At 72.8% G+C, this 56,724-nt stretch carries 52 protein-coding genes, 1 pseudogene and 1 riboswitch (1 of these 54 only partly in view); of the genes and pseudogenes, 31 read left to right on the top strand and 22 right to left on the bottom strand.

The genetic code is table 11. From position 1 onward, the window contains the following. Positions 1–90 precede the first annotated feature (90 nt). Positions 91–834, top strand: coding sequence for a 16S rRNA (uracil(1498)-N(3))-methyltransferase (locus V1634_RS29270; RefSeq protein WP_331210957.1), 744 nt, complete (start codon positions 91–93; stop codon positions 832–834). Positions 835–889: 55 nt separating this feature from the next. On the opposite strand, the gene V1634_RS29275 is transcribed toward V1634_RS29270, so the two are convergent. Both V1634_RS29275 and V1634_RS29280 read right to left on the bottom strand, forming a co-directional pair. Then, a complete protein-coding gene (locus V1634_RS29275; RefSeq protein ID WP_331210958.1) occupies positions 890–3,424 on the bottom strand; it encodes a glycoside hydrolase family 3 protein in 2,535 nt (844 codons plus the stop codon). Positions 3,425–3,563: 139 nt separating this feature from the next. Next, positions 3,564–4,325, bottom strand: coding sequence for an SDR family NAD(P)-dependent oxidoreductase (locus V1634_RS29280; RefSeq protein WP_331210959.1), 762 nt, complete (start codon positions 4,323–4,325; stop codon positions 3,564–3,566). A gap of 154 nt (positions 4,326–4,479) precedes the next feature. Here V1634_RS29280 and V1634_RS29285 point away from each other — a divergent pair, with 154 nt between their 5' ends. From V1634_RS29285 to V1634_RS29330, 10 genes are all read left to right on the top strand, one after another. Next, positions 4,480–4,830 carry a histidine triad nucleotide-binding protein gene (locus tag V1634_RS29285; protein WP_331210960.1) on the top strand — a complete coding sequence of 117 codons (351 nt, stop codon included), beginning with the start codon at positions 4,480–4,482 and terminating at the stop codon, positions 4,828–4,830. 140 nt (positions 4,831–4,970) lie between these two features. Next, complete coding sequence (locus V1634_RS29290) at positions 4,971–6,362, top strand: serine hydrolase domain-containing protein (protein WP_331210961.1); 1,392 nt, start codon at positions 4,971–4,973, stop codon at positions 6,360–6,362. Positions 6,363–6,727: 365 nt separating this feature from the next. Next, the gene (locus V1634_RS29295; protein WP_331210962.1) at positions 6,728–7,789 is read left to right on the top strand and encodes a PhoH family protein; all 1,062 of its coding nucleotides are present in this window, start codon (positions 6,728–6,730) and stop codon (positions 7,787–7,789) included. A gap of 53 nt (positions 7,790–7,842) precedes the next feature. Next, positions 7,843–8,310, top strand: coding sequence for an rRNA maturation RNase YbeY (gene ybeY, locus V1634_RS29300; protein WP_107263286.1), 468 nt, complete (start codon positions 7,843–7,845; stop codon positions 8,308–8,310). Continuing rightward, positions 8,310–9,743 (top strand): hemolysin family protein, encoded by a 1,434-nt coding sequence (locus tag V1634_RS29305; RefSeq protein WP_331210963.1) that lies wholly within the window; start codon positions 8,310–8,312, stop codon positions 9,741–9,743. Before ybeY ends, V1634_RS29305 begins: the two co-directional genes overlap by 1 nt. Then, the gene (locus V1634_RS29310; protein WP_107263284.1) at positions 9,736–10,131 is read left to right on the top strand and encodes a cytidine deaminase; all 396 of its coding nucleotides are present in this window, start codon (positions 9,736–9,738) and stop codon (positions 10,129–10,131) included. The genes V1634_RS29305 and V1634_RS29310 overlap by 8 nt, the downstream gene beginning before the upstream one ends. Next, complete coding sequence (gene era / locus V1634_RS29315) at positions 10,128–11,144, top strand: GTPase Era (protein ID WP_331210964.1); 1,017 nt, start codon at positions 10,128–10,130, stop codon at positions 11,142–11,144. The genes V1634_RS29310 and era overlap by 4 nt, the downstream gene beginning before the upstream one ends. Positions 11,145–11,178: 34 nt before the next feature. Next, positions 11,179–12,018 carry an NAD-dependent epimerase/dehydratase family protein gene (locus V1634_RS29320; RefSeq protein ID WP_331210965.1) on the top strand — a complete coding sequence of 280 codons (840 nt, stop codon included), beginning with the start codon at positions 11,179–11,181 and terminating at the stop codon, positions 12,016–12,018. A 105-nt stretch (positions 12,019–12,123) separates the two neighbouring features. Continuing rightward, entirely contained in the window at positions 12,124–12,780 is a 657-nt protein-coding gene (locus tag V1634_RS29325) for an MOSC domain-containing protein (protein ID WP_331210966.1), read from the top strand. 147 nt (positions 12,781–12,927) lie between these two features. Continuing rightward, positions 12,928–14,025, top strand: a complete 1,098-nt coding sequence (locus tag V1634_RS29330; RefSeq protein WP_331210967.1) for an acyltransferase family protein — start codon at positions 12,928–12,930, stop codon at positions 14,023–14,025. Here the strand turns inward: V1634_RS29330 and V1634_RS29335 are convergent. Beyond that, on the bottom strand, positions 14,006–14,791 hold the full coding sequence (locus tag V1634_RS29335) for a DUF4097 family beta strand repeat-containing protein (protein ID WP_331210968.1): 786 nt from the start codon (positions 14,789–14,791) through the stop codon (positions 14,006–14,008). The genes V1634_RS29330 and V1634_RS29335 overlap by 20 nt on opposite strands. A gap of 178 nt (positions 14,792–14,969) precedes the next feature. Between V1634_RS29335 and recO the strand changes: the two genes are divergently transcribed. From recO to V1634_RS29355, 4 genes are all read left to right on the top strand, one after another. After that, on the top strand, positions 14,970–15,809 hold the full coding sequence (gene recO, locus V1634_RS29340) for a DNA repair protein RecO (protein ID WP_331210969.1): 840 nt from the start codon (positions 14,970–14,972) through the stop codon (positions 15,807–15,809). 8 nt (positions 15,810–15,817) lie between these two features. Further along, on the top strand, positions 15,818–16,630 hold the full coding sequence (locus tag V1634_RS29345) for an isoprenyl transferase (RefSeq protein WP_331211074.1): 813 nt from the start codon (positions 15,818–15,820) through the stop codon (positions 16,628–16,630). A gap of 297 nt (positions 16,631–16,927) precedes the next feature. After that, positions 16,928–17,293, top strand: a complete 366-nt coding sequence (locus V1634_RS29350) for a hypothetical protein (RefSeq protein WP_331210970.1) — start codon at positions 16,928–16,930, stop codon at positions 17,291–17,293. A gap of 225 nt (positions 17,294–17,518) precedes the next feature. Continuing rightward, positions 17,519–19,507 carry a serine/threonine-protein kinase gene (locus V1634_RS29355; protein WP_331210971.1) on the top strand — a complete coding sequence of 663 codons (1,989 nt, stop codon included), beginning with the start codon at positions 17,519–17,521 and terminating at the stop codon, positions 19,505–19,507. A 60-nt stretch (positions 19,508–19,567) separates the two neighbouring features. Here the strand turns inward: V1634_RS29355 and V1634_RS29360 are convergent, their stop codons facing one another. The 3 genes from V1634_RS29360 to V1634_RS29370 all read right to left on the bottom strand — a co-directional run bounded on the left by V1634_RS29360 (position 19,568) and on the right by V1634_RS29370 (position 22,601). Continuing rightward, a complete protein-coding gene (locus tag V1634_RS29360) occupies positions 19,568–20,368 on the bottom strand; it encodes an energy-coupling factor transporter transmembrane component T family protein (protein WP_331210972.1) in 801 nt (266 codons plus the stop codon). Continuing rightward, positions 20,365–21,825, bottom strand: a complete 1,461-nt coding sequence (locus tag V1634_RS29365) for an ABC transporter ATP-binding protein (protein WP_331210973.1) — start codon at positions 21,823–21,825, stop codon at positions 20,365–20,367. Before V1634_RS29365 ends, V1634_RS29360 begins: the two co-directional genes overlap by 4 nt. 185 nt (positions 21,826–22,010) lie before the next feature. Then, positions 22,011–22,601: an ECF transporter S component gene (locus tag V1634_RS29370; RefSeq protein ID WP_331210974.1), complete on the bottom strand. Its 591-nt coding sequence runs from the start codon at positions 22,599–22,601 to the stop codon at positions 22,011–22,013. Positions 22,602–22,677: 76 nt separating this feature from the next. After that, positions 22,678–22,783: riboswitch (TPP riboswitch) on the bottom strand. A 132-nt stretch (positions 22,784–22,915) separates the two neighbouring features. Between V1634_RS29370 and V1634_RS29375 the strand changes: the two genes are divergently transcribed. The 7 genes from V1634_RS29375 to V1634_RS29405 all read left to right on the top strand — a co-directional run bounded on the left by V1634_RS29375 (position 22,916) and on the right by V1634_RS29405 (position 29,036). Further along, complete coding sequence (locus tag V1634_RS29375) at positions 22,916–23,665, top strand: SIS domain-containing protein (RefSeq protein ID WP_331210975.1); 750 nt, start codon at positions 22,916–22,918, stop codon at positions 23,663–23,665. Positions 23,666–23,805: 140 nt separating this feature from the next. After that, positions 23,806–24,315 carry a DUF6328 family protein gene (locus V1634_RS29380; protein WP_331210976.1) on the top strand — a complete coding sequence of 170 codons (510 nt, stop codon included), beginning with the start codon at positions 23,806–23,808 and terminating at the stop codon, positions 24,313–24,315. A 226-nt stretch (positions 24,316–24,541) separates the two neighbouring features. Further along, on the top strand, positions 24,542–24,823 hold the full coding sequence (locus V1634_RS29385) for a hypothetical protein (protein ID WP_331210977.1): 282 nt from the start codon (positions 24,542–24,544) through the stop codon (positions 24,821–24,823). Then, positions 24,820–25,401 (top strand): RNA polymerase sigma factor, encoded by a 582-nt coding sequence (locus V1634_RS29390; protein WP_331210978.1) that lies wholly within the window; start codon positions 24,820–24,822, stop codon positions 25,399–25,401. The genes V1634_RS29385 and V1634_RS29390 overlap by 4 nt, the downstream gene beginning before the upstream one ends. Beyond that, on the top strand, positions 25,398–27,329 hold the full coding sequence (locus V1634_RS29395) for an EAL domain-containing protein (protein WP_331210979.1): 1,932 nt from the start codon (positions 25,398–25,400) through the stop codon (positions 27,327–27,329). Before V1634_RS29390 ends, V1634_RS29395 begins: the two co-directional genes overlap by 4 nt. Positions 27,330–27,493: 164 nt before the next feature. Further along, positions 27,494–28,123 (top strand): hypothetical protein, encoded by a 630-nt coding sequence (locus tag V1634_RS29400; RefSeq protein WP_331210980.1) that lies wholly within the window; start codon positions 27,494–27,496, stop codon positions 28,121–28,123. Further along, on the top strand, positions 28,116–29,036 hold the full coding sequence (locus V1634_RS29405; protein ID WP_331210981.1) for a serine hydrolase: 921 nt from the start codon (positions 28,116–28,118) through the stop codon (positions 29,034–29,036). Before V1634_RS29400 ends, V1634_RS29405 begins: the two co-directional genes overlap by 8 nt. Positions 29,037–29,079: 43 nt before the next feature. Here the strand turns inward: V1634_RS29405 and V1634_RS29410 are convergent, their stop codons facing one another. Next, positions 29,080–29,613 carry a COG4315 family predicted lipoprotein gene (locus V1634_RS29410; RefSeq protein ID WP_331210982.1) on the bottom strand — a complete coding sequence of 178 codons (534 nt, stop codon included), beginning with the start codon at positions 29,611–29,613 and terminating at the stop codon, positions 29,080–29,082. A gap of 478 nt (positions 29,614–30,091) precedes the next feature. Here V1634_RS29410 and V1634_RS29415 point away from each other — a divergent pair, with 478 nt between their 5' ends. After that, positions 30,092–32,077: an acyl-CoA dehydrogenase family protein gene (locus V1634_RS29415; RefSeq protein WP_331210983.1), complete on the top strand. Its 1,986-nt coding sequence runs from the start codon at positions 30,092–30,094 to the stop codon at positions 32,075–32,077. A 72-nt stretch (positions 32,078–32,149) separates the two neighbouring features. Here the strand turns inward: V1634_RS29415 and V1634_RS29420 are convergent, their stop codons facing one another. Continuing rightward, a complete protein-coding gene (locus V1634_RS29420; protein ID WP_331210984.1) occupies positions 32,150–33,199 on the bottom strand; it encodes an Ig-like domain-containing protein in 1,050 nt (349 codons plus the stop codon). Between the two features lie 204 nt (positions 33,200–33,403). Continuing rightward, the gene (locus tag V1634_RS29425) at positions 33,404–34,372 is read right to left on the bottom strand and encodes an aldo/keto reductase (RefSeq protein WP_331210985.1); all 969 of its coding nucleotides are present in this window, start codon (positions 34,370–34,372) and stop codon (positions 33,404–33,406) included. A gap of 90 nt (positions 34,373–34,462) precedes the next feature. Between V1634_RS29425 and V1634_RS29430 the strand changes: the two genes are divergently transcribed. Continuing rightward, positions 34,463–35,392 (top strand): RNA polymerase sigma-70 factor, encoded by a 930-nt coding sequence (locus V1634_RS29430; protein WP_331210986.1) that lies wholly within the window; start codon positions 34,463–34,465, stop codon positions 35,390–35,392. Positions 35,393–35,464: 72 nt separating this feature from the next. Next, a complete protein-coding gene (locus V1634_RS29435; protein WP_331210987.1) occupies positions 35,465–35,851 on the top strand; it encodes a DoxX family protein in 387 nt (128 codons plus the stop codon). A gap of 67 nt (positions 35,852–35,918) precedes the next feature. Here the strand turns inward: V1634_RS29435 and V1634_RS29440 are convergent, their stop codons facing one another. From V1634_RS29440 to V1634_RS29460, 5 genes are all read right to left on the bottom strand, one after another. After that, positions 35,919–36,533, bottom strand: a complete 615-nt coding sequence (locus tag V1634_RS29440; RefSeq protein WP_331210988.1) for a hypothetical protein — start codon at positions 36,531–36,533, stop codon at positions 35,919–35,921. A 201-nt stretch (positions 36,534–36,734) separates the two neighbouring features. Next, on the bottom strand, positions 36,735–37,769 hold the full coding sequence (locus V1634_RS29445) for a hypothetical protein (RefSeq protein ID WP_331210989.1): 1,035 nt from the start codon (positions 37,767–37,769) through the stop codon (positions 36,735–36,737). 347 nt (positions 37,770–38,116) lie between these two features. Further along, positions 38,117–38,581, bottom strand: coding sequence for a hypothetical protein (locus tag V1634_RS29450; RefSeq protein ID WP_331210990.1), 465 nt, complete (start codon positions 38,579–38,581; stop codon positions 38,117–38,119). Beyond that, positions 38,556–39,254, bottom strand: coding sequence for an RNA polymerase sigma factor (locus V1634_RS29455; protein ID WP_331210991.1), 699 nt, complete (start codon positions 39,252–39,254; stop codon positions 38,556–38,558). The genes V1634_RS29450 and V1634_RS29455 overlap by 26 nt, the downstream gene beginning before the upstream one ends. Beyond that, positions 39,247–40,554 (bottom strand): S8 family peptidase, encoded by a 1,308-nt coding sequence (locus tag V1634_RS29460; RefSeq protein WP_331210992.1) that lies wholly within the window; start codon positions 40,552–40,554, stop codon positions 39,247–39,249. Before V1634_RS29460 ends, V1634_RS29455 begins: the two co-directional genes overlap by 8 nt. A 202-nt stretch (positions 40,555–40,756) precedes the next feature. Here V1634_RS29460 and V1634_RS29465 point away from each other — a divergent pair, with 202 nt between their 5' ends. Next, positions 40,757–43,369, top strand: a complete 2,613-nt coding sequence (locus V1634_RS29465; protein WP_331210993.1) for a CHAT domain-containing protein — start codon at positions 40,757–40,759, stop codon at positions 43,367–43,369. Between the two features lie 86 nt (positions 43,370–43,455). Here V1634_RS29465 and V1634_RS29470 read toward each other — a convergent pair whose 3' ends face one another. The 6 genes and pseudogenes from V1634_RS29470 to V1634_RS29495 all read right to left on the bottom strand — a co-directional run bounded on the left by V1634_RS29470 (position 43,456) and on the right by V1634_RS29495 (position 47,319). Then, a complete protein-coding gene (locus V1634_RS29470) occupies positions 43,456–43,863 on the bottom strand; it encodes a Fur family transcriptional regulator (protein ID WP_331210994.1) in 408 nt (135 codons plus the stop codon). Positions 43,864–43,908: 45 nt separating this feature from the next. Then, a complete protein-coding gene (locus V1634_RS29475; RefSeq protein WP_331210995.1) occupies positions 43,909–44,208 on the bottom strand; it encodes an ArsR/SmtB family transcription factor in 300 nt (99 codons plus the stop codon). A 115-nt stretch (positions 44,209–44,323) separates the two neighbouring features. Next, positions 44,324–45,190 (bottom strand): annotated as a pseudogene (locus V1634_RS29480) (metal ABC transporter permease); the annotation flags it as partial. After that, positions 45,187–45,954 carry a metal ABC transporter ATP-binding protein gene (locus V1634_RS29485; protein ID WP_331210996.1) on the bottom strand — a complete coding sequence of 256 codons (768 nt, stop codon included), beginning with the start codon at positions 45,952–45,954 and terminating at the stop codon, positions 45,187–45,189. The gene V1634_RS29485 and the pseudogene V1634_RS29480, both read right to left, overlap by 4 nt. After that, positions 45,951–46,952, bottom strand: a complete 1,002-nt coding sequence (locus V1634_RS29490; RefSeq protein WP_331210997.1) for a metal ABC transporter substrate-binding protein — start codon at positions 46,950–46,952, stop codon at positions 45,951–45,953. The genes V1634_RS29485 and V1634_RS29490 overlap by 4 nt, the downstream gene beginning before the upstream one ends. 109 nt (positions 46,953–47,061) lie before the next feature. After that, the gene (locus V1634_RS29495) at positions 47,062–47,319 is read right to left on the bottom strand and encodes a DUF6703 family protein (RefSeq protein ID WP_331210998.1); all 258 of its coding nucleotides are present in this window, start codon (positions 47,317–47,319) and stop codon (positions 47,062–47,064) included. A 95-nt stretch (positions 47,320–47,414) separates the two neighbouring features. Between V1634_RS29495 and V1634_RS29500 the strand changes: the two genes are divergently transcribed. The 3 genes from V1634_RS29500 (at position 47,415) to V1634_RS29510 (ending at position 50,172) form a co-directional block, all read left to right on the top strand. After that, positions 47,415–47,756, top strand: a complete 342-nt coding sequence (locus tag V1634_RS29500; RefSeq protein WP_107263254.1) for an antibiotic biosynthesis monooxygenase family protein — start codon at positions 47,415–47,417, stop codon at positions 47,754–47,756. A 323-nt stretch (positions 47,757–48,079) separates the two neighbouring features. Then, positions 48,080–48,556 carry an Rv0361 family membrane protein gene (locus V1634_RS29505; RefSeq protein WP_331211075.1) on the top strand — a complete coding sequence of 159 codons (477 nt, stop codon included), beginning with the start codon at positions 48,080–48,082 and terminating at the stop codon, positions 48,554–48,556. Positions 48,557–48,792: 236 nt separating this feature from the next. Beyond that, complete coding sequence (locus tag V1634_RS29510) at positions 48,793–50,172, top strand: glycine--tRNA ligase (RefSeq protein WP_331210999.1); 1,380 nt, start codon at positions 48,793–48,795, stop codon at positions 50,170–50,172. Here the strand turns inward: V1634_RS29510 and V1634_RS29515 are convergent. Next, a complete protein-coding gene (locus tag V1634_RS29515; RefSeq protein WP_331211000.1) occupies positions 50,142–51,182 on the bottom strand; it encodes a type IV toxin-antitoxin system AbiEi family antitoxin domain-containing protein in 1,041 nt (346 codons plus the stop codon). The genes V1634_RS29510 and V1634_RS29515 overlap by 31 nt on opposite strands. Before the next feature lie 181 nt (positions 51,183–51,363). Here V1634_RS29515 and dusB point away from each other — a divergent pair, with 181 nt between their 5' ends. Then, positions 51,364–52,500, top strand: a complete 1,137-nt coding sequence (gene dusB / locus V1634_RS29520) for a tRNA dihydrouridine synthase DusB (protein WP_331211076.1) — start codon at positions 51,364–51,366, stop codon at positions 52,498–52,500. A 32-nt stretch (positions 52,501–52,532) separates the two neighbouring features. Here dusB and V1634_RS29525 read toward each other — a convergent pair whose 3' ends face one another. After that, entirely contained in the window at positions 52,533–54,221 is a 1,689-nt protein-coding gene (locus V1634_RS29525; RefSeq protein ID WP_331211001.1) for a beta-N-acetylhexosaminidase, read from the bottom strand. 416 nt (positions 54,222–54,637) lie between these two features. Here V1634_RS29525 and ppdK point away from each other — a divergent pair, with 416 nt between their 5' ends. After that, positions 54,638–56,724, top strand: partial view of a pyruvate, phosphate dikinase gene (ppdK, locus tag V1634_RS29530; RefSeq protein ID WP_331211002.1) — the 5' portion only. Its footprint extends 622 nt past the window's final position; the window shows 2,087 of its 2,709 coding nt (coding positions 1–2,087); the start codon lies at positions 54,638–54,640; its stop codon lies off the right edge, out of view.

A 56,724-nucleotide genomic window follows, 5' to 3' on the forward strand; every position in this document is an offset into this window, starting at 1 on the left:
ACCCCCCCCCCCCCCGCCCGGCTCCCCCCGCGGGGGGGGGGGCCCGGCGGGCGCGCGGGGCCGCCCGCACGACCCGCTAACCTGCTCGCCGTGAGCGCGCCGCTGTTCCTGGTCGAGTCGCTGCCGTCGGACGACTCCGTCACGCTGGACGGTCCGGAGGGGCACCACGCCGCGACCGTGCAGCGACTGCGTACCGGCGAGGAGTTGCTGCTCGCCGACGGGCGCGGCGGCACCCTGACCGCCGTGGTCACCGCCGTCGGCCGGGGCACCCTGACCGCCTCGGTCACCTCCCGGCGGTACGTCGACCCGCCCGACCCGAGGCTGGTGGTGGTGCAGGGCATCGCCAAGGGCGACCGGGCCGAGCTGGCCGTACAGGCGATGACCGAGGTCGGGGTGGACGAGATCGTGCCCTGGGCGGCGGAGCGCTCGGTGGCGCAGTGGCGCGGCGACCGGGGCGCCCGGGCCCGGGACCGCTGGGCGGCGACCGCCCGGGAGGCGGCGAAGCAGGCGCGCCGGGCCTGGCTGCCGACGGTCGCCGGGTCGGCACAGGCGCCGGACGAGTCGACCCGGGCGGTGGCCCGGCGCGTCGCCGACGCGGCGGCCGGTTTCGTGCTGCACGAGGAGGCGGAGGCCCGGCTCGGCACCGCCGACCTGCCACCCTCCGGCGACATCGTGCTGGTGGTCGGCCCCGAGGGCGGTGTGTCGCCGGCCGAGCTGGCGGCGCTGACCTCGGCGGGTGCCGTACCGGTCCGGCTCGGCCCCGAGGTGCTGCGGACCTCGACCGCCGGAGTCGCCGCCCTCGCCGTCCTCTCCACCCGCCTCGCCCGCTGGTAAGGAAGGGCCCCCTCTTATCGTTTTCTGTAGAAGAAGGGGCCCTTCCTATCGTCAGTCAGATGTCGACGGGGCTGGACAGGCGGATGTCGGCGACACTGCGTGCGGCCTCGACGCGGTAACGGCCGGGAAGGGTCCGCCAGCCGTCCGGCTGCCATGCCTGGAAGGTGCGTGCCGGCAGGGGCACCCGGACGGTCGCCGCCTCGCCGGGGGCCGCCTCGGCAGCGGCGAAGCCGGCCAGCCAGCGGACCGGACGGTCCGGCTCGGCGGTCTCCGGGCCGACGTACACCTGCACCACCTCGCGGCCGGGACGGTGGCCGGCGTTGCGGACGGTGACCACCGCGACCGGCCCCTCCGCCCCTTCCTCGACGGCCAGTGACTCGTACGCCCAGTCGGTGTAGCCGAAGCCGTGCCCGAACGGGAAGAGCGGTGCGGCCCGCCAGCCCCGGTAGCCGACGAAGATCCCGTCGGTGTAGTCGAGCACCCCGTCGACCGGGGTGGTGGGAAGCGCCGGGCAGTCCTCGGCGCGACGTGGCCAGGTGGTGGGGAGCCGTCCGCCCGGTTCCGCCCGGCCGAGCAGTACGTCGGCGAGCGCCACCCCGGCCTCCTGCCCGGGAAACCAGGTGAGCAGGATCGCCGCCACCTCGTCGGCCCAGGGCATCAGCACCGGTGAGCCGGCGTTGACCACCACCACCGTCCGGGGATTGGCCGCCGCCACCCGCCGGACCAGCTCGTCCTGCCGGCCCGGCAGCGCCAGCGTGCTCCGGTCGAACCCCTCCGACTCCACCTCCTCGGTGGTGCCGACGACCACCACCGCCACGTCGGCGTCGGCGGCGATCCGGACCGCCTCGTCGAGCAGGGCGTCGTCCGGGGCGACCGCAGGCTCGGCGTGACCGAGAGTGAACGAGACGAAGCCCGGGTGTTCGCCGTCGACCATCCGCCGGGTGAGTCGTACCTCGACCGGCTCACCGGCGCGTACGGCGATCTCGAACCGGCGCTCCACGGTGGCCCGGAAGACGGTGCCGGGCTCCTCCGACGGCTCGTAGAGCGGGCCGGCGAAGAGTTCCGTGCCGTCCACGGCGAGGGTGAGGACCCCGAAGCCCTCGACCGCGAGCCGGGCGGTGCCGCTGCGCAGCGGCGTGTGCACGGCGCTGAGTTCGATGCTGGCCAGGTCCTCCGGCGGCAGCCCGTCCGGCAGGTCACCCATCCAGCGCACCGTTGCCCGGTCCAGCTCCGTCCGGTAGCGCTCCCGGCCGTCGGCGTCGCGCAGGGTAGCGGTGATCGGGGTCCAGGCCACCCCGCCGGCTGCCGGCAGCCGGAGCCGGGGGTCGGCGCCGACCGCGTAGTCGAGGTCGGCGTCGGGGAGCGCGGCGGTCAGCCCGGCGAGCGGGGAGATGGCGTGCGGCGGCACGACCAGGGCACTGCCGCCGCCCTGGATCCGCGCGTCGTCGGCGAGCGCGCCGAGCACCGCGACCCGGCGCAGCGCGCCCGGGTCGAGCGGCAGCAGGCCGCCGTCGTTGCGGGCCAGCACGAAGGAGCGGACCGCCACCGCGTGCGCCAGGGCGGCGCCGTCCGGCGGGCGCGGCCGGTCGGCCGGGGCCACCGCCGGGGGTACGCCGTCGAGCAGCCCGACCCGCCCGGCGAGCCGGAGCACCCGGCGTACCTTGTCGTCCACCTCCGCCTCGGCGACCGTGCCGGCCCGGACGGCGGCGACCAGCGCGGCGCCCCACGGGTCGCCGGCGGCCGGCATCACCACGTCGAGTCCGGCGTTCGCGGACGCCTCGGTGCTCCGCGCCGCCGTCCAGTCGGAGACCACGATCCCGTCGAAGCCCCACTCCCGCTTGAGCAGGTCCCGGAGCAAGCCGGCGTGCTCGGTCATGGTGTGCCCGTTGACCCCGTTGTACGCGGCCATCACCGCCCAGACCCCGGCGGCGACGATCCGTTCGAACGGAGCGAGATAGAGCTCCCGGAGTGCCCGCTCGGAGACCCGGACGTCCACGGTCATCCGTTCCGTCTCCGAGTCGTTGGCGACCAGGTGCTTGACCGTGGCCCCGACGCCGAGATCCTGCACGCCGGTGACGTAGCCGACGCCGATCTCGGCACTGAGCAGCGGATCCTCCGAATAGCACTCGAAGTGCCGGCCGCCGAGCGGGCTGCGGTGCAGGTTGACGGTGGGGGCGAGGAGCAGGTGGATCTCATTGCGCCGGCACTCGGCCCCGAGCACCCGGCCCGCCTGCCGGGCCAGCTCCGGATCCCAGGTGGCGGCCAGCGCGGTCGGGCTGGGCAGGGCGATCGACGGGTTGTCCGGGGCCCAGCGGACGCCGCGTACCCCGATCGGACCGTCCGACATCACCAGCGAGCGGAGCCCGATCTCGGGTACGGCCGGCAGGGTCCAGAAGTCCTGGCCGGAGAGGAGCCGGACCTTGGTCTCCAGGTCGAGCGCGGCGAGCGCCCGTTCGAGTACCGCCTCCGCCGGGTCGGCCACCGCGTCCGCGCCGCCGGCCGTCACTCCGCCGGCCGTCACTCCGCCGGCCGTCACTCCGCCGGCCGTCACTCCGTCGGCCTCCGCCGTGTCCCGCCGATCCACCGTCATCGTCGCGCCCCCTCCACCGGCCGGATATCGATCATCCTGCCAGTCCTGGCCGCCGACCGCCGCCCGACGACCAGCGTCCGATTCCGGACGACTCCGGACGACGCCGCCGGGGCGCGGGTCGACGGCCCGGCGGCGGCGGTCAGGTGCGCAGGTAGGAGGCGCCGTTGAGGTCCACGATGGTGCCGGAGGCCCACTCCGCCTCGGGCGAGGCGAGCCAGTGCACGGCGGCGGCGATCTCCTCCGGCCGGGCGACCCGGTTGAACGGGCTCTGCGCCCGGATCGCGTCGCCGCGCGGCGCCTTGAGGTGCTCGTTGGTCATGTCGGTCTCGACGAAGCCGGGCGCGACCGTGGCGACCGCGATGCCGTACGGGGCCAGCGCCACCGCGAGGGACTGGCCGAGGGAGTTCAGCCCGGCCTTGCTGGCGCCGTACGACGGCTGGGTCGGCTCGCCCCGGAACGCGCCCCGGGACGAGACGTTGACGATCCGGCCGCCCGGCCGCGGCAGGTGCCGGGCGGCACACCAGATGGTGTTGGCCGCGCCGAGCAGGTTGACGTCGAGCGTGCGGCGCCACTGTTGCTGCCACTGCTCGTAGGAGGACTCGAAGAGCGGGTGCCCGGCGTCCGCGCTGCCGAAGACCCCGGCGTTGTTCACCAGTACGTCCAGGCCGCCGAGCCGTTCGGCCGCGTCGTCGACCATCGCGCGTACCTCTTCCGGGTCGGCCAGGTCGGCCCGGACCACCACGTGCCCCTCGCCGGGCAGGGCCGCGACGAGTTGCTCGGCCAGCGGGGCCGAGTCGCGGTGGTGCACCGCCACCCGATCGCCTCCGGCGGCGAACGCCACCGCCACCGCCCGTCCGATTCCCCGGGACGCCCCCGTCACCAGCACCGCTCGTCCAGTCATCCGGTCATGATGCCGGTCGCCGCCCGGGTCGGGGCGACCGGGCCGTGCCGCAGCCTGCGCCGGTCGGGCCGTGCCGCACCCTGCGCCGGTCGGGCCGGTGCGCGGCGCGCCGGCCTGACCGCGCCGGGCAGGGGCAGCCCCTACGATGGCGACGATGGAGACCAACTGCCTGTTCTGCCGGATCGTCGCGGGCGAGATCCCGGCCACCGTCGTCCGGGAGACCGAGACCACGCTCGCCTTCCGGGACATCGATCCGAAGGCGCCGGTGCACGTGCTGGTGATCCCGAAGGAGCACTACGCCGACGTGGTGACCCTGACCGAGGCCGATCCGGGGCTGGCCGGCGCCGTGCTCGGCACGGCCGCGGTGGTCGCCGAGACCGAGGGACTGGCCGCCGACGGGTTCCGGCTGATCTTCAACACCGGCCCGTACGGCGGGCAGGAGGTCTTCCACGCCCACGCCCACGTGCTCGGCGGCGAGCCGCTGGGGCCGATGCTGGCCCGCTGAGCGCGTCTTTCCCCCGCCCCGGCCCACCCGGTCCGGGGAACCTCGCGCGGGCCGGTCGGGCCGGTGGCCAGCGGGAACGGCCAGGTGGACGGGCGTATGATCCGTGATCTTGGCGAAGGGATCGTCGGCGAGGGGGCATCGTGGCCGAGGGTGACGGACGGTTCGAGCGGCTGGTCCGGCAGGCGCAGGCGGAGTCCCGGATTCCGGCGGTCTCCGCCGCGCTGCACCGGGCCGATCGGCCGCTGCGGACCTGCACGGTCGGCACCACCGGCAACGACGCGCCGCTGGGTCCCGGTACGGCGTTCCGGATCGGCTCGGTGACGAAGACCTTCACCGCCGTACTCGTGATGCAGTGCCGGGACGACGGCCTGCTCGACCTGGACGATCCGATCGGCGCGCACCTCGACGTACCGGCGCACGGCGAACTGACCGTACGCCGGCTGCTGTCGCACACCTCCGGGGTGCAGCGCGAGCCGTACGGCGACGTGTGGGACACCCTGCACACCACCGAACTCGGCGAGTTCCTCGCCGACCTGGCCCGGGCGGAACGGGTGCTCCCGCCGGCCCGCCGCTTCCACTACTCCAACCTCGGCGCCGCGCTGCTCGGCCAGGCGGTCGCCCGGCTGCGTGGCGGTACCTGGGCGGAGGTGCTCGCCGAGCGGGTACTCGGTCCGCTCGGGCTGGCCGACACCGTCACGCACCCTCCGGCGGGCGCGGCGACCGGCTTCCTGGTCGACGCCTACTCCGACCATGCCCGGCCGGAGCCGAACACCGACCTCGGCGCGGTCGGGCCGGCCGCGCAGCTCTGGAGCACCGCACCCGACATGGCGCGTTGGGCGGCGTTCCTGGCCGATCCGGCGGCGGTGGACCCGGCCGGCGCGGTGCTCCGGTCGACCACCCTCGACGAGATGCGCTGGCCGCTGACGGTGACCGACGAGTCGCTCTGGGCCGCCGGGTTCGGGCTGGGACTGATCCTGCTGCCCCAGCGGGACGCGTCGGGCGCCGCCGAGCGGATCACCCACGTCGGCCACGACGGCGCCATGCCCGGCTTCCTGGCCAGCGTCTACGGCCGGCGTGGCGGTCCCGGCACCCCGGGGGCGATGGGTTGTGCGGTGCTCGGATCCTCCGGTACCGGCGTGGCGGTGAACGACCTGGCGCACCAGCTCCTGGCCGCCTCGGCCCAGGACGATCCCGCCGACATCGTGCCGTGGACTCCGGGCGAGCCGGCTCCCGAGGCGTACCGTGGGCTGCTCGGCCGCTGGTGGGGCGAGGGCTTCGAGTACGTCTTCTCGTGGCGGGACGGCGCCCTGCGGGCCCGGGGCGCCGCCGATCCGGCCGGAAAGCCGCCGGCCGTCTTCGCACCGTTGCCGGATCGGCCGGACGTGCTGCGTACGGTCTCCGGCCGGGAGGTCGGCGAGCTGCTCCGGCTGACCCGGGACGACCGGGGCGAGGTGGTCAGGATGCACTGGGCCACCTACCGCTTCACCCGGCACCAGGAGACCTTCGACCGCTTCGACTTCCGCGCGAGCTGACGGTGGTACGTCGTCCGGTGCCGCGCCGACGCGCGAGTCCGGCCCCGAGCTGTACCGGAGCGGCGTCACCGGCGTCCCGTTGTGCGCGGGTTGTCCAGGTCGGCGGCTGTGCCGGCCGGTCGGCGAGGCGATCGGCCGGACCGGTCTCGCCGGGCGGGGTCGGTCCGGCCGGCCCCGGCGCCGGGCGGGGTGCGGCACGACCTGCCCAGGCCGGTGATCGGTGGCGGAAATGGGCAGCGTGCCGTCGGCGTTGAACAGATACGATGACTCCAACGTCCGCACGTCGCGCGACCGGTCGGGAGATTCCCGACGGCGCAGCGGCACCGAGATCGGAAGCAGGTGGCACAGGGCCTCGGGCCCGACCCATGACCGGTACCCCACCCCCCGGGCAGCCCCGGGTGCAGACCAGGATCACGGTCCCAGACCCCAAGATCATGGTTAATCTGCTCGGCGCGGGCGACGAGATCCTGCGACTGATCGAGCGGTCGATCCCCAGTGACGTGCACGTCCGGGGAAACGAGATCACCCTGACCGGTGCCCCTGGCGACAACGCCTTTGCCGAACGGCTCTTCACCGAGCTGCTCGAGTTGATCGAGAAGGGCGAGACACTGACCACCGACGCCGTGCGGCGTACCCTCGGCATGATCGAGCAGGGCGGCACCGAGCGCCCCGCCGAGGTGCTGACCCTCAACATCCTGTCCCGGCGCGGCCGGACCATCCGGCCCAAGACGCTGGGCCAGAAGCGGTACGTCGACGCGATCGACGGCAAGACCATCGTCTTCGGCATCGGCCCGGCCGGTACCGGCAAGACCTACCTGGCGATGGCCAAGGCCGTGCAGGCGCTCCAGGCCAAGCAGGTGAACCGGATCATCCTGACCCGGCCGGCGGTCGAGGCGGGCGAGCGGCTCGGCTTCCTGCCCGGCACCCTGCACGAGAAGATCGACCCCTACCTGCGGCCGCTCTACGACGCGCTGCACGACATGCTCGACCCGGACTCCATCCCCAAGCTGATGGCCGCCGGGACGATCGAGGTCGCGCCGCTGGCGTACATGCGGGGTCGGACGCTCAACGACGCCTTCATCATCCTGGACGAGGCGCAGAACACCACGCCCGAGCAGATGAAGATGTTCCTCACCCGGCTGGGCTTCGGCTCCAAGATCGTGGTGACCGGGGACGTGACCCAGGTCGACCTCCCCGGCGGCACGACCAGCGGCCTGCGCGCCGTACGCGAGATCCTGGAGGGCGTGGAGGACGTGCACTTCTCCCAACTCTCCAGCTCCGACGTCGTGCGGCACCGGCTGGTCAGTGACATCGTGGACGCGTACGCCCGCTGGGACGCCGAGCGGGAGTCCCAGCAGCAGGGCCAGGGCGTGCACGCCGTACCGGGACGGACCGCGCACGGCGGCCGGACCGGCCGGCGCCGCTAGACCGGACGACAGTGCGGCCACCACAGCTTTCGACAGTTCACCAGGGGAACCAGTTGTCCATCGAGATCGCCAACGAGTCGGGGAGCAGCGTCGACACCGACGCGGTGCTCGCCGTGGCCCGGCACGCCCTCGACGAGATGGGAGTGAACTCCCTCGCCGAGCTGTCGGTGCTGCTCGTCGACGTCGACTACATGACCGAGCTGAACCACCGCTGGATGGGTGGGGACGGCCCGACCGACGTACTCGCCTTCCCGATGGACGAGGGCAGCGTCGACCACGGGCCCGGCGAGGTCAACGGCGGTGAGCCGGCGCTCCTCGGCGACATCGTGCTCTGCCCGGAGGTCGCCGCCAAGCAGGCCGCCACCGCCGGGCACTCGGCCGCCGACGAGCTGCACCTGCTGACCGTGCACGGCGTACTGCACCTACTCGGCTACGACCACGCCGAACCGGAGGAGGAACGGGAGATGTTCGCGCTACAGGCGCGGCTCCTGGACAGCTGGCGCGCGACCCGGACCCAGTGATGCCTGGTCATTTAGCCGCGCTGCCCGCGTCGCTGGCGTCCACCGTCAGCGCCCCGGGCGGCCTACCCGATCTCGCACTGCTCTTCTTCGCCGCCGGCCTGGTGGTGCTCGCCGGCATCTTCGCGATGGCCGACGCCGCGCTCGGCGCCGTCTCCCCGGCCCAGGCCGGTGAGCTGGCCCGGGACGGCGTACGCGGTGCGCGTACCCTCCAGGTCGTCGCCGCCGACGCGGTCCGGCACATCAACCTGCTGCTGTTGCTGCGGCTGCTCTGCGAACTGACCGCGACCGTGCTGGTCGCGCTCGTCGCGGTGGACACCTTCGGCGCCGGCTGGACCGCCGCCCTGGTCACCGCGGGCGCGATGACCGTGGTCAGCTTCGTGGTGGTCGGCGTGGCGCCGCGCACCATCGGCCGGCAGCACGCCTACACGGTCGGCCGGGTCACCGCGCCGCTGGTCCGCTGGCTGGGCCGGGTGCTCAACCCGCTCGCCTCGCTGCTGATCCTGATCGGCAACGCGGTGACCCCGGGGCGCGGTTTCCGGGAGGGCCCGTTCGCCACCCAGGTCGAGCTGCGCGAGCTGGTCGACCTCGCCGAGCAGCGCGGCGTGGTCGAGCACGGCGAACGGCAGATGATCCACTCCGTCTTCGCGCTCGGCGAGACCATCGTCCGCGAGGTGATGGTGCCGCGTACCGAGATGGTCTGGATCGAGGCGCACAAGAAGCTGCCGCAGGCGCTGGTGCTCTTCCTCCGCTCCGGCTTCTCCCGGATCCCGGTGATCGGCGACAGCGTGGACGACGTGCTCGGGGTGCTCTATCTCAAGGACGTGATCCGGCATACCCAGGGCGACGACCCCGCCGCCGCCGAGCGGCCGGTCTCCGAGGTGATGCGTACCGCCACCTTCGTACCCGAGTCGAAGCCGGTCGACGACCTGCTCTCCGAGATGCAGGCCGCGCGCACCCACATGGTGATCGTCGTCGACGAGTACGGCGGCACCGGCGGGCTGGTCACCATCGAGGACATCCTGGAGGAGATCGTCGGCGAGATCACCGACGAGTACGACGTGGAACGGCCGCCGGTCGAGCGCCTCGACGACGGCCAGGTGCGGGTCACCGCCCGGCTGCCGGTCGAGGATCTCGGCGAGCTGTTCGACGTCGAGCTGCCGGCCGACGAGGTGGAGACCGTCGGCGGGCTGCTCGCCCAGTCCCTCGGCCGGGTGCCGCTGCCCGGTGCCTCGGCCGACGTGGGCGGGTTGCGGCTGATCGCCGAGGGCACCACCGGCCGACGCAACCACATCGACTCCGTACTGGTCCGCCGGCTCACCGAGGCCGACGAGCCGGAGCAGCAGCAGACCGCCACCGACCCCGAGTCCCGGGGCATGCAGAGCACCCGGGAGCAGCACTCCCGGGCCGAGGAGAGGCAACCCGCCGATGCCTGACCCGTCCGCCCCACCGACCGCCCCGGTCGGTGGGCACACCCCGTCGGCGACGGTCGAACTGACCGCCGAGGACACCAAGCTGGTGGTCCTGGCCCGGGGTGCCCGGGGCCGGGTCGGCGCGGTGGAGGGCGCGGCAGTACGCGACCAGGACGGCCGGACGTACGCCGCCGCCAGTGTCTCGCTGCCGTCGCTGACCATCACCGCGTTGCAGCTCGCGGTCGCCTCGGCGGTCGCCGCCGGAGCGACCCGGCTGGAGGCCGGCGCGGTGGTGACCGAGGCGTCGACGCTGGACGGCGCCGGGCACGCCGCCGTCCGAGACCTCGCGGCGGACGCGCCGATCCACGTCGCCGCCCCGGACGGCACCCTGCTCGGCACGGTGCTGGAGTGACCGCACCCCGCTCCGCCGGCCAGAACGCCGACGGCCGCTCCGCCGGCCAGAGAGTCGGCAGCCGCTCCGCCGGCCAGAGAGTCGGCAGCCGCTCCGCCGGCCAGGCGGCGAGTCAGCGCTCCACCGGCCAGGCGGCCGGTTACCGGGCCGGGTTCGCCTGCTTCGTCGGGCGGCCGAACGCCGGCAAGTCGACCCTGACCAACGCGATCGTCGGGCAGAAGATCGCGATCACCTCCAACAAGCCGCAGACCACCCGGCACGTGATCCGGGCCGTACTGCACCGGCCGGACTCGCAGCTCGTGCTCGTGGACACTCCCGGGCTGCACCGGCCGCGCACCCTGCTCGGCGAGCGCCTCAACGACCTGGTCCGGCAGACCTGGAGCGAGGTCGACGTGATCGGCCTCTGCATCCCGGCGGACGAGCCGATCGGCCGGGGCGACCGGTTCATCACCGGTGAGCTGGCCGAGTTGAAGGCCAAGGTGCTGGCGGTGGTCACCAAGACCGACCTGGTGGACCGGAAGCGGCTGGCCGAGCAGTTGCTCGCGGTCAGCGAACTGGGCGACTTCGCCGAGGTCGTACCGGTCAGCGCGGTCTCCGGCCACCAGGTGGACACCCTGGTCGACGTGATGACCGGCTACCTGCCGTCCTCGCCGCAGCTCTATCCGGACGACATGCTCACCGACGAGCCGGAGCAGATCCTGGTCGCCGAGCTGATCCGGGAGGCGGCTCTGGAGGGGGTTCGGGACGAGCTGCCACACTCGATCGCGGTGGTGGTCGAGGAGATGATCCCCGAGGACCGGCTGATGAAGATCTACGCTGACGTCTACGTGGAACGCTCCAGCCAGAAGGCGATCGTGATCGGTGCCCGGGCCAGCCGGCTCAAGGACGTCGGCATCCGGGCCCGGCAGCAGATCGAGGAACTGCTCGGCACCCGGGTCTATCTCGACCTGCACGTCCGGGTCGCCAAGGACTGGCAGCGGGATCCGAAGCAACTCCGCAAGCTCGGCTTCTGAGCCCGGCTGCGGATCGGCGGGGGAGGGGACGCGGATGCCGGCACGTCTACTGGTCACCGGCTCGGCCGGACGGGTCGGACGGCTGCTCCGGCCCCGGCTGGCCGGCCCGGAACGGTTCCTGCGGCTGCTCGACATCGCCGAGCAGCCTCCGGCGGCGCCCGGCGAACCGGTGGAGATCGTCCGCGCCGACCTGCACGACCCGGTGGCGCTGGCGTCGGCCTGTTCCGGCGTCGACGCCGTACTGCACCTGGCCGCGATTCCCGGCGAGGACACCTTCGCGGAACTGCTCCGGGTGAACGTGGCGGGCACCCAGAGCCTGCTGGAGGCGGCCCGCGCGGCCGGGGTACCCCGGGTGGTGCTGGCCTCGTCGATCCACGCGGCCGGCTGGTACCGCCGGGCCGGCAGCCGGCCGGAGCCGGCCGGCGTACCGGCACCGACCGGGCCGGACGGGGTGCCGGCGACGGTGCCGCCCCGCCCGAACACCTACTACGGCTGGTCCAAGGCGGCCGTCGAGTCGCTCGGCAGCCTCTACGCCGACCGGTTCGGCATGACCGTCTTCGCGCTGCGGCTCGGCGCGTGCTTTCCCGAACCGCCGGGGATCAGCGGGCTGGAGAACTGGATCTCCCCGGACGACTGTGCCCGGCTGGTCGACGCCTGCCTGCGGTCGGACGCCACCGGTTTCCGGCTGCTCTGGGGGATCAGCCGGAACAGCCGGCGGTGGTGGTCGCTGGCCGAGGGGCGGGAGATCGGGTACGAACCCGAAGACGACGCCGAGCCGTACGCCGACCGGGCGCGCCCGCTCGAGGGCGAGGAGGCCACCGCCGGTCTGGTCGGCGCGCAGTTCTGTGTCTATTCGCTCGGCGAGCGGCGCTGACCCGACGGATCGGAGTCGACCGTCCCGGACCGGTGACGTCCGGCCCTCGGGCAGCGCATGAAATCGGTGTCTGTCGAAGGACGGCACTGGGTAGGGTTCGGACCCATGGGAAAAGTCCTCTCCGTCAACCTGGCCGTGCCGGAGCCGAACAGCGCCAAGGCGGTCGGGACCACCGGCATCAACAAGCGTCCGGTGGACGGGCCGGTGCTGGTCCGCTCACCCGGGCCGAAGAAGGTGGGGCTGGGCAGCGGCCTGGTCGGTGACCAGATCTTCGACCTGGCGCACCACGGCGGCGACGACCAGGCGGTGTACGCGTACGCCCGGGAGGACTACGACTGGTGGGAGGCGGAGCTGGGGCGCCCGCTCCCCGGCGGCCTCTTCGGCGAGAACCTGACCACGATCGGGCTCGACGTGAACGGGGCGGTGCTCGGCGAGCAGTGGCAGGTCGGCTCCGAGTTGGTGTTGCAGACCACGTTCGGCCGGATCCCGTGCGCCACCTTCCAGGTCAAGATGGGGCTGCCGCGCTGGCTGAAGCGGTTCACCCAGGCGGCCCGGCCCGGGGCGTACCTCCGGGTGGTGCGGCCGGGGCAGGTGAGCGCCGGCGACGAGGTGACGGTGTCGCACCGGCCGGAGCACGGGGTGACGGTCGCCGAGGGCTTCCGGGCCTGGATGACCGAGCCGGAACTGCTGCACCGGCTGCTGGCCGTCGAGGAGGCGCCGGAGGAGCTGCGCGAGGAGGTCAGGCGACGGCTGGGCGGCTGACCCGGTAGGCGTCCGTGACGGCGGCTGCGGGCTGTTCGCCGCGAATTCCCGGAGCGTTCATCGCGGAACCTCTACGGAATCGGTTGTCCGGGCGGGGATGCGGGGTACGAAGATCCTGTCCCCTCCTCCCGGCCACAAGTCAGGCTGATGCGAAACCGGTACTACGACCTGCTCCGCTGTCTTGCCATCGCCCGAGTCGTCGTCTACCACGTCACCGGTTGGGCCTTCCTCACCCTGGCGTTCCCGGCCATGTCGGTGATGTTCGCGCTCGCCGGGGCGTTGATGGCCAGTTCCCTCGACCGCTGGGGCGTGTCGGCCGTCGGCCGTCGGCTGCGTCGACTGCTGCCGTCGCTCTGGCTGGTGGCGCTGCTCTTCGTACCCGCCATGTTGCTCACCGGCCTGGCGCCGTCCTGGCGGCTCGTCTTCTGGGTGCTGCCGCTGGCCGACCCGCCCGCCAACACCTGGGGGGCGCTGGCGCTGAGCGTGGTCTGGTACCTGCGCGACTACCTGTGGTTCGTCGGAGTCTCGCCGCTGGCCCGCTGGCTGTTCCGCCGCTGGCCGGTGCCGACGCTGCTCGCGCCGTACCTGCTGCTCGGCGTCGTCGAGTTCGGCTATCCCGAGGCGCCGGGCCTGCTCCGCGACTTCGGGCTCTACTACGGGGCCTGGCTGCTCGGCTTCGCCCAGCACGACGGGCTGCTGCGGCGGATGTCCCGCCGGCTGCTGCTGACCGTCGCGGTACCGGTCGGGGTGGCCGGCCTCGCCTGGACCCTGAGCCACCAGGGGCCGCGCGGCTACGACCTGAACGACGTACCGCTGGGCAACGCGCTCTGGTCCGTCGCGTTCGTGTTGCTGGTTTTCGGCTTTGCCCCCTCGACGGTCGCCCCGGTCGACCGCTGGGCGCCGCTGCGCCGGGCGGTGACCGTGCTGAACGCCCGGGCGCTGACCGTCTATCTCTGGCACATGCCCTTCGTGATCGCTCTCAACGAACTGCTCTCCGGGCTCGGGCTCGCCCATTCCTCCGCGCTCGGCTTGGCGGCCCGGCTGGCCGCCGTCGCGGTGCTGGTGGCGGTCGCGGTCGCGCTCTTCGGCTGGGTCGAGGACCTGGCGGCCCGGCGCCCGCCGTGCCTGCTGCCCGGCGGCACCGTCCGGGCGCCGGCCGGCGCCGCCACGGCAGCGGTCCGGAGGAGCCCCGCCCGGGGTACGACGGCCGGCGAGCGCGCCAGCCTCAGTTCGACCGGACGGTGATGTCGCCGCTGCCGGTCCGCATGTCGAGTACGGCCTTCGCGGCCGGGTCGTTCGGCACCCGCACGTCGGTATTGCCGGAGTCGGCGTGTGCGCTCACCCGGTAGCCGCCGGCCGGTACGGTCACGTCGATCGAGCCGCTCGACGCGCTGGCCTGGACCGAGCCGGCGGCGACGAGGACCAGCGAGATGTCGCCGGAGCCCGTCTCCGCGTTCACCTTTCCGGCGCCGAGCGAGCGTCCCTCGATCGATCCCGAGCCGGCCCGCGCCGAGACGGTGCCGGGCACCCGGTTCAGCCGGATGTCCCCCGAGCCGGTCTCGACGCGTACCGGGCCGCTCGCGTCGGTCACCGAGATGTCGCCGGATCCGATCTTGATGTCGACCGTCGTCAGCGCGGTCAGGGTGACGTTTCCGGAGCCGTTCTCGCCGCGCAGCGCGACCCCGGCCGGGGCGAGGACGTCGTAGGAGACTCCGCAGTGCCTACCGCAGTCGGTGTCCAGGACGAGCTTCGTGCCGTCGATCCGGTAGGTGGCGTCGTTCGGCTCGGGGCCGCGGTACTGCACCACCCGCTCGATCCGGACGTTCTGCACCGCCCCGGTGCGAATCACGACGTCTCCGGCGCCGGGGAGCACCTCGATCTCGGTGATCTTCACGTCCTCGGTCCGGTCGTAGGTGAGGCGCTGCTCGGCGAAGCCTTCACAGCCGGCCAGAGCGATCAGGGCGACCAGGGCGAGCCCGCCGGTCAGGGCGGTGCTCCGGGAAACCAGCATTGCCGAAGGGTATGCCGCGGCGGCCAACTGAACATCCGGGTCCGCCACCCAGCCACCCCGAGCCCGACCCTGAGCCCGTTCTCAGGGTCGGGGTGAAAGGAGGGGGCCCTTCCTCTACAAAAAACGATAAGAAGGGGCCCCTCCTTTCACCCGGAGGGTGAGTGGGAAGAATGGGCGGGTGCCCGGGTACCGCCGACAGCTCTACCGCGACGACGCGGTGGTGCTGCGCGTCCAGAAACTCGGCGAATCCGACCGGATCATCACCCTGCTGACCCGCCAGCACGGCCGGCTGCGGGCGGTCGCCCGGGGGGTACGCCGGACCACCTCGCGGTTCGGTGCCCGGCTGGAGCCGTTCGGCCACGTCGACCTCCAGATCGCCGGTGACCCGAAGGGCGAGCAGGGCAGCTCACTGCACTCGATCAGCCAGGTGGAGGGGATCGCGCTCTACGGCAAGGCGTTCGTCACCGACTATCCCCGCTACACGGCGGCGAGCGCGATCGCCGAGACGGCGGAGCGGCTCACCCCGGTCGAGCGGGAGCCGTCGCTGCGGCTGTTCCAGCTCACCCTGGGCGGGCTGCGCGCACTCGCCGACGGGGAGCACGCCAGCACTCTGGTGCTGGACGCCTACCTGCTGCGCGGGATGGGGCTGGCCGGCTGGGCACCCGCGCTGGTCGCCTGCGCGGTCTGCGGTACGCCGGGCCGGCACGGCGCGTTCTCGGTACCCGCCGGGGGGTGTGTCTGCCCGGACTGCCGGCCGCCCGGCGCCGCCCATCCGGCGCCGGCCACCCTCGACCTGATGGCCGCGCTCGCCTCCGGGGACTGGCGGACGGCGGACGCCGCCGACTCGCCGCACCGCCGGGAGTGCAGCGGGCTGGTAGCGGCGCACCTGCAATGGCATCTGGAGCGGGGGTTACGCTCCTTGCCGCTGGTCGACAGGGGATCGACCGGTGAGCGTACGGAGCGGGCGCGGCACGTCCCGCGCCCCGACCCGGCGGACGTAGCGAAGGAAGCACAGTGATCCGAGCGATGACCAACCGGGGCCGTCGGGGCCCGGTGCCACCGACCCCGCACCCGTCCGGGGCCCGCCCCCCGGCGCTGCCGGTCGAGGCGCTACCGAAGCACGTGGCGGTGGTGATGGACGGCAACGGGCGGTGGGCCAAACAGCGCGGACTGCCCCGGACCAAGGGGCACGAGCAGGGCGAGTACTCCCTCTTCGACACCATCGAGGGCGCGATCGAACTCGGCATCCCCTATCTGTCGGCGTACGCCTTCTCGACCGAGAACTGGCGGCGCTCGCCGGACGAGGTGCGCTTCCTGATGGGCTTCAACCGGGACGTCATCCGGCGCCGCCGGGACCAGTTGGTGGAGCTGGGGGTCCGGGTCGTCTGGTCCGGGCGGGCCGGTCGGCTCTGGAAGAGCGTGATCTCGGAGTTGCAGACGGCCGAGGAGATGTCCCGGGGCAACTCGACGCTGACCCTCCAGTTCTGCGTCAACTACGGCGGGCAGGCCGAGATCGCCGACGCGGCCGCCGCGATCGCCCGGGACGTCGCCGCCGGCAAGGTGGATCCGGGCAAGGTCAACGAAAAGATGATCTCGCGGTACCTCTACCACCCCGAGGTGCCGCCGGTCGACATGTTCCTCCGCCCCTCCGGCGAGCAGCGGATCTCCAACTTCCTGCTCTGGCAGAGCGCGTACGCCGAACTGGTCTACCTGGACACCCTCTGGCCGGACTTCGACCGCCGGCACCTCTGGTACGCCTGCGAGCTGTACGCGCAGCGGGACCGCAGGTTCGGAGGTGCCCTGCCGAACCCGGTCGCACCCGGACCGGCACACGGCTGATCGCCGACCCTGCGGAAGACGGCTCGACTTCGGGCCGAAAAACGGGTGCGCCCGGGGAGCGAACCGGGTTATGGTCCAGACATGCGGTACTGATCTCCCTTCATCCGAGCCGACCCGCCCCGCCTGTTTCGCGCGGCGCGGGTGCGAGCGCTCCGGGCGTCCGTGCCGTTCCGCCTTCTCCGGCGACCCGTCACCGGTCGGTGACACCTCCGCGAACGGACTCCCGCAGATCCCATTCCCGCGCGCCGCTGCCGCTGCGCAAGCAGGGCGGTCCCGACCAGGAGGAGCGAACACCGTATGCCTGCCAAACGAAAGTCCAGGAAGACCAGCGGCTCGACCGGTAGGGGCGGTTCCCCGGCCCGGCCCGGCCGCCCGGTGGACGACTCGATCGAACTCGCCACCCCGATCGCGCTGCCGGGTGACGGCGCTCCGATCGCGCTGCCGGGTGACGGCGCTCCGATCGCGCTGCCGGGTGACGGCGCTCCGATCGCGCTGCCGGGTGACGGCGCTCCGATCGCGCTGCCGGGTGACGACAGCCCGGCACGCCAGCGACCGGTGGCGCCGAAGGCGGGTCCGGCGATCCGCAACGGCGGCGGCCCGACCGGTGTCGGGCGTGGTCGGGGCGCCGCGTCGTCCCGCCAGTACGCCTTCCGGCGCAGCTGAGCCGGCCGCACGGATCCGCACGGTACGGCGTCGGGCCACCCGCCCGGCGCCGTCCGCCGTCCGGGAAGAGCCCCGTCGCCGAGCCGCCGCCCCGCCGGGAAGCCTGCCGCCGAGCCTGCCGTACACCGTGGCACCGGCCGGCCTCCCGATGGAGCTGATCCAATGTGATACTTACTCGACCTCCGGTGACGGGGTGGCTGGTCCGCGGGGCGGTGGAGGGTCGGGATGACGGGCGAGGTCGCCGGAGCACAACCGCTCCGGCCCACCGATCCACGCCAACTCGGCCCGTGCGAGCTGGTCGGCCGGCTCGGTGAGGGCGGCATGGGCACCGTCTACCTGGCCCGGCTGGCCGATGGACGGACGGTCGCGGTCAAGGTGATCCGGCCGGACCTGGCGCACGACGCCGAGTTCCGGCGCCGGTTCCGGGGCGAGGTGAAACGGGCGCGGCAGGTGCCGCCGTTCTGCACCGCCGAGGTGCTCGACGCCGACCCCGACCACGACCCGCCCTACCTGGTCGTCGAGTACGTCGACGGCCCCAGCCTGTCCACAGTGGTCGCCGACCGTGGCCCGCTCACCCCGGGCAACCTCTACGGACTCGCGATCGGCATGGCGACCGCGCTGACCGCGATCCACGGCGCCGGGGTGATCCACCGCGACCTCAAGCCGAGCAACGTGCTGCTGCCGCCCGGCAGCCCAAAGGTGATCGACTTCGGGATCGCCCGCGCGATGCACGGTACCGCCGCCGGTACCCGCACCGACCAGGTGATCGGCACTGTGGCGTACATGGCGCCGGAACGGTTCGAGCCGGCGACCAAGGGGGTGCTCACGCCGGCCGCGGACGTCTTCGCCTGGGGCGCCGTGGTGGCGTACGCCGGCACCGGGCGTACCCCGTTCGCCGCCGAGACACCGGCCGCGACAGCAGTACGGATCATGACGGAGGAGCCCGATCTCGACGGGTTGACCGCACCCCTGCGCGAACTGGTCGAACTGGCGCTGGCCAAGGAGCCGCACCGCCGGCCGAACACCCGTGACCTGCTGGACCGGCTGCTGGCCGGCGGGCCGGGCCGGACCGGCCAGGTCGCCGAGACGCTGGTCAGGCAACCGGACCTGCTGGCCGCCGCCGAGCAGGCGCAGGCGGTCACCGAGCAGCGCCCGCTCGCCGAGACCGCGCCGGTCGGACGCTCGGCGGCCGGGTCCGGCACGGCGAGCCCGTCCGGCACGGCGAGCCCGTCCGGCACGGCGAGCCCGCCCGGCACCCCGGACCGGTTCGCCGGCAACCCGTACGGGCTGGTCGTGCGGGACACCCCGCTGCCCGTCAGCCCCGGTGCGGCCGATCCGGGAGCCGTCGTCGGGCCGCCCGGTGCGGTCCAGTCCGCGCCGCCGTCCGGGCAGCCGGCCGCCCCCGCCGCACCGGACCGTCGGGGAGGCGGCCGGTGGGGAACCCTCGCCAGCGCGCTCTTCGCGCTCGTCGGACTGCTCGGCGCGGCGGTCACCGTCGGCTACGCCAGCGGGGTGCTGCCGCCGGGCGCGGAGCGGCCGGGAGTCGGCCAGACCCCGCCGGGCCCGCTGGCCAACGCCGGCCCCGGCGCCACGGTCGGTGGCCCCGGCCCGGCGAGTTCCGCGCCGACCGCCGGCCCGGCCGCCGGGTCACCGCCGTCCGGCCGCGTGGTGATCGCCGACCCGCTGACCAGATCGGGCCTCTGGTCACCGAGGACGGACCAGCGGCACCGGGTCGGCTGCGAGTTCGACGGCGGACTGGTGGTCTCCAAGCAGAGCGACGGCCCGTACCGGTGCCCGGGGCCGCAGCGGGTCTGGACCGACGTACGGGCCGAGGTCGACGTCATCCTGGTCGAGCCGGTCAGCTGCGCCGGGATCTGGTTCCGGTTCACCGACGACCAGGGCGGGTTCGTGCTGCGGATCTGCGCCGACGGGTACCACCTGATGCGGCACGGACCCGATGCCGCGCTCGAGGCCGGCGACTTCCCTTTCCCGCTGGATCGGCGGCCGAACGGCCGGATCCGGGTCGGCGTGGTCGCCGACGGCGAGGACCTCCGCTTCTATCAGGACGGCCGGCAGATCGGCGCGGCCCGGGACGACGCGCCGGTGGCCGGCCGGGTGGTGCTCGGCATCTTCTCCGATCCGACCTCCGACCCGGGTCAGGAGCCGTCCTACCGGGTCGCGTTCGGCGACGTCGAGATCGCCACCCTGGACTGATCCGGCCCACTCCGGCCGGGTTCGGAACGGCCCGTCTCCCAGTCGGCTGAGCCGGCCGGGTCAGCCGACCAGCGGGCGGAAGGCGCCGAGCGCGACGCTGACCGCGAGCGCTCCGCCGGCCAGCATCGCGGCCCCGGCGACCAGGGCGGCGTCGGCGACGGTGAACCGCTGCCGGCGGGCCGACGTACGCGGCGAGCCCGAGTCGAAGCCCCGGGCGTCCATCGCGGTCGCCAGCCGGGTACCCCGGCGGATCGCCCCGACCAGCAGGGCGAACGCGGTCGAGCCGAACAGCCGCAGCCGGGCCAGCGGGTTCCGCCCGGCGTCGACACCCCGGGCCCGCCGAGCCAGGCTCAACATCCGCCACTCCAGGGCGAGCAGCGGTACCAGCCGGAACGCGGCCAGCGCCCCGATCGCGAACCGGGGCGGCGCCTTGACGTTCTGGATCAGCGCGTCCGTCAGGTCGGTGGGATCGGTGGTGGCGAAGACCAGGACCCCGGGCAGCGCCACCGCGATCACCCGCAGCGCCATGCCCAGCGCGGTGGCCAGTACCCCGGTGGTGACCGCCACCGGCCCGGCCTGCCACAGCAGGCTGCCGGTCCGCTCGGCGGCGAAGAGCATCAGGGTGCAGAAAATGCCGAGGGCGCTGAGCAGCAGCGGCCAGGCCCGGCGGGCCAGTGCGGCGTACCGGACGCCGAAGAGCGGCACCACGGCGAGTTCGAAGGCGATCGCCACCGCCGGAGCCACCGGGTCCACCGTGGCGATCAGCGCCACGGAGACGACCATCGCGGCGGCGACCTTCGCCACCGGGTTGCGCCGGGCCAGCGGCGCACCGGGCGCGGCGATCGGCTGGTACGGGATCATCGGGCCCGCCCCGCCGTCCGGATGTGCCCCGACTCCGTCGTCCCGTCGTCGCCGAGCCGGATCGTCCGGTCGGCCAGCGCGGAGACGAAGTCGGCGTCGTGGGTGACGGTGACGATGCCGTGCCCGCTGTCGCGCAGCCCGGCGAGCAGGTCGACCAGTTCCAGCCAGGTACGCCGGTCCTGGCCGAAGGTCGGCTCGTCCAGTACCAGCAGCCGGGGCGCGGTGGCCAGCGCGGTCGCCACGCTCAGCCGCCGCGCCTGCCCACCGGAGAGGGTGTACGGGTTGGCCGCCGCCAACCGGTCCAGCCGGAGCCGGACCAGCAGTTCCTCGACCACCGACCGGACCACCGCCTCGGGCTGGCCGGTCCGGCGTGGCCCCAGCGCCAGCTCCTCGAAGACGGTGCTGCGGACGAACTGGTGCTCCGGGTCCTGGAAAACCGAGCCGATCCGGCCGGCCAGCACCGGAGCCCGCCACCGGTGCGGTGTGGTGCCGGCGTGCCGCCCGGCCAGTGCCGGAGAAGCCGCCAGCCGGCCGGTGCCGGGCCGGAGCAGCCCGCCGAGCAGCAGCGCCAGGGTGGACTTGCCGGCACCGTTGCGGCCGAGCACCGCGAGCGTCTCGCCGGCGCGTACCCGCAGGTCGGTGCTTGCCAGCCGGGGCGGCAGGCCGAGCCGGTCGGCGGTGAGCAGCACCTCGCCGGGCCCGGTCGCGGCCCGGCGAGGTGCCGGCGGCGGCCCCGGCACCCAGACCCCGGCGGCGGCCAGCGTCGCGCCGTGCGCCGCGAAGACCCGCTCCGGCGGCCCGTCGGCGCGTACCCCGCCGCCCGGTTCGAGCACCACCACCCGGTCGACCAGCGGCAGCGCCTCGGTGACCCGGTGCTCGACCAGGATCAGCGTGGTGTCGTCGTCGACCGCCGACCGGACCGCGTCACGGACCAGCGCGGCGCCGGCCGGGTCCAGGTTGGCGGTCGGCTCGTCGAGCAGCAGCAGTCCGGGCCGCAGCGCGAGTACCCCGGCCAGGGCGAGCCGCTGCTGCTCGCCGCCGGAGAGGGCGGCGGTGGACCGGTCCAGGCCGTACGGGAAGCCGACCCGGTGCAGCGCCTCGGTGACCCGGGGCCAGATCTCCGCCGCTGGTACGCCCCGGTTCTCCAGGCCGAACGCCACGTCGTCGCCGGCCCGGTCCATCACGAGCTGGGTCTGCGGGTCCTGGAAGACGATGCCGACCCGCTCCCTCGCCTTGCGCGGATCGAGCCCGTCGATCTCGACGGTGCCCTCCTGCTCGCCGGAGTCCTCGGCGAGCAGCCCGGCCAGTGCCGCCAGCAGGGTGCTCTTGCCGGCACCGGAGGCGCCGAGCAGGAGTACCCGCTCGCCGTGCCCGATCCGCAGGTCGACGTCGCGGACCGCGAAGGCCCGCCGGCCGGCGTGCCGCCAGCCGAAGCCGCGCAGCCGTACCTCACTCATGCCGGCACTCCGCTGCGCTTCGTGCCGGCATGAGGCTCATCCGCACTGAGCTGGCTGATTCGCTCGCTCCGCTCGCTCATGCCGGCACTCCGCTGCGCTTCGTGCCGGCATGAGGCTCATCCGCACTGAGCTGGCTGATTCGCTCGCTCCGCTCGCTCATGCCGATATCACCGAGGTCGCGCCGCTCACACGGCGGTGCGATCTCGACCGGCCGGGAATCGGTCCAGCACGCCGGTCTGGGCCAGCGCCCGGGTGAGTGCCCAGCCGCCGGCACCGGCCAGCACCGCCGAACTGAGCACGGTGAAGAGGAAGACCGGCAGTCGGAACGAGTCGAAGTCGTACTCGGAGTAGTAGCGGATCTGGTCGAAGATGGCGGCGGCGATCCCGGCCAGCAGGCCGGAGGCGACCGCCACCGGCAGCCGGAACGAGCGGTATCCGACGGCGAGGAACGCCAGCTCGGCGCCGACGCCCTGGGCGAGCCCCTGGAGGATCGCGACGGTGCCCCACTGGCTGCCGAGCAGCACCGAGACGAAGGCGGCGAGGAACTCGCAGTAGAGCGCCGCACCGGGCTTGCGGATCACCAGGCCGCCGAGCACGCCGGGTACCAGCCAGATGCCGTAGATGACCGCCTGGGCCGGTGGGAAGAAGGTGAAGGCGCCCTCGGTGGCGCCCCAGACCAGGTTCCAGGCCCAGAAGATGACCCCGAACGCGACCGCGATGACCGAGGCGACGACGATGTCGACGGTGCGCCATCGGGTGGTGGTGGACGAACTCATGGGCATGCCTCCCAGTCGCGTGGCGAACCAGGCAAGACGCACGCCGCAACCCGGGACGGCCCGGACTGCGGCGCGGCTGGAGACTCGACCGAACTCCCTGCGCTGGCATTACCCAGATCAGGTTCGAGGGTCTGCGGGTGTCACCCGCACTCTCAGCGCTGTGCGCTCCCCTGTCGGATGTGCTGTTGTTCCGCAGACCGTACACCGGATACCCCTGTGCCGACAGCGGTGGAACCGGCGGATGTGGCGGCGCCCACCAGGCGGCGGGATAGGGTGGATGGCCCAGATCAACATCTCGAAGGGACGCGTGCGGCGTGACACTCAGCCCCGAGGGCTATCTCGACGTGGTCACCGAGACGATCGGGCGGGTGGCGGTGGCCGCCCGGGACGGCGTACGCCGGGCGGCCGATCTGGTCACCGACGCGCTGCGGGCCGGTGGGGTGGTGCAGGCGTTCGGTACCGGCCACTCGGAGGCGTTGGCCATGGAGATCGCCGGGCGGGCCGGCGGGCTGGTCCCGACGAACCGGATCGCGCTGCGTGACCTGGTGCTGCGCGGCGGCCAGCCGGTCGAGATCCTCGGCCCGACCCTGGAGCGGGACCCGACCGTGGCCCACCGGCTCTACGAGCTGACCCCGGTCGATCCCCGGGACGTCTTCGTGATCGCCTCGAACTCCGGGGTGAACGGCACCATCGTCGAGTTCGCGTCGCTGGTGAAGGAGCGCGGTCACGGGCTGATCGCGATCACCTCGGAGCAGCACTCGGCCCGGGTCGCCTCCCGGCACCCGTCCGGGCGGAAGCTCCGCGATCTCGCCGACGTGGTGCTCGACAACGGCGCTCCGTACGGCGACGCGACGCTGCCGCTGCCCGGTGGCGGTGCGGTCGGCGCGGTCTCCTCGATCACTGCCGCCCTGCTCGCCCAGCAGGTCGTGGTGGAGGTGGTCCGCCGGCTGGTAGAGGCGGGGGAGACGGCCCCGGTCTACCTGTCGGCGAACATCCCGGACAGCGACGACCACAACAACAGCCTGGAGGCCCGGTACGCCGGCCGGATCCGCCGGGGCGGCTGAACCGGAGCGCTCCGACCTCCCACGCCGCCCGGTTCGGTCCCGGTACCGCCTCCCCGTCCGCTGTCGAGCCTTCCTCGCGTTTCACGTACGGCCGCTGAGGGCACACTGCTGCGAACTTGACTCAGGGGGAGGAGGCCCAGGTGGCCGTGGAGACGGAGAAGCAGCGTTGGCAGCGGAACTTCGCCGACCTGTTGCAGGAGCTGCGGGTGGCGCAGACCGGGGTGCAGATCCTGTTCGCCTTCCTGCTGACCCTGCCCTTCAGCAACGGCTTCCCGAGGGCCACGGAGTTCCAGAAGGACACCTACATCGTCGCGTTGCTGGCCGCCGCCGCGGCCACCGCGTTGATCATCTCGCCGGTCGCCTTCCACCGGGCGCTCTTCCGGCAGGGGCGCAAGCCGGAGCTGGTCCGGTTCGCGCACGGCATGGCGACCGGCGGGCTGGCGTTCATGCTGATCGCGATGGTCAGCTCGGTACTGCTGATCACCGACTTCGTGCTGCCCCGGCCGGTGGCGTTCGTGCTCAGCGGGGTGACCTCGGTCTGGTTCCTGACCTTCTGGGCCGCGCTGCCGTTCCTGCGCCGCAACTGGGGCGAGGCAGACGAGGACGACGACGAGGAGCCGGCCACCGCCCGCCCCGACGCGGTCGACTGAACCCGCCCGCCCGGGCCGTCTCGTCGTAACGCTCTGCAATCCATACTGGACAGTAGACGTGCTCGTTCGATCGGCTTGTCTACTGTGGCGGATCGGAGGAAATGCCCCAGCTCGTCGCCGCTTTATTGATCATTGGCATCTTCACCTGGGCGGGTCGCCCCCTACACCGGGGCCCTTGACGGAGAGTTATACGCGGAACGACAACTACGGACCGCGAGAGGCGAGGATGAGCGAGGTTCTGGGGGGACTGTCGACCGGGAGCTCGGTGGCGGTGCTGGTGGGCCTGATCGGGGGGTTGGGGCTGTTGGCGCGGGGCTTCCTGCGGCACCGCAGCCGGGTGCAGGCGGAGCGGGAATGGTCGGCGCGGACCCGGGCCCGGACGATGGGCCTGATCCGGCTGGTCGGTCGCCACTCCGCCGACGTACGGATCGACGAGCGGGACCGCGACGGGCACCGGGTCGTGGAGCTGCGGGGTCTGCGTCGAACAGACGGGGGCGAGGCGGCATGAGGAGCGGGGACAACGCGGTGGTGCGAGCCGAGTCGGCCGCCCGGTTGGGGGACCGGGGCCAGGCCGAGTCCGAGGTGAGTTTCGAGGCGTTCTGCCAGCGGAACTTCGTGCTGGTCGAGCGCTTCCTGCTCGCACAGTGCGCGGACCGGGGGCTGGCCGAGGACGCCGTACAGGAGGCGTTCATCACCGCCCGGGACAAGTGGGAGCAGATCCGCGACTACGAGAAGCCGCTGGCCTGGATGTACAAGACCGCCCGGTACAAGCTGCTCGTGCTGCAACGGCGGCGCCGGCAGGACGTGACGGTCAGTCTGGAGGAGGTGCCGCCGGAGCGGCTCGCCGAACCGGCCGACCCGGCGGAGGCCCGGGAACTGTTGCGCGGCTGGCTGCCGAGGCTGCCACCCCGGCAGGCCGAGGTCTTCGTACTGGCCCTGGACGGCTGGTCCGACCACGAGATCGCGGCCATCCTCGGCATCGCCTACAACACGGTACGCACCTACCGGCAGGAGGCTCGGGCCCGGTTGAAGGAACTCGCCCAGCAGGCGGGCTTCGACACGCCCTCCGGGAGGGATCGGGGATGAACCTGGACGACATCCTGTCGTTGGCCTCGGCCCGGACGCTCAGCGAACTGGAACGGGCCCGGGCCCGCCGGGCGACCCGCCGGGTGCAGCAGGAATACCAGCGTGCCGTCTCCGAGGGCCGGGACCTGATCGGCGACATCGAGGTACGCGATCCGCTGACCGCCGACACCGACGAGGCGGCCCGGATCACCCGGGCGGCCCAGTTGGCCAAGCTCGGCACCGTGACCTGGGTCCGGCCCAGTGGAGAACTGACCTGGTCGGACGAGATGGCCCTGATCCTCGGCTATCCGCCCGGTACGCTGCGGCACTCGGTCGCGACGCTGACCCGGCTGGTCCATCCCGACGACGTCGACGGGGTACGCCGGGTGGTCGAGTCGGTGTGGCGGGACCGGACCGTCCGGGAGACGACCTGCCGGGTGATCCGCCCGGACCGGGTCACCCGGTACGTGCACTGCCACCTCGAATACGTCGTCGACGGGGAGAACCGGCCGTACGGCATCATCGCCACCGCCCGGGACATCACCGAACTCGAACTCGCCCGGCAGGAGCAGGCGCGACTGGCCCGCCGCCGCGAGACCGTGCAGGCGGAGCTGGCCGGCCGGGACCCGGTCACCGGGCTCTTCCACCGGGCGAGGTTCGCCGACGAGATCGACACCGCCCAGCGGGGCGGGCCGGGCGTGCTGCTGGTGGTGGCCGTCGAGCCGGTCGGCCCGGCCACCGGGATCGACGCCGGGTTCGACGCCGATCCGGAGGGTGAGTTCGGCGGCGGTGCGGACCAGCAGGAGCGGCTGGCGGTGGCGGTCGCCCAGGTCGTCCGCCGGGTCGCCCGGCGCACCGACGTCTGCGGGCTGACCGGTCCGTACGAGTTCGGGGTGCTGATGCAGCGCACCACGTTGAGTTCGGCCACCGCGCTCGCCGAGCAAATCATCGACGGCATCCGGTCGCAGTCCTACGTGCTCGGCCGGACCCGGCTGGTCGACGCCTGGGGCGGCCTGGTCCGCTACCAGGGGCGGGACGGCAGCCGCGGCGTCGACCTGATCGTGGACGCCGAGACGGCCTGGCGCCGGGCCCGGGCGACCGGCGTCGACCGGGTCGCCCTGGACCAGCCGGCCGCCGAGGACGAGCGCCGGGAGCGGTGCCGGAGCCGGGTGCGGGCCACGGTGGCGGAGAACCGGTTCACCCTCTACACCCAGCCGATCCTCGACCTGCGGCTCAACCAGATCACCCGGCAGGAGATCCTGCTCCGGGTGGTCAACGACGGCGGGCAGGCGCACTCGGCGTCGACCCTGCTCGGTGACGCGGAACGGCTGGACGAGATCCTGCCGATCGACCGGTGGGTGATCGACCGGACCATCGAACTCATCGCCCGGGGCTCGCGTACCTCGCACTACCAGGTGAACCTCTCCGGGCGATCGCTCGGCGACCCGCACCTGCTGGAACGGGTCCAGCAGCGGCTCCAGCAGTACGACGTCGATCCCGGGCAGCTCACCTTCGAAATCACCGAGACCGCGCGGATCGGCAACCTGACCGAGGCGCACAACTTCGCGTACGGGATCCGCCAGCTCGGCTGCCAGCTCGCGCTCGACGACTTCGGGTCCGGGCACGTGCCGTTCGCCTTCCTCACCTACTTCCCGGTGGACCTGGTGAAGGTCGGCGGCGAGTTCATCGCCGACATAACGCACTCGGTGGCGAACCGGGGCATCGTGCGGTCGATCGTCGAGATGTGCCGCGGGTTGGGCATCCGGACCGCGGCCGAGCACGTGGAGGACGAGGCCACCATGGATCTGCTCCGCGACTACGGGGTGGACTTCGCCCAGGGGTACCTGGTCGGCAAGCCCAAGCCGGTGACCAGCCCGGCGCGTACGCCGTCGGCGCCGGCCGAACCCGAGGCGGACCCGGAGCGGGAGTTGCGGGCCGCCACCGGATAGCCGCATCGGCGGTCCATGCAAAGTCCCGCCTGCGGCGGTCGTCATTAAGGGGTGTGGAAGCCCGAGCAAGGTCATTACCAGCGGTCGACAGGCCGGCCGCGACAGCCGGCCTGCGGTCGGCCGCGACAGCCGGCCTGCGGTCGGCCGCGACAGCCGGCCTGCTGGTGGTCGTGCTGGCGGTCACCGGCCTGACCGCCGGCTGCGCCGCCGATCCGGCACCCCGCTCGTCGGTAGGCCAGGGTGCCCGGCTGACCGCGAGCGGTCCGGCCCACCGCCCGGCAGCGCTCGACCTGGCCCTGCTCCAGCCGAGCGGACTCGGCACGGGATGGCGGCAGAGCCCGCATCCGCCGGAGCCGCCGCCGTGGCCGTGGCTCCAGGCCGACTGCCCGGCGTACCGGGCGGAGGACTATCCGGCGCAGCGGCATCGCAGCGACGCGGTGCAGCGCCGGTACCGGCACGTGCCGACCGAGCTGGTCGCGACGCAGGTGGTCGAGGCGTACGAGCCGGGCTGGGCGGTACGGGCCCTCGACGACGTACGCCGGGTGGTGCAGACCTGCTCCCGGTACGACGCCTACGGCGCCAGCATCTCGTTCACGCTCCTCGACACCGGCCTGCCGCCCGCCGACGCCCTGGTGGTGCGGGGGCGGATCGAGTCACCGGGCGCACCTGCCCGGTCCACGCTGCTGGTGGCGGTACGCCACGGCGATCGGCTCTCGACGCTGAACGTTCCGGGGCCGGTGGACCGGGACACCGGGTACGCGGTGGCGGAGAAGTTGGCGGGCCTCCTTGACTAGCCGGCGCGGGCCGGGGCGCCGGGAGTTGCTCGCGGCCACCGCCGCCGCACTGCTCGGCGCGGGTGCGGCCGGCACCGGGCTGGCGTACCGGTGGGCGGGTTCGGCCGATGCCGGCCCGGCGCCGGGAGCGACGGCCAGCCCGGCCCGGCCGACGCCCAGCCCGACCCCGGACCACCCGGCGCTGGCGCGTACCCGGATCGAGCGCTACCTGCGCGGAGTCGGCGGCCGGGTCACGCTCGCGGTGCGGGACCGGAGCAGCGACCTGGCGGTCGTCGCCGGCACCCGGCGTTACCAGACCGCCAGCATCGTCAAGGTCGACATCCTGGCCGCGTTACTGCTGCGCCGCCAGGACCAGGGGCGCAAGCTCAGCGCGAACGAACGGCGACTGGCCCGCTCGATGATCGTGGTCAGCGACAACGCCGCGGCGAGCAGCCTCTACGCCACGATCGGCTACCGATCCGGACTGACCGCCGCGAACCGGACTCTCGGACTGCGCCAGACGACGCCCAACTCGAGTTGGGGGATGACCACCACCACGGCGGCCGACCAGCTCCGACTGCTGACCGCGGTCACCGATCCGGCCGGTCCGCTCGGCGACGGCAGCCGCGACTTCCTGTTCGGGCTGATGGGTGAGGTCGACGAGGAGCAGGACTGGGGGATCACCGCCGCCGCCGGTCGGGCCGGCACCGCCAGCTACGTCAAGAACGGTTGGACCACGGTCGACGCCGACAACGGGCTGTGGCTGGCGAACAGCATCGGCCGGATCGTCGAGCCGGGCCGGGACTGGCTGATCGCCGTACTCTCCGACCACCACTCGACCCGGCAGAAGGGGATCGCGGCGGTGGAGAAGGCTGCGAAGTACGCGCTGACCGAGCTGCGCGCGATCCCGCCGACCGGCGCGTCGGCACACTGAGCCCCCGCGACGCCCGTCCTCCGCTGCGGGCTGTGCGGTGCCGTTAACCGATCCGGTTGCCGTTGCGCAGGATGATGGTGAACCTGCCGCCGAAGGACTGCTTGCCCAGTCCGTTCGCCTGTCCCGGTGCGGTGTCACCGGAGTAGTAGTACAGCGGCCAGGAGGAGTACGTCGCCTGCCAGGTGCCGTTGCCGAGTCCCTGCCGGCCGGCCCGCTCCGAGGGGTCGTCGGGGAACGTGGGCTCGTCCACGGTCAGCAGCGGTGGCCACTCCTCCGCGCAGGCCTCCAGGCAGGTGACGTTGCCGTGGCGGTCACCGCTGAAGGTGTAGAGCGTCCGGCCGTCCGCGTCGACCAGCGCCTCCGGATACTTCGGCAGGCCGAACTTCAGCGCCGCCGCTTTCCCTCCCGGTGTGGTGGCGGCCGCCGAGGTCGGCGCCGAGGTCGTCGGGGCCGCCGAGGTGGTTGCGGGTGCGGGGGCGTCGTCGGCGTCACCGCCGGAGCATCCGGTCGCCAGGAGAAGTACGCCGACCATGGCCAGCACTGCCGGCCGGAGCCGGATTCCAGACCGCTGCGTCATACCGCCCTCACCACCATCGTTCGTCGGGACCGGTATCCGCACCGGTATCACACGATACCAATGTGGACGGCCGGGTCGTCGCCGTCAGGCCGGGTCGGCTCGTCGGTTCGACCGGAGGTTGCCGACGCCCACGTCGAACGCGGCCTCCAGGTGCGTGATCCGGCCGGTCGCGAGCATCACCACGACACCGCCCTGCCGCCGACGTGGCCGGAGTCGGTGGGTGCACAAGCGGGACAGCTCGACAGTCTCGCCAACACGCGACCATTTCTCCGGCGGTCCGTCCGCCCAGCGCCTGGTCCGGCGGCGGGCGTGCCGCCGGGATGGTGGCATGCGCATATTTGGTGCTACCGGCGGGTAACAAAACCGAGTAGCGTTGGCGGTGTATTCGGCCGCAGCACGCCAGGGGGTTGCCCGCTCCGCAGTGTGGAGTGATGGGCGCGGTTACCCCTCAGTGCCGTACTCGATCGAGGGGGTTGCCGTGACCACGACAGAGCAGAACAGGCCGGCGGCGAGCGGGTCGGACGGAGCCGGGCCGCTGCCGAAGGAGGCCGGGCAGGTCTCCGAGCGGGAGGCGCGGCAGGTCGCCGAGGCCGCCCGGGAGACCGAGTGGGGCAGGCCGAGCTTTGGCAAGGAACTCTTCCTCGGCCGGCTCCGGCTGGACCTGATCGACCCGTGGCCGCAGCCCGACCCCGAGCGCGCCGCAGAGGCGAAGGAGTTCCTCGACAAGCTCGGCGGCTACGTCCGGTCCGAGGTGGACGGGGCGGCGATCGAGCGGGACGCCCGGATCCCCGACGAGGTGTTCGCCGGGCTCGCCCGGCTCGGCAGCTTCGGGATGAAGATCGACAAGAAGTACGGCGGCCTCGGCCTGAGCAACCTGCACTACTGCCAGGCACTGACCCTGGCCGGCTCGGTCAGCCCGGCGATCGGCGCGCTGCTCTCGGCGCACCAGTCGATCGGGGTGCCGCAGCCGCTGAAGATGTTCGGCACCGACGAGCAGAAACAGCGCTTCCTGCCCCGGCTGGCCGCCGGCGAGGTGTCGGCGTTCCTGCTGACCGAGCCGGACGTCGGCTCCGACCCGGCCCGGCTGGCCACCACCGCCGAGCCGACCGCCGACGGCACCGGCTACCGACTCAACGGGGTCAAACTGTGGGCCACCAACGGCACCGTGGCCTCCCTGCTGGTGGTGATGGCCCGGGTGCCGAAGTCGGAGGGGCGGCGCGGCGGGATCACCGCGTTCGTCGTCGAGGCGGACTCACCCGGGATCACCGTCGAACGGCGCAACGCCTTCCTCGGGCTGCGCGGGCTGGAGAACAGCCTGACCCGCTTCTCCGACGTCCTCGTACCCGCCGAGAACGTCATCGGCGGCGAGGGACGCGGCCTGAAGATCGCGCTGACCACCCTGAACACCGGTCGGCTCTCGCTGCCGGCGATGTGTGTCGGCGCCGGCAAGTGGTCGCTGAACGTGGCCCGGGAGTGGGCCGCCGAGCGGGTCCAGTGGGGACGGCCGGTCGGCGGGCACGAGGCGGTCGCCAGCAAGCTCGCCTTCATCGCCGCCACCACCTACGGCATGGAGACGATGCTCGACCTCTGCTGCCTGCTCGCCGACGACGAGACCAACGACATCCGGATCGAGGCCGCGCTGGTCAAGCTCTACGCCAGCGAGATGGCCTGGAAGATCGCGGACGAGCTGGTGCAGATCCGGGGCGGGCGCGGCTACGAGACCGCCGATTCGCTGACCGCCCGGGGCGAGCGGCCGGCCGCCGTCGAGCAGATCCTCCGCGACCTTCGGATCAACCGGATCTTCGAGGGATCGACCGAGATCATGCACCTGCTGATCGCCCGGGAGGCGGTCGACGCGCACCTCTCGGTGGCCGGCGACATCATCGACCCCGACGCCGAACTCGGCCGGAAGGTCCGGGCCGGGGCCAGGGCGGGAGCGTTCTACGCCAGGTGGCTGCCGAGCCTCGCGGTCGGTCGCGGGCAGAATCCCGGCGGGTACGCCGAGTACGGCCACCTCGCCGGTCACCTGCGCCACGTCGAGCGGTCGTCCCGCAAACTGGCCCGGTCGACGTTCCTGGGAATGTCCCGCTGGCAGGGGAAACTGGAGCACAAGCAGGGCTTCCTCGGCCGGATCGTGGACATCGGCGCCGAACTCTTCGCGATGTCGGCGGTCTGCGTACGGGCGAACGCCGAGCGGGAGACCCGCCCGGAGGGCGTGGAGCTGGCCGACCTCTTCTGCCGGCAGGCCAGGGTACGGATCGCCGCGCTGTTCCGGGCACTGTGGGAGAACACCGACTCGGTCGACACGGCGGCGGCGAAGCGGATCCTCGCCGGCCGGTACGCCTTCCTGGAAGAGGGTGTGATCACTCCGCCCGCCGACCTGCCCTGGGTCGCCCCCTGGCAGCCCGGCCCGTCGACCGCCGAGGACGTACGCCGGCACATCCCGCCAGCGACCGGGAAGTGAGGCTGGGTGGGTGACCCGACCGACCGGGTCACCCACCGCAGCTCCGCCCGGTGGCCAGCACGATCGCGGCGGTCAGTCCGGGAATCTGATGGTGACTGTTGCGCTGCTTCGTTTGCCCTCTTCGACGAGTTGGTAGGTGAACCTGTCGGTGCGGCCGTGGGTGGGGTTCGGCCGGTAGACCACCCGTCGGTCGGAGAGCACCTGGACGGTGCCGTAGCGGGGTGGGACGGTGATGATGATTTCGGCGTAGCGGCTGGCGAAGTCGTTGGCGAGGATGTCGATGGCCAGCGGCTTGACGGTGGTGAGGGTGATCTGGTCGGTGTTGGCTTCGGGCGCTCTGGTGAGGGTGAAGTCGCCGCTGCCGGTGTTGATGAAGTAGCTGACCTCGCCGGTGGTCTGGTTGACGGTGCGGACGTCCGGGAAGCGGTCGCCGTTGGCGTTGGCGAGCCGGGCGGTCCAGGTGGTTCGGCCGGTCGGGTCGAACTCGAGGTGGCGGGTGGTGCCGTCCTGGCGGATCTCCACCACGCCGTTGCTGTTGTCGGCGCAGCCCCTGGTGTAGGCGAGTAGGACGCTGTCGATGCCGTCGCTGTTCCAGTCGGCGATCTGCACGGTGGGGGTGTCGACGGAGCAGAAGGCAACCGGGCCGGGAGACACGATGTTGCCCTCGACGGTGTAGCTCAGCAGTCCGCCGGGGCCGACGGCATAGGGGCTGTACCGGCCGCCGGGGCTGAACATGGCCTTGCCGGAGTAGGTGGGGCGGGCGATCGTGGAGGTGTACCGGGCCGAGGGGGTGAAGAAGGGGGGCTGGAGGACCAGGCGGTTGAAGTCGACGGTGGCGGGGGCACCCTGGGACCAGGCCACCCACAGTTCGTCGGCGGGGTCGTCGTCCACGTTGGCCGCTACCCCGATGTCCGGGCAGTTGGGTGTGCTGCTGCCACCGAGGGTCAGGTAGGTGTAGGCGACCGGGGGCGTGTAGACGCCGGGTGCCGCGCCGTAGGTGACGATGGTGGAGCAGAGGTTCGGCAGGACCGCGCCGAGTACGGCCTCGTCCTGGAGGCCGTCGGCGTTGAAGTCGCCGAACAGTGCTTCCCCACGGGCGCCGGCCTTCGCTGTGGACGGCACGGCTGCGACGCTGGCAACGGTGATCAATACGATCAGCGTTGCGATCCGGTTGTTCCGCATGATGCTCTCCCGCTGCACGCTTCGCGTAGAGTTTCCGATTCACTCCTTCTGTGAAACTAGACCCACTTCAGTAGAGGTGTATATCACTGTTTGTGATCTGACAGTGACTGTGAGGTTGCCTGTCGGCGTCGCCGGACCGCGGCGTCAGTACAGCCAGGACTCCTGCGGCGCGGTGAGCGGAGCGAGGGCCTCCCACAACTCCTCGGGGATCTCCCAGCGGGCGAGTTCGGCGGTCTCCGGGATCCGCTCCGGCCGGGACACCCCGACGATGGTGGAGGTGATCCGGGAGTCGCGCAGCGAGAACTGGAGCGCCGCCGCCGCGAGCGGTACGCCGTGCGCCGCGCACGCCGCCTCCATCGCCCGGATCCGGTCCAGCATCGCGTCGTCGGCCTGCCGGTAGGCGTACTTGGTGAACCGGGCGGGACCCTTGGCCAGGATGCCGCTGGCGAAGGGGGCGGCGTTCACCACGCCGACGCCGAGCGAGACCGCCTCGTCGATCAGGTCACCGGCCGAGCGGTCCACCAGGGTCCACCGGTTGTGCGTGATCAACGCCGCGAAGTGCCCGGTACGCAGATATCTCGCCATCAGCTCCACCGGGCCGCCGGCCACCCCGAGATGCTCGATCACGCCCTCGCGCTGTAGTTCGAGCAGTGCCTCGACCGGGCCGCCCGGCGCCATGCCGGCCTCGAAACTGATGTGCTCGGGGTCGTGCAGATAGACCAGCGGCAGCCGGTCCAGGCCGAGTCGCTCCAGGCTCCCCTCGGCGGAGCGGCGCATCTGCGCACCGGAGAAGTCACCGGTCCGCATGTCCCGGTCCACCTTGGTGGCCAGCACGAAGCCCTCCGGCACGCCGCCGACCCGGCGCAGCGCGGCGCCGACCCGCCGCTCACTCTCCCCGTCGCTGTAGCCGGCGGCGGTGTCGAGGAAGTTGAACGGGCCGGTCAGCGCGGCGAGCGCGGTCTCGGTGCCGCGTTCGGCGCTGACGTCGTACCCGAAAAGGCCCGGCATGCTGCCCAGCGGCCCGCCGCCGACGCAGACCGGGGTGACGTGCAGCCCGGTGGCGCCGAGCGGGCGGCGGGGAAAGGGTCCGGGCGCCTGCTGTTCTCCGTGCACGGCCGCACCCTACTGTGACCTGGGTGACTGCCGGTCATGGGGCGTCGGGGTGTCTCGTCTCTATCGGTGAACCCGACGAGCGGAGATGTCATGTCCCCGGAGCTGTACGCCGAGCTGCGGCCGCGGGCGTTCGCCATCGCCTACCAGATGCTCGGCAGCGTGAGCGAGGCCGAGGACGTGGTGCAGGAAGCATTCCTGCGGATGCACCAGACCCTGCGCCGGGGTGAGTCGATCGCCTCGCCCCGGGCGTACCTCGCCACCCTGGTCACCCGGCTCGCCATCGACCAGCTGCGTTCGGCACGGATGCGCCGGGAGAGGTACGTCGGCGAGTGGCTGCCGGAGCCGCTGGTCACCGACCCGTCACCGGCCGAGCACGCGGAGACCGCCGACTCGCTGTCGCTGGCGTTCCTGGTGCTGCTGGAGAGCCTGACGCCGCAGCAGCGGGCCGCGTTCCTGCTGCGTGAGGTGTTCGACTATCCGTACCCGGAGGTCGCCGAGATCGTCGGCACCGATGTGGACAGTGCCCGGCACCTGGTCGCGCGGGCCCGCAACCACCTCCGGGAGCGCCGGCCTCGCTATCACGCCTCCCGACGGCAGCGGGCGGAGTTGGCCGAGCGCTTCTTCGCCGCGGCCGGCCAGGGCGACCTGCGGGCGCTGGAGGAGTTGCTGGCACAGGACGTGGCACTGCACGGTGACGGCGGCGGCAAGGCGCCCGCGCTGGGGCGACCGCTCAACGGCCGGGAACGGGTGGCCCGGGCCCTGCTGGCCGGGATGTCCGCGCTGCCGCGCCTCGGCGTGCGCCTCCAGGTCGCCGAGGTCAACGGCCAGCCCGGCGCGATGGCGTTCGACTCGCAGGACCGGCTGGTCGGGGTCATCGGGCTCGGCATCGCCGAGGGTCAGGTCCAGACGATCCACTCCGTCGTCAATCCCGACAAGCTGCGGCACTTCGGCCCGGTCGGCGACCTGGCCGCCCTGGTCCGCGCCGGCCGCCAGCCGCGCCGACCGCCGGCCGACAGCTGACACCTGACCCCCACGGAGGTGTCCGGGCTACTCGCGAACGGGCAAAATGCCCACGTTTGAAAGGAAATTCTGATGAACCTAGCGCTGTGGATCGTTACCGGAGTACTGGCCGCCGTCCTCCTGGTCAGTACCTCCAAGATGTTCGTACCCAGGGAGAAGATCGCCGCCGTGGGTGGCCACGCCGCCCAGTGGGTCCTCGACTTCAGCCCCGGCGCACTCCGGGCGATCGGAGCCGTCGAGATCCTGGCCGTCGCCGGCCTGATCCTGCCCGCCGTACTCGACGTCGCACCGGTTCTGGTACCGGTCACCGCCACCTGCGTGGCGCTGCTGTTCGCCACGGCGACGGCGATGCGCCTCCGTCGCGGCGAGCGGGCGACGATCATTCCCGACCTGGTCTATCTCGGCATGGCCGTCTTCGTGGCCTGGGGCCGCTTCGGCCCCGAGTCCTTCACCGGCTGAGCCGGCGGCCCGGCTGTCCTTCCGGCAGCCTTGCTCAGGTGATCCTCGAAGGTGGCGGTGGGCGGCGTCAGCGGCGTACCGGAGCGGCCCGCAGGCCGAGCGCGCGCAGCTCCAGCGCGGCCAACGCGTCCACCGCCTCGGCGTCACCCCGACGCCAGGCCTGCGCCACGTCCGGGTCGATCCGGGTCAGCCGCCGGATCGGCTGGTTCGCCAGCGCCCGCAACGCCAACAGGTCCCGCCCGGCCGGCGCCGAGCGCAACGCCCGGGCCGCACCGGCCCGCCGCATCCACCGCACCCGCAGCGGCAGCCACCCCAACAGCACCACCCCGAGCGGAAACACCAGCAGGGCCAGCGCGAGCGCCAACGCCAGCTCGCCGACCAGCTCCTGCTGCTCCCGCCCGGCGTCCGCCATCGCCCGCGCCGCCCCGGCGGCCTTCTCGAACGGCGAGGTCAGCTCGTCACCCACCACGGGCACCCGGCCGACCTTGCCGCCCGCGTCGGCCAGGTTGTCGGCCAGTCCACCGCCGGCCCCCTCCAGCTTCTGTCCGGGTACGGCGAGCTTCTGCACCAGGTCGTGCAGCCACATGGCGGCCCGGATCCACAGATAGATCCAGGCGACGACGAGCAGGTCGGTGAGGAGTTGGCGGGCGGCGTTCGGGAAGCGATCGGCGTAGATCCTCATGCCGGTCAGCGTGCCACGGGCCGGACTGTGTCGCCGACCGGCTCCGGGCAGGCCAGGCGGGCCGGCTGGTGTCGCGCGGGCGTGCGCACGGCCGATGGGCCGGGGAGCCCTCCCCGGCTCCCCGGCCCACCGTCCTCCTTGTCAGCCTCGGGCCTCCGCTGTCAGCCTCGGGCCTCCGCTGTCAGCCTCGGGCCTCCGCTGTCAGCCTCGGGCCGACACGATGGTGTAGTCCACCCCGCCCAGCACGAACTTCTCGCCGCCCTCACGGGCCGGTCCGACCTGTAGCACCTGGAGCACGTACGGCTTCTGCGCGCCCTCCCCGGCCGCGAAGCTCAGCTTGACGACCGGACGCTCCTCCGGATTGATCAGCAGGTCCCTGATCTGTGCCTTGTTCGGGTCGACCTCCAGCTCGGTCCGGCCGACCACCCGGACGCCGTCACCCGCCCGGCCGGCCCGTACCCAGCGCTCGAACAGTTCCGGGCCGAGGTCGACGACGATCTTCAGGTTCGGCGCGGCCTGCTCCAGCGGGCGGAACACGAGATCGAAGTTCGCCGGCACCGGCAGCGCGTTCGCCAGCGCGTACGGCCGGTCGACCGGTGGCCCGCCCGGGGTGGCCGGGACGGTGTTGGCGTTCTTCCAGACGAGGTTGTTGTTGTACTGCGTGTTGATGGACGTCGTCGTCCCCTCGAAGTTCATCGGGTCGGTCTCGGACTCCCAGCGGAGCAGCAGGCAGAAGTGGCCGATGGAGGGGACGTTCGGCCACGCGATCGAGGTGACGGTCTCACCGGGTGCGACCGGCAGGCTCTTCGAGCCGATCGGGGTCCAGTGGGCCGGCCAGTTCGCGGCGCCGCCCGAGGTGGTGTAGTACGCGCGCAGCGTGCCGGAGCTGATCCCCGACCCGTACGGGCCCGGGTTCCGGAGCTTGACGAAGATGTAGCTGGTCGAGCCGACGACCGGGTTCGTGTGCGACGCGCACTCGATCGCGCTGGGGCAGATCTTGACGTCCGGGCTGTTGAAGAAGGACGAGTAGATCGCCCCGTGCGGCTCGTTCCCGACGTCCGACGCGGTGTCCTTCATGAACACGTCGGTACGCGCGGACACCGCCGCGCCGGCCTTCGACCCGTCGGCGACGCCGCCCAGGGCGGCGCCACTCGTCGAGACGCTCAGCAGCGTCGCCAATACCGCACCGAACAACACTCCGGTGGTTCGGAACAGACGTGGACTCGCAGTGGTCATTGGGGGGTTCCTTCTCCTCGGGTACTGGGGCGATGAGCAATGAGGAGCGCGCTCGTGCTGGGCCGGCAAAAGGACTCTAATCCAATGGTCGGAGACAATGGAACAGGCGAATAATTCGATTGCCGAGCGTGCCCGCATATGCCGGGGAGGGAGTAATTCTCGAATAAGGCGGAATGCGAGTGGATGAATTACATGTCTATTTGTATCAACGGAGCCCGACGGTCCTCTTGTACGGCCACACCCGTCCCGGGGCATGCGTCGGCACCCGGAGGCGGTGGTGGGGGGAGCACCGGCGCCCCGGGGCGGGCGGTCGCGGGGTCGGGGACGCCGGCCGGGGCCGGGTCGACTCAGCGGAGCGAGACCCAGCTGGTCGCCACCGCGTAGTCCGAGGTCCGGGCGTGCAGTTGGACCGGACCGGTCGGCGGCGGACCCAGCGAGAAGAAGCCGACCGGGTCCACGGCCACCTCCTCGTAGGGGCCGCGCGGGGTGCGGGCGACGACCCGGCCGCCGCGAGCCGGCGAGAGCTGACCGACGATGCCGGTCCCGGTCACCTCGATCGCGACGACGACCGGGCCGGCGTGGAAGGCCAGCGCGCGGGTGGAGCCGGCGGACCGGGTCAGTCCGGCGGGCTCGGGGTCACACGCGGAGTCGAAGGTCAGCTCGGCGACGGCCAGCTCGGCGTCGACGGTCCGCCAGCCGAACGCCGCGTACGCGGCGGTCAGGAACTCCTCCGGCGGCGGTCCCGCCTCGCGTAGCGCCGCACCCAGCTCGCTCAGCAGGGCGTCGTCATCGGCCGGCGGCCACAGCCCCATCGCGGTCACCTCCGCTCCCCCCGGCGTCCGAGGACGTGTCGACGAACGCGGCGAGCGCGGGGGAGTTGCGCAGCTTCCGCAGGCAGCGTGCCTGTGAGGGGCCGATGCTGCCGATCGGCATCCCCAACCGCTGTGCGATCTCCCGGTAGCTGGTGGGCGGATCGGCGACCAGCAGGGAGAGCAACTCCCGGCAGCGCGCCGGAAGCTGGCCGAAGCCGTCCCGTAACGCCTGCCGGCGTTCCGCCCGGAGCAGGTCCTCGTCCGGTGTCCTGAAGTCCGGTGGCAGCAGGGCGCCGATGGTCGCCTCGACGGCCTCGTCGAGCGGATCGAACGGCTGGGTACGCCGGCCGACCCGGACCAGCCGGTAGCACTCCCGCCGGGTGGTGGTGGCCAGCCAGGTGGCCAGGGCGGCGGGCTCGCGTACCCGGCCCAGGTGCTCCACCAGACGCAGCCAGACGGTCTGGTTCACGTCGGCCGCGTCGATCCGGTTCAGCCCGTGCGCCCGGATCACCGAAAACACCAGCGGGGCGTAGCGGCGGACCAGCTCCACCCAGGCGAATTCATCCCCGTTCGCGGCGGCGGAGACCAGACCGACGAGGATCTCGTCGCCCGTCCGGACGTCCGGGGCCGGACCGGCGGCCGGAGGCGTGGCGGGCTCCGGATGCTCAGTCAACGAGTACGCCGTAGTCGGGGTGCCAGCGCGGATCGCCGAGCAGGACCAGCCGGGCCTGCTCGGCATCGAGCCCGGTGGCGCTCATCAGGGCGGCCAGCCGGCCCGAGACGTGTGCCGCCGCGAAGGAGGTGCCGGCCCAGGTCGCGTACCCGAGAAACTGCTTCGCCGGCTGGCCGGGCAGCAGCAGCCGGCCGTCCACGTAGGTGCTGGTCCGCTCGCCGACGGCACAGGCGTCCACCCAGGAGCCGAAGCCGCTGTACGGGGCCGGCAGCAGCCCGTTCGCCCCCTGGCTGACCGCCGCCACCGCCACCACCTCCGGCAGGGCGGCCGGCCAGGTCGGCCGGTCGGTGCCGGTGTTGCCGCTGGCCGCGACGACGACGCTGCCCGCCCGCCGGCCGGCGAGGACGTTCACCAGCGGCAGCGGCGGCAGGTCGTCCTGGGTGGAACAGCCCAGCGACAGGTTGACGATCGACACCTCGGGGCCGAGGCCGGCCAGGGCCGCCGACAGCATCTCCTCGTCGCCGACGCCGGTCGGGTTCAGCGCCGGCTCGGGGTCGAACGACACGCCCGGGGCGGCCTGCCGGACCACCCCGGCGACGAAGGTGCCGTGCCCGCCCTGCGGGCCGAGTACGTCGCTGTGCAGGTAGAGCGGGTCCTCGTCGTCGACCTGCGGCAGGTAGCCGCCGCCGAGCCACTCCGGATGGCGGGCGCCGGCCAGCCGCCAGACCCCGGTGTCGCAGATCCCCACCGTCACCCCGGCGCCGTCCCCGGCGTGCGCCGGATCCGGCCCGGGCAGGGCGGCGGCGACCTGCGGCGGTCCGCCCGGGTTGCCCATGATGTTGCCGTAGCCGAGCAGCACGTGGTGCGGCTGCACCCGGGGCACCCGCTGGTCGGGCCACTGCCGCGGATCGCGCAGCTTCGCCACGACCGAGGGCACGTGGGCCTCCCGGTCGAAGCGCAGCCGGGTTACCCCGGCGAACCCGCCGCCCCGGGTCACCGGATGCCCGGCCTTCCGCAGCGCGGCCACCACCCGTTCGGTGTCCGGGTCGGCCACCAGCAACTGCCGGGGGCGGTAGAGGAACTCCCGGCCGGGCTCGTCGTGGACCAGCACGTTCGGGTCGGCCGCCAGCAGTTGCTGAAATGCCCGCTGGTACGCGTCGTCGTCGTTGCCGGCGGCGGCGGGCGCGGGCCGGAGTCCGGCGCCCAACGGGGCGGCTGCGCTCAGTGCGGCCAACGCCATGAGATGCCGGCGGGACAACCGACCGATCGGGCGCGGCGCGACGGGACGGTCAGGCGACACCGGTCCTCCCAAATGGACGAAAGAAGTGCGGTCGGCGGACGCTTCGGCGGGCCAACTCCCTGAACATTCCCCGATGGTGTCGATTGTTTTCCAGTGATAGTCGATTGTCAATAATCGCGGATCCGCAGGGCGCCGTGGAACCGTCTCTTTTCGGATAACCGTACAGATTGACCCAAGGTCATCGATCGGGGATTCTGTCCGCATGGGTGACAGCGCCGGCTCCGTCGCTCCCACGGCCCGGGCGGCGCTCGACGCCGTACAGCGCTATCCCCGCGAAGCGATCATGCTCGGTCGGCGGGTGCTGGCGACCGCCCAGTGCGACGCCGACGAGCGTTCCACCGCGGAGCGGGCGATCGGGCTGGCGCTGCGGGAACTCAACGACCTGCCGGCGGCCCTGCGGCACCTACGCCGCGCGCTGCGCGCCGCCGGCACACCCCGGGTAGCGGCGCTGGCCAGGATGAGCCTCGGCTACGTGCTCGCCAACGCCGGCCGTACCTCCGCCGCGCTGGCCGAGGTCACCTCGGCGCTGCCGGAGCTGACCGGCGCCGACGCCGGGCGGGCCCGGATGCAGCGCGGCGTGGTGCTGCACTTCCGCGGCCAGTTCGAGGAGGCGGTCCGGGAGTACGGGATCGCGGTCGAGATCGCCCAGCGCGAGGGTGACCTGCTGCTGGAGGCGCGCGCCCGGAACAACCGGGGACTGCTCAACGCGCACCGGGGCGCGACCCTCGGCGCCGACGACGACCTCGGCTGCGCCGCCGCCATCTTCCAGCGGCTCGGACTGGACCTGGCCGCCGCCGACGTCCGGTGGAACCTCGGCATCGCCGCGAGCCACGGCGGCGACATCCCCGGGGCGCTGCGCCGCTTCGCCGCGGTGGAGGAGGAGTACGCCCAGCTCAATGTCCCCCGGCCGGCGCTGCTGCTGGACCGGTTCGAGCTGCTGCTCTCCGTGCCCCTGGTCGACGAGGCGGTCGAGGTGGCCAGCCTCGCCGTACGCGAGCTGCGGCAGCGCGGCATGGCCTCGGATCTCGCCGAGGCGCTGCTCGCCAGAGCCAGGGCCGCGCTGCTCGCCGGTGACCTGGAGACCGCCACCACGACCGCGGCCGAGGCGCGGGTCCGGTTCCGCCGGCAGGGGCGCCGCACCTGGGCCGCCTTCGCCCGGCACGTCGAGCTGCGCGCCGAGCTGCGCCGGGGTACCCGCTCGGCGGCGCTGCTGGCCGCGCTGGTGCGTACCGCCGACCAGCTCGACGCCACCGGATGGCCGGGACCGGCGCTGACCACCCGGATCGAGGCCGCTGCGCTGGCCGCCGCGCTGGGGCGTACCGGGCGGGCGGCCGAGCTGCTGGCGGTCGCCGCCCGGGCACGCCGCCGGGGGACGGCGTCGCGGCGGGCGCAGGGCTGGTACGCGCTGGCGCTGTCCCGGCGGCTCGGCGGCGACCACCGGGGCGGCGCCCGCGCGTTGCAGCGCGGACTGGCGGTACTCGACGGCTACCGGGCCGCGCTCGGCGCCACCGAACTGCGCGCGCACAGCGGTGCGCACGGCCAGGAACTGGCGGCCGAGGGAGTCGACCTCGCGATCACCTCCGGTACCCCCGCCCAGGTGCTGGCCTGGACGGAGCGGTGGCGCGCCAGTGCGCTGCGGATGCGGGCGGTGCTTCCGCCGCAGGACGTCGGGCTGGCCGCCGCCCTCGCCGAGCTGCGGATGGTCAGCGGCGCGCTGGAGGAGGCGCTGCTCGCGGGCCGCCCGGTGACCGCGCTGCGCCGTCGGCAGGCCCGGCTCGAACGGCAGATCCGGGAGCTGGCCCGAGGGGTCGACGGCGACGGCGGGCTGCTGGCACCGCCGGAGGTGCAGACCCTCGGCGAGTGGCTCGGCGGGGCCGTACTGGTGGAACTGGTGGCCCACCGGGAGCGGCTCCGGGCGGTGCTGCTCCGGGACTGCCGGGTGACCCTGCACGACCTCGGCCCGCTGGAGGCGGCACTGCACGCCGCCCGGCTGCACCGGTTCGGCCTGCGCCGGCTGGTGGTCACCGGGGACACCCCCGACGCGCGGGCCGGGGTCGAGCACGCCGGGTCGGCCCTGGACCGGCAGCTCTTCGGGCCGCTGCGGGCGCGCCTGGCCGACCGGCCGCTGGTGATGGTGCCGATCGGGGCGTTGCACGCGGTTGCCTGGGCCGGGTTGCCGACCTGTGCCGGTCGGCCGGTGACGGTGGCTCCGTCGGCGACGGCGTGGCTTGCCGCCGCCCGCCGTACGGTGCCGGACGGTCCGCCGCTGCTCGCCGCCGGCCCGCGCCTGCCGGCCGCCGAGACCGAGGTACGCCTGCTGAGCCAGGTGTTGCCCGGGGCGCGTCTGCTGGCCGGCGCGGACGCGACCGCCGAGGCGGTGACCACGGGGCTGGACGGGGCGCGGCTGGCACACATCGCGGCGCACGGGACCTTCCGGGCCGACAATCCGCTCTTCTCCACACTGGACCTCGCCGACGGCCCGCTGACGGCGTACGAGTTGGAGCGGCTGCCCCGCCCGCCCGGCTGTGTCGTGCTCTCCGCCTGCGACTCGGGGCTTTCCGGGGTACGCCCCGGCGACGAGGTGATGGGTTTCACCTCGGTGCTGCTGTCCCTCGGCGCCAGCAGTCTGATCGCCACCGTGCTGCCGGTGCCGGCGGATCTGACCAGCACGCTGATGCTGGACCTGCACCGCCGGATGGGTTCCGGCGTCCGGCCGGCGTCGGCGCTGGCCGCCGCCCAGCGGGAGTTCTCCGCCGCCGGTGACGGCTCCGCGCAGGCCACGGCGGCGGCCTTCGTCTGCTTCGGCGCAGGCTGACCCGGCTCAGCCCACCGTCCGGCCGACCTCGCGGCTGACCCGGCTCAGCCACCGTCCGGCCGACCAGCCGGCTCGGCCGGCTCGGCTTACCGGCCGGCGCAGTTCGGGCAGGTGCCGAAGATCTCCAGGGTGTGGCTGACCTCGGAGAACCCGTGCTTGTTAGCGACCCGGTCGGCCCAGCTCTCCACGGCCGGCCCCTCCACCTCGACCGTACGCCCGCAGGCCCGGCAGACCAGGTGGTGGTGGTGCCCCTCGCTGCACCGCCGGTAGAGGTGCTCGCCACCCGGCGGGCGCATCACGTCGATCTCGCCCGCGTCGGCGAGCCCTTGCAGCGTGCGGTAGACGGTGGTCAGGCCGACCCGTTCGCCACGGCTGCGCAACATCGCGTGCAGGTCCTGGGCGCTGTGGAAGCCTTCGACCTCCCCGAGCAGGGCGCTGACCGCGCTGCGCTGTCGGGTGTTGCGTACCGCCGCGCCGCTCTCCGCCGCCGCCATCTCGCCCTCCTCGCGTCGTGTCAGGTGCCTACCGGACGTCCCCCGTCAGGTGGCTTCCCCCGAGTGGCTCACCGCGTCCGCCACGATATGCGCGATGTGCTCGTCGACCAAGGTATAGGCGATTTCCCGACCGCGCCGCGAGCCGCGCACCACGCCGGCACCGCGCAGTACCCGCAGGTGCTGGGAGACGAGCGGCTGCGGGGCGCCGAGTGTCTCCACCAGTTCGTGTACGCACCGTTCGCCGTGTGCGAGTTCGCTGACGATGGCGAGCCGGATCGGTGCGGCGAGCGCTCGTAGCAGCTCACCGGCGCCCGTGTAGGCCTCGTAGGCGTTCGTGCCCGTCACCCCGTAACGGTAACCGTTGTTAACGGCGTACCGCCGTTCGGTGCGCGGTTCCAAGGTCAACCGGGACCGGCCCGGTCGACGGGGCCGGGTCCGGAGCGGTCGGCCGGGCGGCGTCGAGCGCCACGTCACAGGGTTCGACGTGCGGATCCGGGCCGGGCACGGCACGCCGCCGGGCCAGCGTCCGGCGTACCGCCACGACCACCGAGGTCACCAGGAAGAGCCCGATCGCCAGGATCACGATGGTGGCCCCGAGCGCGGTGTTGGCGGTGCCGGCCAGCCACACCCCGGAGCCGGAGGCGAGCAGCCCGAGCCCCATCGCGGCCAGCATGGTGCCGAGGAAGCCCCGGGTGAACAGTTGCGCGGTGGCCACCGGTACCACCATCAGGGCGCTGATCAGCAGCAGCCCGACCGCCCGCATCGCGATGGTCACGGTCACCGCCGTGGTCACCGCGAGCAGCAGGTTCAGTGCCCGGACCGGCAGGCCGGAGACCCGGGCGTACTCCTCGTCGTGGCAGATCGCGAAGAGCGCCGGGCGCAGCGCGACCATGGCGGTCAGGACCACCGCCGCGAGGACCACGATCACCACCAGATCCTGCGGCGACGTCGTGGTCAGCGAGCCGAAGAGGTACGCCATCAGGTTGGCGTTGCTCCGGCTGCCGGAGAGCCCGACCAGCATCACGCCACCGGCGATGCCGCCGTAGAAGAGCATCGCCAGGGCGACGTCGCCGGAGGTCCGGCCGCGTTCCCGGATCAGCTCGATGCCGATCGCGGCGATGGCGGCGACGATCACCGCCGTGAGCACCGGGGAGCGGTCGAGCAGCAGCCCGACCCCGACCCCGGTCAGCGCGACGTGGCCGACCCCGTCGCCGATCAGCGACATCCGGCGCTGCACCAGATAGATGCCGAGCGCCGGGGCGGTCAGCCCGATCACCAGCGCCCCGACCAGGGCTCTGATCATGAAGTCGTACTGGAAAAGGCTCACGGCCGGTTGCCCCACATCCCTGTCGACTCCTCCGGCGCGTGCGGGTGGACGTGCTCGTGTCCGGGTGCCGCGTGGTGGCCGACCGGCTCCGGTACCGCGCCGTCGTGCGCGATCGTCCCCTCGTGTACGACCACCGCCCGGGTGATCACCCCGGCCAGCGGCCCGAGTTCGTGCGCGACCAGCAGCACCGTCCCGCCACCGGCGACGAACCCGCGCAGCGCCTCGGCGAAGGCGTCCTGGCTGGCCGAGTCGACCCCGGCGGTCGGCTCGTCGAGGACCAGCAGCTCGGGCCGGCCGGCCAGGGCCCGGGCGATCAGGGTGCGCTGCTGCTGCCCGCCGGAGAGGGTCGCCACCGGGTCGCCGGCCCGGTCGGCGAGCCCGACCGCCGTCAGCGCCTCGGCCACCGCCGCCCGGTCGACCCGCCCCGGCGGCCGGAACGCGCCCCGCCGGGCCAGCCGGCCGGAGGCGACCACCTCGGCCACGGTGGCCGGTACGCCGCTGCCGGCGCCCATCCGCTGCGGCACGTACCCGATCCGGGCCCACTGCCGGAACCGGCGCTGCGGGGTGCCGAAGAGGGTGACCGTGCCGGCGGCCAGCGGCACCAGGCCGAGAATCGCCCGGATCAGGGTCGACTTGCCGGAGCCGTTGGCACCGAGTACGGCGACCACCTCGCCGGGGTCGACCCGCAGGGAGACGCCCCGCAGCACGGCCCGGTCGTCGTAGGCGACCACGCCGTGCTGCACGGTGACGACGGGTCCGGTCATGAGCATCCGAGTCCGGTCTTCAGGGCCACGAGGTTGCTGCGCATCACCGAAAGGTAGTCCCCGGTACTGCCGGGTTGCAGGCCCTCGATCGGATCCAGTACGGCGGTCTTCGCCCCGACCTCCCGGGCGATCGTCTCGGCGACCTTCGGGCTGACCAGGGTCTCGAAGAAGATCGTGCTCGTGTTGTGCTCCCGGGCCTCGGCGGCCACCTCGGCCAGGCGCTGCGGGGCCGGCTCGTCCTCCGGGGTCAGCCCGGAGATGCCGATCTGCTCCAGCCGGTAGCGCTCCGCCAGGTACCCGAACGCGGTGTGGCTGGTCACCAGCTCACGCCGCTGGCAGTTTTCCAGGCCCTTGGCGTACTCGGAGTCGAGGGTCTCCAGCTCGGTGCGGAGCGCCTTCGCCCGGGCGGTGTAGTCGGCGGCCCGGTCCGGGTCGACCGTGCCGAGCCGCTCGGCCAGCCGGTCGGCGATCCCGGCGAGCCGGGTCGGGTCCAGCCAGACGTGCGGGTCCTTGCCGGCCGTCCCCTCCGCCTGCTCGGCGCCTTCGCCTTCGTGCCCGCCTTCGCCTTCGTGCCCGCCTTCGCCCTCGTGTCCGCCTTCGCCCTCGTGCTCGTGCCCGCCGGCCGTGGCGGGCAGCAGCGGCTGCACGCTGGCCACGTCGAAGGCCCGGTCGTCGGCCTGCTGTTGCACCGCCTCGTCCACGTTCGGCTGGAAACCGGCGAGGTAGACCACCAGCTCCGCGTCGCTGACCTGGCCGACCTGGCCCGGGTTGAGTTCCAGGTCGTGCGGCTCGGCGCCGGGCTTGGCGAGGTTGGTCACCCGGACGGCGTCCCCGCCGACCCGCTCGGTGACGAACTGGAGGGGATAGAAGGCGGCGACGACGTCGACCCGGTCGGGGTCGGCGCCGCTGCCGTCATTGCCACAGGCGGCGGCGCCGGCCAGCGCGAGCAGGCCGGTGGCGGCGAGGGCGACGGTACGGAGGGCGGAGCGGATCACCATGCCACCCACTCTCCGCGACAATGAGAATGATTGTCAAAAACGCATGCTTGCATGGAACCGCGTCATGCGCTCGGCAGTGGTCGGGGGACCGGCAGGTGGCGGCCGGCCATCAGAGGATCTTCATCAGCGCGGCACCGACCAGCAGGGTCAGGATCACCAGCCGCAGGGCCCGGGTCGCCGGGCGCTGCACCGGCCAGGTGGTCACCAGCAGCGCGGCCAGCCCGACCGCGAGCGCCAGCAGCAGCGCCCCACCGACGATCCCCGGCGCGAAGAGGGCGACCAGCATCAGCGCCAGGGCGGCCAGGAACGCACTCGTGGGGTTGACCCGGGCCAGGCGGGTCAGCAGAACGCTCTGCGTACGCTGCATTCCACAGACTCTACGAGATCTCGGTGCCCCGGCCGGTGAGCTGTTGTCAGCGACACCCCAGCTCGCCGGCCCACGGCACCCGGCAGGAGGCGTACGTGCTGGTGACCAACCGCTTCGTGGTGGCCGAGGAGACCGCCGGAACCTTCACGGAACGGGCCCACGCCGCGCTGGCCGCCCTCGCCGCCCGACCGGGATACCGCCGGGGCCAACTGCTGCGGGCCCTCGACGACCCCCGGCACTGGTGCCTGGTCACCGAGTGGGAGTCGGTCGGCACCTACCGGCGGGCGCTCGGTGCCTTCGACGTCAAGGTCAACGCCACTCCGTTGCTCGCCGAGTCGCTCGACGAGCCGTCCGCGTACGAGACGCTGGCCAGCGCCGAACCGGACGGCCAGGTCGAAGTCACCCCGAGCGACCGGGCCGCTGACTCCGGCCGCTGACTCCGGCCGCTGACTCCGGCCGGTGATGCGCCGGGCACTACCCTTGCCCCATGACCGTTCCCGGACCGCCCGGCGGGCCGTCGTCCCCACCCGAGCCCGTCCGGGCCGACGAGCCGGCCCCACCCGGTGGCGCCACCCCGCCGCCCGGCCCGCCACCGCCGCCCGGCGGGTACGGGTACGGTGCGCCGCCTGTCGGATACGGTGCGCCGCCTGTCGGATACGGTGCGCCGCCTGTCGGATACGGTGCGCCGCCTGTCGGATACGGTGCGCCGCCTGTCGGATACGGGCCGGTGCCCACCGGGTTCGGGCCGGTGCTGTCGACCGTGCCGGCGCCGCCACCGGGCCCCGGTGCCGAGCCGCTGTTCGCCGCGCCGCCCAGCGAGGGGCGTGGTGCGCGGTTGTGGCTCGGGCTCGGGGTGGCCGCCCTCGCCGTCGTCCTCTTCTGCGGCGGTGGCGGAGCGGCGCTGGTCGGCCTGCTGATCTCCGGATCGCAGGCGTTGAACGAACAGGCCAGGACGGTGGTGACCGACTACTTCGACGCGCTCGACGACGGGGACTTCCGCAAGGCGTACGACCTGCTCTGCGACTCGGCCCGGCAGCGGGAGTCGCCGGCCGAGTTCGAGCGCCGGGTCAGCGCCGAGCCGGAGATCGACTCGTTCCGGATCGGTGACGTGTCGTTGACCAGCGAGCTGAGCGTGCCGGTGGACGTCACCTATGCCGGCGGGGGGCAGGACAACCTCCAGGCCCTGCTGGACCAGGACCAGAGGACCGGCGGACTGCGGGTCTGCGACGTCAGGTGACCCGACATGAGGTGACGCGACATCGGTCGACGCGACATCGGATGGACCGTGCCGGCCCGCCGGGCGGCGGCGGTACCGCCACCGAGGTGGAGTAATCTGCTGGGCTCGGACCGCAGGCGACCGTACCGTTGGGCGGAGTACCGCCGATCCAGGTCCGAGTGCCGTCCCTGTCCGCCTGTTTCCCTGACCGTCCCGAAGAAGTCCCCGCCGGCCGCCAGCCGGTGTAGGAGGTAACCATGCCAGCCGACCGTATCGACGCCGTCGTCAGTCTCGCGAAGCGCCGAGGCTTCGTCTTCCCGTCCAGCGAGATCTACGGGGGCACCCGGTCGGCCTGGGACTACGGCCCGCTCGGCGTGGAGTTGAAGGAGAACGTCCGGCGCCAGTGGTGGCGGGCCATGGTGCAGCAGCGGGACGACATCGTCGGCCTCGACTCGGCGGTGATCCTCGCCCGGGACGTCTGGGCCGCCTCCGGCCACCTGGACGCCTTCGTCGACCCGCTGACCGAGTGCCAGTCCTGCCACAAGCGGTTCCGGGCCGACCACCTCGAAGAGGCGTACGCGGAGAAGCACGGCCAGCCGCCGGCCTCGCTGGCCGAGCTGAACTGCCCGAACTGCGGCAACAAGGGCACCTTCACCGAGCCACGGATGTTCAACGGCCTGATGAAGACCTACCTCGGCCCGGTGGAGAGCGAGGAAGGGCTGCACTACCTCCGGCCGGAGACCGCGCAGGGCATCTTCGTCAACTACAACAACGTGGCCGCCTCGGCCCGGAAGAAGCCGCCGTTCGGCATCGCCCAGGTCGGCAAGTCGTTCCGCAACGAGATCACCCCGGGCAACTTCATCTTCCGGACCCGGGAGTTCGAGCAGATGGAGATGGAGTTCTTCGTCGAGCCGGGCACCGACGAGGAATGGCACGAGTACTGGCTGCGCGAGCGCTGGAACTGGTATATCGACCTCGGCCTCTCCGAGGAGAACCTGCGCTTCCTGGAGCACCCGCAGGAGAAGCTCTCGCACTACTCGAAGCGGACCGTGGACATCGAGTACCGGTTCCGGTTCGGTGGCACCGAGTTCTCCGAGCTGGAGGGGATCGCCAACCGCACCGACTTCGACCTCTCCACGCACAGCAAGCACTCCGGCGTCGACCTGTCCTACTTCGACCAGGAGAAGCAGCAGCGCTGGGTGCCGTACGTGATCGAGCCGGCCGCCGGGCTGACCCGGGCGGTGCTCGCCTTCCTGCTGGAGGCGTACGACGAGGACGAGGCGCCGAACACCAAGGGCGGGGTCGACAAGCGCACCGTGCTCCGCCTCGACCCCCGGCTCTCCCCGGTGAAGGTGGCCGTGCTGCCGCTCTCCCGCAACCCCTCGCTCTCGCCGAAGGCGAAGGACCTGGCCGCCGCCCTGCGCAAGCGCTGGGTGGTCGAGTTCGACGACTCGCAGGCGATCGGCCGCCGCTACCGCCGGCAGGACGAGATCGGTACCCCGTTCTGCGTCACCGTCGACTTCGACACCCTGGACGACAACGCCGTCACCGTTCGCAACCGGGACAGCATGACCCAGGAGCGGGTCGGCCTGGACCGTGTCGAAACCTACCTGCTGGAACGCCTCCCCGGCTGCTGAGGTGTAAGGAAGGGCCCCCGCTTATCGGATTCTGCGGTAGCGGGGGCCCCGCCTAACACCCCGCACCGTGCGCCGAACCCTCGGCGGGACCGGTACGCGTCCTCGACGATCTGGCGGACCCGCTGGGGCTCCCGACGGATCTGGACCGGCGGAAAGTGCAGGATCAGCACGCCATGCCGGCTCAGTTCGTTGTGTCGGTCCATGCTGCGGTGCCAGTCGGCCGGCGCGAAGTGGAACTCCTGCGAGTCGACCTCCAGCGCGATCGCGGCGTCCGGAAGGTAGCCGTCCGGGGTGGGCAGGCGCGACCCGTCCGGGCCGAGCAGCCGGGGATTCCAAATGATCTCCGGCAGTAACCGGCTGTCGGACAGGCAAGCCCGCAGTTCCGCCTCCGGTGCCGACCGGACACCCCGGAGGACCTCCTGGAACGCCCGGCGTACCAGCGCCGTGCGGCTGCGGCCGGCCCGGACCACCTCCTCGTCCAGCATCCTCAGGTCGGTGTAGTTCCGTTGGATGGCTTCCGCCACGATTGCCCGTACCGTCCGCAGGTCGCGCAGGTCGCGGGCGGTGTCGACCACCGCGCGGGCCGGCGAGCAGACCTGGTAGAGACCCCCGTCCCGGGCACGGTCGTCGAGGGAGAGGGTCCGGCAGACCAGCACGTGGCCCGCCGAGGCGCGCCGGGTGTGGTGCGGCACGATCATGCGCATCTCGGGCGTTTTCGGCGCATAGCGGAAGCCGTACCAGTGCAGCGCCGCCGCCCCGGTGAGCTGTCCGCCCCGGCCGACATAGAGCGCCGCGGCGATGCGTCGCTGTTCGTCGGTGAGGATGCCCGTGACCAGGGCGTACGTCGCCGGCAACACTCGTTGCCAGCGACCGCGTCGGGTCTGGCGGTACATGTGCATGTCGTCGATCCCGGCGGCGAGCAACTGGGATCGTGTCACGATCTGCTGCTGGCGCTCGGCGAGGCTGTGGATACTCGGCTGCTGCTCACTGGACGGGTCGGCGGTGGTCATTGGGGCAGGCTGCTCCGGGCGGCCGTACGGCGCCAGACCTCTGCCCATGAACTGTGGATAACGTGGGGTGCTGTGTACGACGTACTGGAGGAGCGGGGAGCGTGCTATGTCTGAGCGGTTAGGAGGGGGCCCTTCCTATACAGAAAGCGATAAGCGGGGGCCCTTCCTTGCACCCCGCCCGCTGCACCTCGGTGGGCATGCGGTGTGGCCGCCGGTGGTGCTCGCCCCGATGGCCGGGATCACGAATGTCGCCTTCCGGCGTCTCTGCCGGGAACAGGGCGGTGGCCTCTACGTCTGCGAGATGGTCACCACCCGGGCACTGGTCGAGCGGAACCCGAAGACGCTCCGGATGGTGGCGTTCGGTGGGGACGAGCGGCCGCGCAGCCTCCAGCTCTACGGGATCGACCCGGAGGTGACCGCGGCGGCGGTCCGGATGGTGGTCGAGGAGGATCTCGCCGACCACGTTGACCTTAACTTCGGCTGCCCGGTGCCGAAGGTCACCCGCAAGGGCGGTGGGGCGGCGCTGCCGTGGCGGCGCCGGCTCTTCGCCCGGATCGTCCGGGCGGCGGTCGCGGCGGCCGCCCCGGCCGGGGTGCCGGTGACGGTCAAGATGCGCAAGGGCATCGACGACGACCACCTGACGTACGTGGAGGCGGGGCTCGCCGCCCAGGAGGCCGGGGTGGCGGCGGTCGCCCTGCACGGGCGTACGGCCGCGCAGCGGTATTCCGGTACGGCGGACTGGGACGCGATCGGCACCCTGAAGCAGGCGCTGGACGTGCCGGTACTGGGCAACGGCGACATCTGGGAGGGCGACGACGCGCTGCGGATGGTCGCGCACACCGGGGCGGACGGTGTAGTGGTCGGCCGCGGCTGCCTCGGCCGGCCCTGGCTCTTCGCGGACCTGGCGGCGGCCTTCGACGGCCGCCCCGTACGCCGGCTGCCGGTCCTCGGCGAGGTTGCCGCGACCATGCGTCGGCACGCCGAACTGCTGGTCGAGTGGTTCGCCGGAGGCGACCGCCCCGACACCGCCGAGCGGGACGGCTGCGTCGACTTTCGCAAGCACGTCGCCTGGTATCTGAAGGGTTTCCCGGTCGGCGGCGAACTGCGTCGGGCCCTGGCGATGGTCAACAGCCTGGGTGAGCTGGACGACCTGCTCGGCAAGCTCGACCCGGCCGAGCCGTTCCCGTTGGAGACGCTCGGCCAGCCCCGGGGCCGGACGAACTCGCCGGGCAAGGTCTTCCTGCCGGACGGCTGGCTGGCCGACCGGGACAGCGCCGAGGTGCCGGCCGGCGCCGAACTCGCCGACTCCGGCGGCTGAGCGGCACTCGCGGGCGTACCCGACCGGCCCGGTCAGGCGATCGGCACCGGCTGGTCGTCGGCGGGCGGCGCCGCGTCGTCGGCCGGCGCCGCTCCGCCGCCGCGCGCCGTCGATCCGGCGGCCCGGGGTTCGGGTACGACCGGAGCGCCGGCCCACGGCACGTCCGGCGAGCGGTGGAAGGTGATTCCGGCCGTGCTCCAGCGCACGCCCTGCCCCGCCAGCCGCAGCCGGAAGTCTGCCCAGTCCCGGGCCTGCGCCGGTGACCAGCCCAGCTCGGCGATGGCCGGCAGCCGGGGGAAGGTCATGAACTCGATGTCGCCGACGGTCCGGATCGTCTCCGTCCAGAGCGGCGCCTCCACCCCGAGCACCGCCTCGGCCGGTACTCCGGTCAGGTAGTCGCCGGGATCCCAGTCGTACGCGTCGCGGACCTCGACCAACCCGGCCCAGTCCTTGCCGAGCGGGGTGGTGGCCGAGTACTTCATGTCGAGGTAGCTGCGGTTTCCGGGGGAGAGCAGCACCCTGGCGCCGTCCCGGACCGCGGCGGTCACCACCGGGTCCTCGGTCGCGGTGCCCCAGTATTGGACCACCCGGCCGGCGCTGTGCTCGGCGACGGCGAGCTGGTGCCAGCCGAGCACCCGCTTGCCGTGCCCGGTGACGATCCGCTGGACCCGGTTCATGAACCGGGTGTAGGCGGCCCGGTCCAGGGTGAACGCCTCGTCGCCGCCGACGTGCAGGTAGCGGCCGGGGGTGAGCGCGGCGACCTCGCCGAGTACGTCGTCGATGAACCGGTAGGTCCGCTCGCTGTCGACGGCGACCGCGCTGAACCCGACGTCGGTGCCGGTGTACTCCGGTGGCGCGACGCCGTCCGGGGCGAGTTCGGCGTACGCGTTCAGCGCCGCGTTGGTGTGTCCGGGCAGGTCGATCTCGGGTACGACGGTGATGTGCCGGGCGGCCGCGTAGGCGACGATCTCGGAGTACTGCTCCTTGCTGTAGTAGCCGCCGGGGCCACCGTCCACCTCGGTGGCTCCGCCGACGCTGGCCAGTCGGGGCCAGGAGTCGACGGCGATCCGCCAGCCCTGGTCGTCGGTGAGGTGCAGGTGCAGGTGGTTGAGCTTGTACCGGGCGAGGTGGTCGACGAAGCGCAGCACGTGCGGTACGGCGAAGAAGTGCCGGGCCACGTCGAGCATCGCGCCCCGGTAGCCGAACCGGGGCTGGTCGTCGATGGTGCCGCCGGGGATCGCCCACGGGCCGGGCTGCCGCCGGGCGGACTCGATCTTCGGCGGCAGCAACTGCCGCAGCGTCTGCACCGCGTAGAAGAGGCCGGCGGCCGTGCGGGCCCGGGCCAGCACGCCGGAGGAGCTGATCTCCAGGTGGTAGCCCTCGGCCGAGCCGGCGCCGCCGGGCCGTGGCTTGCCGGCGCGGCCGGTCGCCCCGTCGTCGCCGGTGAGCAGCAGGGAGATCCCGCCGGGCCCGTCGGCCTGGCCGGCGGTGACCACCGGCAGCGGATAGCCGGTGGGGCGGCGCAGCAGCTCCGCCAGGTGTCGGCCGACCGCGCTCGCCTCGGGGCCGGGCGTGGTCCGGATCGTCGTGCCGGGGGTCAGGATGAACTCCACCCCGGCGGCCGGCTCGACCCGGGCGGGGGCGGGGAGCACGTCGGTGAGCCGGGGCGGGGTGTCGGCAGGGGTGCGGATGGACCGGGACTGGAAGGTGGCAGGTCGCACGGCAGATCTCTCCGGGGGGAGCCGCAGGTGATTTCCGGGCAAATCTCATGAAACGTACGTACGAAATGGCCGCGTGTCAAGGGTTGGTCACCCTGTGGTACGAGTCCGTCCCCCGTACCGGTTGACTAGCTCAACGCCGAGGCGATCCCGGTTTCTTCCGGTGCACCGGGTCGCTGGTCTGGGTCGGGCCCGTGACTGATCTTGCGCATGGGATCGTTCCCACACAACCTCGCGAACACGTACAGCCCTCGCAACTGTGCGGATTGTCACCGAACGGTCCCAGGGTGCCCGTCGGTCCCTTAGCCTTCGCCCACCAGCAGCCGGCGATTCCCGCTGGTACGGGCAACCGTCCCCTGGGTACGTAGAGAGCGGCTAAACCTTCGTTCAGTGTCGAACGGCGCACGTGGGAGGGTCCGTTGACAGCGCAGCAGACGGCGGGACACAAGTACGTTTACGACTTCACCGAGGGCAACAAGGACCTGAAGGACCTGCTCGGTGGCAAGGGCGCGAACCTGGCCGAGATGACCAACCTCGGGCTGCCGGTTCCACCCGGCTTCACCATCAGCACCGAGGCCTGCCAGGCGTACCTGAGCACCGGAACCCAACCCGACGGGCTGGCCGACGAGATCGACGCGCACCTGTCCGCGCTGGAGGAGGGGATGGGCAAGCGGCTGGGTGACCCGGACGATCCGCTGCTGGTCTCGGTCCGCTCCGGTGCCAAGTTCTCCATGCCCGGGATGATGGAGACGGTGCTGAACGTCGGGCTCAACGACGCGAGCGTGACCGGGCTGGCCGCCCAGGCCGGCGGCAACGAGCGGTTCGCCTGGGACTCCTACCGCCGGCTCATCCAGATGTTCGGCAAGACGGTCTGCGACGTACCGGGCGAGGACTTCGAGCACGCCCTCGACGACGCCAAGCGGGCCAAGGGTACCGAGAACGATCTCGACCTCGACGCGGACGACCTGCGGGCGCTGGTCGACGCGTACAAGACGATCTTCCGCAAGCACACCGGCCGGGACTTCCCGCAGGCGCCCCGGGAGCAGCTCCAACTCGCCATCAACGCGGTCTTCGAGTCGTGGAACGCCGAACGGGCCGTGCTCTACCGGCGGCAGGAGCGGATTCCGGCCGACCTCGGCACCGCGGTCAACGTCGTGGCGATGGTCTTCGGCAACCTCGGGCCGGACTCCGGCACCGGAGTGGCGTTCACCCGCGACCCGGCCAGCGGCGCGCAGGGCATCTACGGCGACTACCTGGCCAACGCCCAGGGTGAGGACGTGGTGGCCGGAATCCGGAACACCGTCCCGCTGCAAGACCTCGAAGAGCTGAACAAGCCGGCGTACGACGAACTGCTGGCCATCATGGCCCGGCTGGAGGGGCACTACCGCGACCTCTGCGACATCGAGTTCACCATCGAGCGCGGCAAGCTGTGGATGTTGCAGACCCGGGTCGGCAAGCGCACCGCCGCCGCCGCGTTCGTGATCGCCGCCCAGCTCGTCGACGAGGGCCTGATCGACCTGGACGAGGCGCTGCACCGGGTCAACGGCGCACAGCTCGCCCAGTTGATGTTTCCCCGGTTCAGGCTCGACGCCGACCCGACCTCGCTGGCCCAGGGCATCGGCGCCTCGCCGGGCGCCGCCGTCGGCAAGGTGGTCTTCGAGGGGAGCCGGGCGGTCGAGCTGGCCGACGCCGGCGAGGACGTCATCCTGGTCCGCCGGGAGACCAACCCGGACGACCTGCCCGGCATGATCGCCTCGCGCGGCATCCTCACCTCCCGCGGCGGCAAGACCAGCCACGCCGCCGTGGTCGCCCGGGGCATGGGCAAGACCTGCGTCTGCGGCGCCGACTCGCTCGACGTCGACGTCCGGCAACGGAGGTTCACCGTCAACGGCCAGACGGTCTCCGAGGGGGACGTCGTCTCCGTCGACGGCACCACCGGCAAGGTCTACCTCGGCGAGGTGCCGGTCTGGCCCTCCGAGGTGGTGCGCTACTTCGAGGGCAGCGTGGACGGTGAGACCACGGACGATCCGCTGGTGGCCGCCGTACACCGGATCATGACGCACGCCGACGCCAAGCGGCGGCTGGGCGTCCGGGCGAACGCCGACACCGGCGAGGACGCGGCCCGGGCCCGGCGGTTCGGGGCCGAGGGGATCGGCCTGTGCCGCACCGAGCACATGTTCCTCGGCGACCGCCGCGCGCTGGTCGAGCGGCTGATCCTGGCCCGCAGCGACGACGAGCGGCAGGCCGCGCTGGCCGAACTGCTGCCGTTGCAGCGTGCCGACTTCGGCGAGGTCTTCCGGGCGATGGACGGCCAACCGGTCACCGTCCGGCTGATCGACCCGCCGCTGCACGAGTTCCTCCCCTCGCTGGAGGAGTTGGCCGTGCACGTCGCGGTCGCGCAGGAGCGCGGCGAGGACGCCGCCCGGGACGAGGCCCTGCTCAACGCGGTACGCCGGATGCACGAACAGAACCCGATGCTGGGCCTGCGCGGAGTCCGCCTCGGGCT

The organism is Plantactinospora veratri (assembly GCF_036421995.1).
In the GTDB taxonomy this organism is placed as follows: Bacteria; Actinomycetota; Actinomycetes; order Mycobacteriales; family Micromonosporaceae; genus Plantactinospora; species Plantactinospora veratri.

Excerpts from the sequence above, each read along its gene's own strand:
- V1634_RS29275 (WP_331210958.1), bottom strand. The coding sequence starts at position 3,424 with ATGACGGTGGATCGGCGGGACACGGCGGAGGCCGACGGAGTGACGGCC.
- V1634_RS29280 (WP_331210959.1), bottom strand. The coding sequence starts at position 4,325 with ATGACTGGACGAGCGGTGCTGGTGACGGGGGCGTCCCGGGGAATCGGA.
- V1634_RS29285 (WP_331210960.1), top strand. The coding sequence starts at position 4,480 with ATGGAGACCAACTGCCTGTTCTGCCGGATCGTCGCGGGCGAGATCCCG.
- V1634_RS29295 (WP_331210962.1), top strand. The coding sequence starts at position 6,728 with ATGACCGGTACCCCACCCCCCGGGCAGCCCCGGGTGCAGACCAGGATC.
- V1634_RS29305 (WP_331210963.1), top strand. The coding sequence starts at position 8,310 with ATGCCTGGTCATTTAGCCGCGCTGCCCGCGTCGCTGGCGTCCACCGTC.
- V1634_RS29310 (WP_107263284.1), top strand. The coding sequence starts at position 9,736 with ATGCCTGACCCGTCCGCCCCACCGACCGCCCCGGTCGGTGGGCACACC.
- V1634_RS29320 (WP_331210965.1), top strand. The coding sequence starts at position 11,179 with ATGCCGGCACGTCTACTGGTCACCGGCTCGGCCGGACGGGTCGGACGG.
- V1634_RS29325 (WP_331210966.1), top strand. The coding sequence starts at position 12,124 with ATGGGAAAAGTCCTCTCCGTCAACCTGGCCGTGCCGGAGCCGAACAGC.
- V1634_RS29330 (WP_331210967.1), top strand. The coding sequence starts at position 12,928 with ATGCGAAACCGGTACTACGACCTGCTCCGCTGTCTTGCCATCGCCCGA.
- V1634_RS29335 (WP_331210968.1), bottom strand. The coding sequence starts at position 14,791 with ATGCTGGTTTCCCGGAGCACCGCCCTGACCGGCGGGCTCGCCCTGGTC.
- V1634_RS29345 (WP_331211074.1), top strand. The coding sequence starts at position 15,818 with ATGACCAACCGGGGCCGTCGGGGCCCGGTGCCACCGACCCCGCACCCG.
- V1634_RS29350 (WP_331210970.1), top strand. The coding sequence starts at position 16,928 with ATGCCTGCCAAACGAAAGTCCAGGAAGACCAGCGGCTCGACCGGTAGG.
- V1634_RS29355 (WP_331210971.1), top strand. The coding sequence starts at position 17,519 with ATGACGGGCGAGGTCGCCGGAGCACAACCGCTCCGGCCCACCGATCCA.
- V1634_RS29360 (WP_331210972.1), bottom strand. The coding sequence starts at position 20,368 with ATGATCCCGTACCAGCCGATCGCCGCGCCCGGTGCGCCGCTGGCCCGG.
- V1634_RS29365 (WP_331210973.1), bottom strand. The coding sequence starts at position 21,825 with ATGAGTGAGGTACGGCTGCGCGGCTTCGGCTGGCGGCACGCCGGCCGG.
- V1634_RS29370 (WP_331210974.1), bottom strand. The coding sequence starts at position 22,601 with ATGAGTTCGTCCACCACCACCCGATGGCGCACCGTCGACATCGTCGTC.
- V1634_RS29385 (WP_331210977.1), top strand. The coding sequence starts at position 24,542 with ATGAGCGAGGTTCTGGGGGGACTGTCGACCGGGAGCTCGGTGGCGGTG.
- V1634_RS29390 (WP_331210978.1), top strand. The coding sequence starts at position 24,820 with ATGAGGAGCGGGGACAACGCGGTGGTGCGAGCCGAGTCGGCCGCCCGG.
- V1634_RS29395 (WP_331210979.1), top strand. The coding sequence starts at position 25,398 with ATGAACCTGGACGACATCCTGTCGTTGGCCTCGGCCCGGACGCTCAGC.
- V1634_RS29410 (WP_331210982.1), bottom strand. The coding sequence starts at position 29,613 with ATGACGCAGCGGTCTGGAATCCGGCTCCGGCCGGCAGTGCTGGCCATG.
- V1634_RS29430 (WP_331210986.1), top strand. The coding sequence starts at position 34,463 with ATGTCCCCGGAGCTGTACGCCGAGCTGCGGCCGCGGGCGTTCGCCATC.
- V1634_RS29435 (WP_331210987.1), top strand. The coding sequence starts at position 35,465 with ATGAACCTAGCGCTGTGGATCGTTACCGGAGTACTGGCCGCCGTCCTC.
- V1634_RS29440 (WP_331210988.1), bottom strand. The coding sequence starts at position 36,533 with ATGAGGATCTACGCCGATCGCTTCCCGAACGCCGCCCGCCAACTCCTC.
- V1634_RS29445 (WP_331210989.1), bottom strand. The coding sequence starts at position 37,769 with ATGACCACTGCGAGTCCACGTCTGTTCCGAACCACCGGAGTGTTGTTC.
- V1634_RS29450 (WP_331210990.1), bottom strand. The coding sequence starts at position 38,581 with ATGGGGCTGTGGCCGCCGGCCGATGACGACGCCCTGCTGAGCGAGCTG.
- V1634_RS29465 (WP_331210993.1), top strand. The coding sequence starts at position 40,757 with ATGGGTGACAGCGCCGGCTCCGTCGCTCCCACGGCCCGGGCGGCGCTC.
- V1634_RS29470 (WP_331210994.1), bottom strand. The coding sequence starts at position 43,863 with ATGGCGGCGGCGGAGAGCGGCGCGGCGGTACGCAACACCCGACAGCGC.
- V1634_RS29485 (WP_331210996.1), bottom strand. The coding sequence starts at position 45,954 with ATGACCGGACCCGTCGTCACCGTGCAGCACGGCGTGGTCGCCTACGAC.
- V1634_RS29490 (WP_331210997.1), bottom strand. The coding sequence starts at position 46,952 with ATGGTGATCCGCTCCGCCCTCCGTACCGTCGCCCTCGCCGCCACCGGC.
- V1634_RS29495 (WP_331210998.1), bottom strand. The coding sequence starts at position 47,319 with ATGCAGCGTACGCAGAGCGTTCTGCTGACCCGCCTGGCCCGGGTCAAC.
- V1634_RS29510 (WP_331210999.1), top strand. The coding sequence starts at position 48,793 with ATGCCAGCCGACCGTATCGACGCCGTCGTCAGTCTCGCGAAGCGCCGA.
- V1634_RS29515 (WP_331211000.1), bottom strand. The coding sequence starts at position 51,182 with ATGACCACCGCCGACCCGTCCAGTGAGCAGCAGCCGAGTATCCACAGC.